The organism is Brucella thiophenivorans, assembly GCF_002252445.1.
Classification (GTDB): domain Bacteria; phylum Pseudomonadota; class Alphaproteobacteria; order Rhizobiales; family Rhizobiaceae; genus Brucella; species Brucella thiophenivorans.
Map to the genome: position 1 here is coordinate 574,486 of NZ_NNRJ01000015.1, position 56,052 is coordinate 630,537.

Here is a 56,052-nt window from a genome sequence, read left to right on the forward strand (position 1 = left end):
GAGCAGGATCATGCTTGGGCTGCAACGCCGTTGCCTGCCGAATCATTTGGTACAAAAGAGCAGAAATGCCTGGCTGAGGCCGTTTATTACGAAGCGCGCGGCGAATCTGTGAAAGGGCAGGTGGCGGTTGCACAGGTTGTGCTGAACCGTGTTCGCAATCCGGCCTATCCTGGCACGATTTGTGGCGTTGTTTATCAGAATCGCAATTGGCTGAATGCTTGCCAGTTCTCATTTGCCTGCGACGGTCAAAAGCATCGCGTCACCGAAATGCCTCAATGGCGTATGGCACAGCAGGTTGCTAAAACCGTGACGGCTGGTCGGATATGGTTGCCAGAAGTCGGCTCTTCCACCCATTATCATGCGACCTATGTTAGTCCGTTCTGGGCGCCGACGATGAAAAAACTCACAACAATTGGCCTCCATGTTTTCTACCGTACCTATGGTGGTGGCTGGAGTTGATCCGCTCTTCGCAATCAGATCACTTCGATACACATTTATTTGTTTCGAAGGCCGCTTGAAACACATGCATAGTGGTGAATCTCTGCACCCGATTGGACCCAATTCGATTCCAATTTTTGGGTCGATTTGTTACGCATTTTCCCACTTTGATCGGAAAATTGGCCGCGTTATCCGCTAAATCATTGCAATTATTAGAGAAAAAACCTTTTGAAGCAAGTGCTTGACTGCCTTGACTAGCGGGCGGTGTGTCAATATGTTTCGCGCAACTTGGAAATGGGCTTGTAACGCCCGCATTTCTTGCAAAAGGAGCTGCCAATGACGAGCGGCACTGAGCCCGGTAAATCATCCGGTGCAGGCAGGAATGTGGATAACAAGGCTGCTTCCGGGGGGCTGGATCAACGTTTGAATCGCCTTGAGGCCGAGTTGGCCAAAAAAGGTGTATTTAAGCAACCAGCTTCAGAGGATGGGCGATCAGACACGACTGGTTCTGTCGCGCAAGCCATGAAACTCTCCAGTGAATTTATCGCTGGTATCGTGGTTGGCGCGGTGATTGGTTGGGCTCTTGATCGCTACGCAGGTACGTCGCCATGGGGGTTGATCATCTTTCTCCTTCTCGGCTTCGGTGCTGGCACCCTCAACGTGCTCCGTTCCGCAGGTTATGTCGCCGATCACGGCAACATTAAGTCTGACGTGGAAAAGAGCAATAAGGAATAAATCTTGGCGGACATCACGAAAATGTTCGCGTATAGACGCTTGAGACAAGCGGACCGTTGGTCCGTGACTGAAACGCCCCAAGCGAGCCTTTGAGGCTCGCGACTGAAACGCCTAAGGGCAGGAACGACAGACGAGGTTAAGTTGGCCAACGATCCGATCCATCAGTTCCAGGTTTCCCGATTGATTCCGATCGATGTCGGTGGTTTGGACCTGTCGTTCACCAATGTTTCGGCTTTCATGGTCGCGACCGTTGTGCTGGCATCCGGTTTCCTTTATTTCACATCGTCGAGCCGTGGTTTGATCCCAAGCCGCCTTCAGTCGGTTTCGGAAATGGCCTACGAGTTTGTAGCATCGAGCCTGAGAGATTCAGCTGGTTCGAAGGGCATGAAGTTCTTCCCATTCGTGTTCTCGCTGTTCATGTTTATTCTGGTCGCAAACTTCATCGGCCTGTTCCCTTATTTCTACACCATCACCAGCCAGATCATCGTAACCTTTGCACTCGCCTTGCTGGTTATCGGTACTGTGATTATCTACGGTTTCTATAAGCACGGTTTGGGCTTCCTCAAGCTCTTCGTGCCAAGTGGTGTTCCGGGAATCATCGTGCCGCTGGTTGTAGCCATTGAAATCATCTCGTTCCTCTCGCGCCCTATCAGTCTTTCAGTTCGTCTTTTTGCGAACATGCTGGCAGGCCACATCACACTCAAGGTTTTCGCAGGCTTCGTTGTCTCGCTGAGCTCGCTTGGTGCACTTGGTATTGGTGGCGCAATCCTGCCTTTGATCATGACGGTCGCGATCACCGCTCTTGAGTTCCTGGTTGCATTCCTCCAGGCCTACGTCTTCACCGTTCTTACCTGCATGTACATTAACGACGCAGTACATCCAGGACACTAAGGTTCTAGCCGGCGGGTTTCCGCCAGAACAGAAATCCGCACTAATTTACAATCCAGAAGGAGCTTTAACATGGAAGCGGAAGCAGCAAAGTACATCGGCGCCGGTCTCGCGTGTTTCGGTATGGCCGGTACGGCTCTCGGCCTCGGCAACATTTTCGGTAGCTATCTCTCGGGCGCTCTGCGTAACCCATCCGCTGCTGACAGCCAGTTCGGCCGTCTCGTGTTCGGTTTCGCTGTGACGGAAGCTCTGGGCATCTTCTCGCTGCTCATCGCGCTTCTGCTCCTCTTCGCTGTTTAATCAACAGTCGCAAGAAACTGGCCTGCCGCGATCTGTATCTTGAAATGCAGCGCGGCTGGCCTTTGCATATGAAGTCTGAGTGAGCATGTTTAAAACCGGAAATTCTTTCCGGTAAGAATATGCTGGATTAAAGGGGAAATCTGGATGTTCGTGTCCACGGCGTTTGCCCAAACCGCCACCGAATCGCAACCGGCACCAGCTGCTGGCGAGCACGGCGCAGCCGATGCTGTGCACACCGAAACCGGGGTCGCGCACGATGCCGGACACGGCAGCGGCGTATTCCCGCCGTTTGATTCCACCCATTATGCATCGCAGCTTTTGTGGCTGGCGATCACTTTCGGTCTTTTCTATCTGTTTCTGTCGCGTGTGGTTCTGCCACGTATCGGCGGTGTGATCGAGAACCGTCGTGACCGTATCGCACAGGATCTCGAACAGGCTGCCCGCCTCAAGCAGGATGCAGACAACGCGATTGCTGCTTACGAGCAGGAACTGGCTGCGGCCCGTACCAAGGCTGCTTCGATTGCTGAAGCTGCTCGCGAAAAGGGCAAAGGCGAAGCAGATGCCGAACGTGCAGCTGCAGAAGCTGTTCTTGAAGGCAAGCTTGCGGAAGCCGAAGAACGTATCGCCGCAATCAAGGCCAAGGCCATGAGCGATGTCGGTACGATCGCCGAAGAAACCACGTCTGCGATTGTTGAGCAGCTTCTGGGAACCAAGGCCGACAAGGCCGACGTCACAGCAGCCGTCAAAACCGCAAACGCCTGAGGAGACGAAAATGGATTCAACATTTTGGGCATTTATTGCTCTTCTTCTCTTCTTGGCACTGATTGCCTATCTGAAGGTTCCGGGCATGATTGGACGCTCGCTCGATGAGCGTGCCGAAAATATCAAGAAGGAACTCGAAGAAGCCCGCACCTTGCGTGAAGAAGCTCAGCAGCTTCTTGCGGAATATCATCGCAAGCGTAAGGAAGCCGAAAAAGAAGCCGGCGACATTGTTGCTGCCGCTGAACGTGAAGCAAAGGCGCTTCTCGAAGACGCAAAGCGCGCGACGGAAGAATATGTTGTTCGTCGCAACAAGCTTGCAGAGCAGAAGATTGCAACCGCTGAAACCGATGCAATTAATGCGGTCCGCGCTTCGGCTGTCGATCTGGCAATTGCCGCAGCTGGCAAAATCGTCGCCGACAAGGTTGACGCCAAGGTTGCAGGCACCTTGTTCAAGGATGCGCTCGGTCAGGTCAAGACAAACCTGAACTAAGTTTACTATCATCAAGTTTTAGAAACGCCGCCTCAAAAGGGCGGCGTTTTTCGTCTTTGCCTATCAGCTTATGGTTTCAGGAAGCCTTGTTTTATCGTTGTGTAAGTTCATGCCTACCTGAATTACGGCGGCTTTTAGCTGCTATTTTTCTGTTTGGCCGGTAAAGTTATGGCGATGACGCCTATGATGACAAATGCCAATCCCAGCCATGCTGTCGATGTCAGGCGTTCTCCGAGAAAAATCACGCCAATACCGACGCCGATGGGAACGCGCAGATAGGCTTGTGCGGTTGTGCCAACTGAGCCCAAAGTCTGGATCAGACGGAAGTAAATCGTAAACGCCGCTGCGGTTGAAAACACAGCCAAACTGAGCAAGGCGAGTATCGAGTTTGCACTAGGATCGAGCGTCCAAGGGCGATCAATGATGAGGCTTAGCGGAATGAGAATGATCGCACCGCTTATCAGCGAGCCGGCAGCGGGGATCATCGGATCAAGACCCTTAAAGTTCCGGCCAAAGATTGCGGCACATGCATAGCAAATCGTTGCCGCGACGATTGCGAGTTGTGCCCATAGTTCTTTGCCCAGCCCACCAAGCGACTGCATGCCGATGATTAGGCATGTTCCGCTGAGGCCAGCCGCCACGCCAAACAGCCTGCGGCTTGTAATGGGCTCATGCCGGGTAATCAAAAGCGTGATCAGGAATGTGAATATCGGTGTCGTTGAATTCAGGATGGCCGCAAGCCCTGCCTCTGTCGTTTGTTCCGCCCAGGCAATTGCTGTGAAAGGGATAACGCTGTTCAGGCAGGCCTGAAACAGAAAGCGCTTCCAAATGACAGGATCTGCCGGAAGCCTGAAGCCCCGCAGCCTGATGATCGCTATCAGTATAAGTCCGGCGACCAATGTTCTCGCAGCGATCAATGTAATAGGTGGGATTGTCTCTACACCGATCTTGATGAAGCTATAGGACGCTCCCCACAGGGTTGCCAGCAGAAGCAGCAATCCGAGTTCGACGGCAATATTTGTTTTCTGGTTCATTCTGATCCTGCATGTATGAAAGGCTTCAATGCTCTTTAGCACTTTGCCGTTCGCATGCGCTTCGGTATGCGCCGAACTGTCAGCAGGAATAGCGCCCTTTGATTGGTGCAAAACTATAGCGATGAATGCCGGGCACAGGCCCCTCGGTCTCAATGGCTGCGCGATGCCTGACTGTGCCATAACCCGCGTGCACTTCAAGCCCATAGGCGGGATGGGCTGCGCCTGCACGGTTCAACATACGGTCACGTGTGACCTTTGCCACGATGGAAGCAGCAGCAATAGATACGGAACGTTGATCGCCCTTAACCAAAGCAGAGCCGGGGCAAGACAAACCGGGAGGAATATCACGACCATCAATCAAGGCGTGATCCGGGCTGAGTGTCAGGCCCATAAACGAACGCCGCATTGCTTCAAGGGCTGCTTTGCGAATGTCGCTCCCATCAATGCTGCGGGCACTTAAGCTTGCGACCGAAACGGTCAGCGCTTTGGCCAGAATGATTTCATAAAGCGCATCGCGCTTGGCAGCCTTCAGCCGCTTTGAATCATCCAGTCCTTCAGGCAAGTCATCCGGGTCAAGAACAACCGTTGCCGCAACGACTGGACCCGCTAACGGGCCGCGGCCAGCTTCATCAATGCCAGCGATATATTTAAGACCTCGCGACAGATATTTCTCTTCTTCAGAGAAGTCTGGTGCGAGTGGTATTTCAAAGAGGAGCGGAGAATCAGAAGACAAGCGTTTCATTTGGCGGCGATGCTCGCATTGCTTCTGATTCTCCGCAAGGTCCCTGCCGAGGATATTGGCGTAAAAGCAGGGGCCTTCCGTCCGAAAAAATCAGACGGGGATGGAACGCACAACTGACAACTCATGCACACATAAACGTCAGCGTATCTTCTGAACCAGAACGCTGAAATATCGCGCTCTGATTTCCAGTATTTAGAAAAGCGAAAGTTGTTTTCCACCCTTTTCAACGGGTTCAAACAGGTCGGTACGGAAGGGAATACGCTTTGAATTGAAGCCGAGCTTGCGTGCGCTAATTTCGAAACGACGCCCGATTTGCCATGCATAAGGGCCAGTGCCGCGCATGCGCTTACCCCATTCCGCATCATAATCCTTGCCGTCGCGCATGGAGCGTACAAGCGACATCACATGGCGATAACGGTCAGGATAATTGCGCAGCAACCAGTCCTTGAACAAAGGCGCCACTTCAAGCGGCAGACGCAGCAGCACATAGCCCGCCTCACGCGCGCCTTGTGCATATGCCGCATCCAGAATGCGCTCAATCTCATGATCGTTGATCCCAGGAATAACTGGCCCCATCATGACATTGGTGGGAATGCCCGCATCGTTGAGCTTGCGAATGGCTTGCAGTCGCAGGGTTGGGGTCGAAGCGCGTGGCTCCATGGTGCGTGCAAGATCGGCATCAAGCGTGGTAACTGAAAGTGCGACCTTTGCAAGTCCCTTTTCGGCCATACGGCTGAGTATGTCGACGTCTCGCACCACCAGAGCCGACTTGGTGACAATTCCCACGGGGTGATTGGCGGCCTCCAGCACTTCGAGAATCTCACGCATGATGCGCCATTTTTTCTCGATAGGCTGATAAGGGTCGGTGTTGGTGCCGATGGCAATTGTTTTGGGTGTATAGCCGGGCTTTGCCAGCTCGCGTTCGAGCAGGTGCGCCGCGTTTGGCTTGGCAAACAGGCGCGCTTCGAAATCAAGCCCAGCGGAAAGGCCCATATAGCTGTGTGAAGGACGTGCGAAGCAATAGATACAGCCATGTTCGCAGCCGCGATAGGGATTGATGGAGCGGTCGAAATTGATGTCAGGGGAATCGTTTCGCGTGATAATCGTGCGTGGCTTTTCCACCTGAACGTCAGTCTTGAACGGCGGTAAATCTTCAAGGGACTCCCAACCATCGTCAAATTCATGTCGCGTGCTGGGCTCGAAACGTCCTGTCGGGTTGATACCAGCCCCACGACCGCGCCGACGTGAATGGTCAATGCGCAAGCCTGCTTCACTCACAAGCGCATTGGCATGTTCCGCGCGTCCTGCTCCGAATGCTGCTTTATCTGCCTGCTGGATGATTTCCATGACTTGTTCTCTTGTTGGTGAATCTATTCCTATCGCAAATTATAGAACAAATCAAGAACATAAGTAGGCGCAGCTTTTCGACTACGCGGACTTGATATAGAAGGGGCTATGTTGTCCGTACTCATAGTCACTCAAAACTCTGAAAAGCTTCTGGCGCATAGCTTGTCGGCCTTGGTGCCTGCAGTGGTGGATGGGCTTTTGCGCCGCGTCGTCGTCATTGATCAAGGCTCGATGGATGAGACGAGGCTAGTGGCGGAAGGCGCAGGCTGCGCTCTTTATAATGAGGATGATCTATCTAACGCTATTGGTTCGGTGCGAACGCAATGGCTGCTATTTTTACAACCCGGTGCGACATTGTCGGACGACTGGATGGTTTCAGTACAGCGTCACATGGATGCTGCGAATTCTGCGGCGCGTTTTACACTGGCACAGGAATATTGCTTGGGACTGTTTGGAAAAGTCTTTGGCCATAAGCCATCGTTGAAAGCTGGATTGTTGGTGAGAATTGATACTCTCAAACCATTACCTTCCATTGCGATTGAGCTTGAAGATTTGGCGCGTCAGTTGAAGCCGGTGAGGCTGTCGGCAATCATCACTCCGCCAGAGACGACAAAAGGCGGAGCCTGAGTGGCTTCGCCTTTTTGCACGTAACCGGGATTAGCGGATATTATTTCTGAAAGCTCGAAGGCGATGCGTCGCCAAAGCGATGAGCCGAACCGTCACTGAAAGTTGACTGGCCGATGGAAGCGGTCGCAGTGTTATCGACCTGCTGCGAGGACACTGGCGTGCGGTCATTGGCATAAAGAGCAGCAGGAGTGCCAACATTTGGATTTTCAGCGAAAGCAGCACCGGCACTTAGAGCAACAGCTACAGCAGCAAGAACAAACTTTTTCATTTTCTATCTCCTTGGGTGTGGGAAGCGGCGATTTCTTCGTCGTTTCGATGATTGAGAGATAGGCCTTTCCAATGCACAGGCATAGACAGCAGATGGTTCACAGATTGTATCTCATATGGTGAACAATCTAAATGGATTTTAGGTGAATAGCCAAAAAATATGCTATTTGATCAAGTATATGTGAACATTAAAATGCTGAAACTGGTGCGCTTGGTCAGGATGCTGACGATGCCGTTTGGGTTGCAACAACAAACCAGTTAGGGTTTTGTGCCTTGATCTGACTGGCTGCAAATGCCGCGGATTGGCGATCTTTGAAAAGGGCAAAGCAGGTCGCGCCTGAACCTGACATTCGTGCGAATAGCGTCTGATGTGTACGCAGCACGTCAAGTGTGCCGCTGATTTGTGGCGCGAGTGTCAGAGCTGCTGGTAGCAAGTCGTTGCGTGTCGAACCTAAGTAAGTGCAGAGCATTTCTGTGTCTGACTGAGGGGGCAAGGTCAGGGGTGGGTTATCGCGTTTTGTCAATGCACGGAAGACATCCGGTGTGGCAACCGCCGTGCCGTCATTAACAAGAAGCAGCTCTAGCTTAGGCATTCCTTTGACGGGAGTAAGCCGCTCACCAATACCGCGTGCAATCAAAGGCGTGCCATACGCCGCACCATGCAGACACATGGGAAGATCGGCCCCCAATTTCAAACCAAGCTCTGCCAGCCTGTCAAAGCTGAGGTTCAGTTGCCAAAGATCATTGAGTGCAAGCAGGGTGGCTGCGGCATCGCTAGAGCCGCCGCCAATGCCAGAAGCTATCGGCATGTTTTTTTCAAGGTGTATGGAAACAGGCGGCAGGTCATGCGCGCTAGTTTCTCGTAACGCATCACGCGCTTTAAGAACGAGATTGCTGTTATCAAGCGGAACACCTTTTTCAAAGCGTCCGCTGATTGTAAAATGATCCTGTTGGGTATTCTCAACGCGAATAACATCGCCGTAATCGGCAAACACTACCAGCATGTCGAGCAGATGATACCCGTCATCCCGACGCCCGGTGACATGGAGCGCGAGATTAATTTTGGCCGGAGCTGTGTATTGAACCGTTTGCGCGGCCTTGGAGGAAATATGCATGACTGAAATTGGTTATGATCAGTCTTTCTTGACGTAATATTCGCCAGTCTTTGGATCTTGAACGAGCGTTCCATGCGCGCGGTTCTGCGCTTCCTTTTCGGCGCGGCGCACGCGCTGGGTAACGCGTGTGGCTTCGCGCTTGAACGATCGATAACCGTACCATGCGGCAGCAATAATCAGCAGTAGAAATATAAGCTGGGGCATGGCCTTTAATCCTCAGGCTTAAAACAGATCCCAGAATGCCATTTTGAGATCATGCAGTGATAATTCTTGACAGATAGCATAACACTGACTGTCAGTTTATGCATCATAACATGGTAAATCCATGGAATTCAAAGCCCGTATCGAGCCCAAAGCGCTTTTTCTTCTGCAACGGATAGTATGCCGTCGCCAAGATTGGCTGCAATTGCAGCAGGGTCAATCCCACCGAGTGCGATTTCTATGCCTGGGGCCTTGCGACCCAACAGGCCGCGTTTTGGCTCAATCAGGTTAAGCTTCACTTTGTTGCCATAGGTTTTGCGCAGGAAACTGCGCATATCACCAAGACCATCGACAAGTCCAAGTTCCTTACCCTTGGTGCCAGTCCAGAACATGCCCGTGAAAAGGTCTGGATCATCAGCAAGCTTGCTGCCACGACGTTCCTTGACCATATCTATAAAGGTCTCATGGATTTCAAGCTGTAGCGTCTTAAGTCGGTCTATATCGGCTTTTTTCTCCGGCTGGAACGGGTCAAGCACGGCCTTGTTCTGGCCTGCAGTATAAACGCGACGCTCGACACCGATTTTCTTGAGTAGCTCAGGGAAGCCAAAGGATGCAGAAACCACGCCGATTGAACCGACAATCGACGAAGGATCAGCAATGATTTCATCGCCCGCAAGCGCGATCATATAACCGCCAGATGCGGCTGCGTCCTCGACGAAAACGAACACACGTTTTTGATGCTCATCGGCCAGATCCCGAATACGGCGATAGATCAGCCGTGATTGTACTGGCGAGCCGCCGGGGGAATTGATCGAAATGGCAACTGCCGGGGTTTCCTTGTCGTTAAACGCTTTTTCAAGAATGCCGGCTGCACTTGCAAGTGAAAGCGAAGGACGCAGCGCAGAACCACCACTCATAATGGCGCCGTGCAGACGCACAACGGGAATTTCAATTTCTTTTTTGCGAAAACGACGCGGAATGAAGCGGGACAATATGCCGGACAAATCAAACTCCAACTTGAAAAAACATCTTAAAACGAATGTAGGAAGCAAATATGCAAACACAAAGAGCAATGCCCGGAATTTTGTTCCGGGCATTGAAAAAACGTTAGTTTTTTGGCTTTGCCAGCATTGTGAGCAGGACATAACCGCAGACTGCTGAAAGCGCGGAGCCCGTCAGGACGCCGATTTTCGTTTCTGCCTGCAAGAGTTCTGACGGGAATGACAGAAGACCAATAAAGATGCTCATGGTAAAGCCGATGCCGCATAGGATTGCCACACCATAAAGCTGGCCCCAGCTTGCACCCATTGGCATTTGAGCGAGGCCTGTTTTGATCGCAAGCCATGCCGCGCCAAACACACCAATCTGCTTGCCGATAAATAGGCCGAGCATGATTCCAAGTGGCAGCGTATCGAAGATGATCGAAGGCGTCATGCCCGCGAAAGAAATACCGGCATTGGCAAAACCAAAGACCGGCACGATGAAAAATGCAACCGGCTTTGCCAGCGCATGTTCCAACGTGTGAAGCGGCGAGCTCATATCATCAGGCTTTGCTTTGGCGGCTTTAAGCGGGATCATGAGGGCTGCGACAACGCCTGCAACCGTTGCATGAACACCAGAATTGAGCACGAAAAACCACAATATTGCAGCGCCGATGAGGTATGGCAGCAATCTGGAGACACCAAGCCGGTTCATAGCAAACAGTACTGCGGCTGTCACAAAGGCTGCACCAAGATAAGGCATAGATATTTCGGCGGTATAGAAAATCGCGATGATGATCACGGCTGCCAGATCGTCAAGGATCGCAAGCGTTGCCAAAAAAACCTTGAGACTTGTCGGTACGCGTGACCCAAGCAGTGACAAAACACCGAGCGCGAAAGCAATGTCGGTTGCAGAAGGTACAGCCCAGCCACGTACCTTTTCCGGGTCGCCATAATTAAATGCCACGAAAATAAGGGCGGGCACGATCACGCCGCCTGCAGCAGCAATTCCGGGCAGGATTCGGTTGGGCCAGCTTGCAAGCTGGCCGTCAAGAAACTCTCGCTTGATCTCAAGGCCGACCAGCAGAAAAAATACCGCCATCAATGCATCATTGACCCAGTGTGAAACACTGAGCGGTCCCAGATAAAAATGCAGCGCAGTGAAATAGGCATCGGATAAGGGCGAATTGGCGACAATCAGTGCCAATGCTGCCGCCCCCATAAGCACGATTCCACCTGCAGATTCGCTATCCAAAAATCGGCGCATGATGGAGACAGGGCGAACAGGCTTCTGGTTTGACGTCATTCTTCTTCTTTTCAAGTTATTTCCGGAGCGCTGACTTCATAGCGTACCAGATTGTGGTCCGTTATTCTGAGCTCCGGCCAATGGGAGCGCCACTGAGCTATGTGGTCAGAAGCAAAGTGTTTTTCCAGTGAAATTCGATCCTGCCAAAGCTCTTTTACGTGAATAAGGCCCAGTTCAAATACATCCTGAGCATAAGTATATTCAATACAGCCAGTTTCAGCACGACTTGCTTCGATCATACGTTTCATAATGGGGCGTGCCGAATCCAAGTTTTCAGCGGGCAGTCGAACGGTTCCAACGATAAGAATCATGACTTTAGTTCCCCCAAATTTATTGTTTGCACATACGCACTGTTGGCTTGCGAGTTTCTCTAAAGCAGCGACGTTTGCCCATTGTTGATAGCGATGGCGCGCGGTGTAAAGTCATTGCCTTCATTGCCATGAAGAATAAGCGCTGGCATAAGCGACAACCCTGCGCGGCTACCACGAATGCCGGTAATGACCATGCGTATGGCGGCACCTTCGGGACGGGGTTGGATTGGAATGATTTTCAAGCCGCCAAAGCGGCCTTCAAGTGCTGCAAGTATCTGCGCAATCGAACCGGGACGCGCAATGATGGCGACACCACCGCCCGGCCTGACAATACCGGATGCAGTGCGCAGCCATTGGTCAAACATGCCTTCCGGCATGACATGCGCTTCTGCTTTGACAGGATCGGGCGTTGAGCGATCGCTTGCCTCGTTGAAAGGCGGGTTCATGATGGCAAAGTCAAAGCTGTCGTCGATAAGTCCCGCGGCAGCACGCGCTTTGCCGGTGAGCGATACATCGGCTTCGAGAATATCGAGGCGATCTGCGAAAGCTACATTCAGCGGATGCGCAAGGGTTTTACGAGCGAAACCAAGCATGAAGTCTGAGCGTTCAATAAGCGTAACGCGAGAATTTTTGCAGCGTGAAGCAACCGCAAGTCCTGCCGCACCGGCACCACTACCAAGATCAGCGACGTGACCGGAAAAGTCACCCGGCACACTGCTTGCAAGAATCATTGCATCGACACCCGATCGATGGCCTTTCAATGCGGGCTGCAAAAGATGAAATGCGCCGCGATGAAATGTATCGAGCGTTTCTGCCACGCTGTCATCTGCGTGTTTGGCAATCTTATTCGTCATGATTGCGTAATTCGTGTTCCAGACCCGCATCGATAAGGTAACGCCGCGCTTCCGCCAACCGGTCTTCTTCCACCAGAAAGCGTCTTGGTATAATGCCCAGCGAACCTTCAAGAATGCTCATATTGGTATCGGCGATGAAATAGATGATACCTGCTTCTTTCATCAGCGTTTCAGCGACGGAAAGCAGAACGGAATCATTTGTGCGCATAAGTTCGATCATTTCGACAATGTGTAACCAATAGACCGCATTGACAACTGCTTCCTTGAATGATGAACAGGCTCTGAATAAAAAGCTTGGATGTTACAGGGGCTGTAAAGCGTCTTGAGCATTCTGATCAGCACAAATAGTGTGATCTGCAGCTAGGAGTGACGATATTGGGTGTGGTTTTGAATTTGGACGGGAATAACAAGCGAGAGGGATCGGTTCAGCCTCTGGTCGACCTGACAAAGGCCGACATGGGACGTGTGAACGAATTGATTCTGTCGCGTGCCGGTTCTGATGTTGAAATGATCCCGGAAGTCGCAAACCATCTCATTTCTTCTGGCGGCAAGCGTTTGCGCCCGATGATGACGCTCGCCTCCGCCCGCATGTTTGGCTATGAGGGCGAGGGGCATGTGCGTCTCGCGACGGCTGTTGAATTCATGCATACGGCAACGCTGCTTCATGATGATGTGGTGGATGAAAGCGATCTGCGTCGTGGCAAAAGCACGGCACGCATGATCTGGGGCAATCAGGCAAGTGTGCTGGTTGGCGATTTTCTGCTTGGTCAGGCCTTCAAGATGATGGTCGATGTCGGCTCGCTCGATGCGCTTGATGTGTTGGCAACGTCTGCTTCGGTTATTGCCGAGGGCGAAGTGATGCAGCTTGCTGCAGCCAAAAATATGGAAACCACGGAAGATGAATATCTGGCGGTGATCAAGGCTAAAACTGCTGCGCTGTTTTCGGCTGCCGCAGAAGTCGGCCCGATTATTGCCAATGCAAAACCGTCAGATCGTGCAGCGTTGCGCGATTATGGCCTCAATCTCGGCCTTGCGTTCCAGCTCGTTGATGATGCGCTGGATTATGGTGGTTCTGCTAAAGATCTTGGCAAAAACACTGGCGATGATTTTCGCGAAGGCAAGATTACGCTGCCAGTTATCCTGAGCTATCGTCTTGGCACTGACGAAGAACGTGCTTTCTGGAAGCATGCGATTGAAAATGGTGCCAGCGATGATGCTTCGCTTGAAAAGGCGATTGTCATCATGACCAAGCATGGCGCGATTGCCGATACCGTTCAGCGTGCACGCCATTTTGGCGAGAGTGCCCGCGATGCTTTGGAACCGCTGAAAGCATCGCCTGAAAAAGATGCGCTGATTGAAGTGATTGATTTCTGCATCAGCCGCGTAAATTAAGCCAAGACTGGATAGTTGGAAAAATAAAAGAAAATCACCACGGATGCTTTTCTTGCGCATGAATCCCAAAAAGGCCATGCTTGGGGTGCCTCTGAATAGAGGTCTTATACGGAATCGGAAAGAGGACTGAGCTTTATGCTGCAGGGATTGAAACGTCGTCCGCTTTACGGATTGCTTCTCCTCGCTTTGGCGGGTGTCGCTTTGCCTGCAAATGCAGCCATGGCCAAATCAAATCCCGATCCCGTTTCACAAGTACGTGCTGGTTCGTTTGCAGGCGCTTATCTCGCAGCGCGCACGGCTGAGGCCGATAATAATATTGGGGCTGCGGTTGATTTCTATCGTCAGGCCATGGCTTTTGATCCCGGCAATGACATCATCAAGCAGAATCTGCTTCTCGCACTTTTGACCGAAGGCCGCTTCAAGGATGCACTGCCCCTTGCTGAGGAACTCAAAGACCAGCCCGAGATTGAGCGTTTTTCGCGCGTTGCTTTGGCAATTGATGCTATTTCCAAGAAGCAATATCGCAAGACTGGTCCGCTTCTGATGCTGTCGGTTCAGTCGGATATGGATGTGCTGGCCACCAGTCTTATGAGTGCATGGGTCAAGGTTGGGCAGGGCAATCCCAAAACCGCGCTTGCCGATGTTAACAAAATCCAGGGCCCGGAATGGTATAACCTTTTTCGTATTTATAACGCCGCTTTGATCGCTGATATTGCTGGGCAGAAGCAGGACGCACGCAATTATTACCAACAGGCGATTGATGATCGTCCGGGTGGTGCTGCGGCTCCCGATACTTACGAGCGCATCGTGATGTCCTATGCCGCGTTCAAGCTGCGTCAGGGTGACAAAGACGGCGCGATCAAGTTGCTTAAAGATGCGGAAGAACTGCTCAATGGCCGTTTGACCATCACCGAAATGCGCGAAAAGATTGAGGCCGGACAGAAATATCCGCGCTTGATCGACACACCGCAACAGGGTGCCGGTGAAGTGCTTTATACGCTTGGCACGGCAATCAATCGTGGCGGTGCCGAAGCTTTCGCAAAGCTTTATCTGCAAATGTCGCTGCCGTTGCGTCCGAATAATGACGCGACGTTTTATCAGCTCGGCGATATTTCAGCCAAGCTGCGCCAGCCGGAAAAAGCTGTTGACTATTATGGCCGTGTGCCGGAAAAGTCGCCCTACAGACGCGATGCCGAAATGCAGCGGGCGCTTAATCTCGCCGAAAATGAAAAGACCGGCGATGCAATCGAGCAGCTCAAAACCTTGCTAAAACGTGACAAGACTGATCTGCGCACTTATCTCGCACTCGGCGGTGTATATGCACAGGACAAGAATTTTGCCGATGCAGCAAAAATCTATGATGCGGCTGTAGAACAGATCAAATTGCCAGAACGCAAGGACTGGCCGGTGTTCTATCAGCGCGGTATCGCGCATGAGCGACTGAAGGAATGGGATCAGGCAGAGCCAAATTTCAAAAAGGCGCTTGAGCTTTTCCCTGACCAGCCGCAGGTTCTGAATTATCTTGGTTATTCATGGGTTGATCGCGGTGAAAATCTCGATGAAGCGCTCACAATGATCAAGAAGGCCGTCGAACTGCGTCCGCAGGATGGCTATATCGTTGATTCGCTCGGCTGGGCTTATTATAAGCTCGGTCGTTACCCGGAAGCCGTGGTCGAGCTGGAAAAGGCTGTGAAGCTGCGCCCGGAAGACCCGACGATCAATGATCATCTTGGCGATGCTTACTGGCGTGCCGATCGTCAGCTTGAAGCGACATTCCAGTGGAACCATGCCATTGCAGGCAAACCAGAGCCAGAAGAGCTGGCCAAGATTGAGGAAAAGCTCAAAAAAGGTTTGGCCGCTGATCCAAATCCTTCGGAGGCTAAGGCCCAGGACAAAAAGCCTGAGCCGACAATAGCCCCAGAAAGCAAAACTGAATAATATACTCGCCCGGAAATCACATCGATTTTCGGGCTAATCATTTGCTTCTCCCAATAAGATCGCCCTTTAGCGTCACAGTGTGCGCTTGACCGTGGCAGGCGGACAAATTAGACCGGGCCAATCATTTCAATAACAAGGCCTGACCCTGTGTCCAGTACGTTGCCAGCACATATGCACCCCACCCGTTCCTTTCAGGGTCTGATCCTGACGCTCCATAATTATTGGGCGGAACACGGTTGCGCTATTTTGCAGCCTTACGACATGGAAGTAGGGGCGGGTACGTTCCACCCGGCAACGACTTTGCGTTCGCTCGGGCCGAAGCCTTGGAAAGCTGCCTATGTGCAGCCCTCGCGCCGTCCGAAGGATGGTCGCTATGGCGAAAACCCAAACCGTTTGCAGCATTATTACCAGTATCAAGTGATCATCAAGCCATCGCCGCCGAATCTTCAGGATCTCTATCTTGGTTCGCTGCGGGCCATTGGCCTTGATCCAACGCTGCATGACGTGCGCTTCGTTGAAGACGATTGGGAAAGCCCAACGCTCGGTGCTTGGGGTCTTGGCTGGGAATGCTGGTGTGACGGCATGGAAGTGTCGCAGTTCACTTATTTTCAGCAAGTCTGCGGCATTGAATGCTCGCCGGTTGCTGGCGAGCTGACTTATGGTCTGGAACGCCTCGCCATGTATGTGCAGGGAGTGGACAATGTCTATGACCTCAACTTCAACGGCTTGGAAGGCGAAGAAAAACTCACCTATGGCGATGTTTTCTTGCAAGCCGAGCAGGAATATTCCCGCTACAATTTCGAAATGGCTAACACCGAAATTCTGCATCAGCATTTCATCGATGCAGAGCGTGAATGTGAAGCGATTTTGAAGGCAGGCAGCACGGGCGAAGGCTCACTGCATAAATGCGTTTTCCCGGCTTACGACCAATGCATCAAGGCATCGCATGTCTTTAACCTGATGGATGCGCGTGGCGTGATCTCGGTCACTGAACGTCAGAGCTATATTCTGCGTGTGCGCAATCTCGCGCGTCAGTGCGGCGAAGCATTTCTGTTGACCGATGCCGGTGGTTTTAATCTCAAGCGTGAGGGCGAGTAATTAATATGCCTGATTTGTTGCTCGAACTTTTCTCGGAAGAGATTCCTGCTCGTATGCAGCGCAAGGCTGCGGGTGATTTCAAGAAGATGATCACCGATGGTCTGGTGGAAGCCGGTCTGACCTATGAGGCAGCGACTGCCTATTGGACCCCGCGTCGTCTGACGCTCGATGTTCGCGGTCTGACCGTGCGCTCGAAAGACGTGCATGAAGACGTGAAGGGACCTTCGGTCACCGCTCCAGAGCAGGCCATTGCAGGCTTTTTGCGCAAGGCTGGATTGACCGATGTGTCTCAGGCGCATGTGCATTCCGACCCAAAGAAGGGCGATTTCTACGTTGCCCATCTGACCAAGGCGGGTCGCGCTGCGGAAGAAATTATTGCGGAACTCGTACCGCAAGTGATCCGCAACTTCCCATGGCCAAAATCCATGCGTTGGGGTGCGGCTTCATCAAAGCCGGGTGCACTTCGCTGGGTGCGTCCACTGCAATCGATCCTCTGCACATTCGGCCCTGAAACCGAAGAAACGGTTGTGGTGGAGTTTGACATTGACGGCCTGAAATCCGGCAATCTTACCTATGGTCATCGTTTCTTAAGCGATGGTCAGGCTATCAAGGTGCGCCGCTTTGATGACTACGTTGAAAAGCTTGAAAAGGCTTTCGTGGTGCTCGACGCCGAGCGCCGCAAGGAAATCATACTGCAGGACGCCCGTAATCTGACTTTTGCATCTGGCCTCGATCTGGTTGAAGACGAAGGCTTGCTTGAAGAAGTGTCCGGTCTGGTTGAATGGCCGGTCGTGCTGATGGGCGAGTTTGAGGAAGAATTCCTCGCAATCCCGCCGGAGGTCATCCGCCTCACCATCCGCGCCAACCAGAAATGCTTCGTCACCCGCAAGCAGGGCGAAACGGAAGCGCTGTCGAACAAGTTCATTCTGATCTCGAACATCGCGGCCCGCGATGGCGGCACGGAAATCGCTTACGGCAATGGCAAGGTCGTGCGCGCACGTCTCTCCGATGCGCTTTATTTCTGGCACACCGATCAGCATGATCTACCAGACCTCGATAAACTGGCGCTGTCTGGCGAAAAATTCGGCCTTGATCTGAAAAAGCCGCTTGATCAGCGCATGGCGCGTTTGGATGCACTCAATGTGACCTTCCACGCCAAGCTCGGCACGCAAGGCGCACGCGTTGAACGTATCCGCGAACTGGCGAGCCAGATCGCACCGTTGGTCGGCGCTGATCCCAAGCTTGCAGCGCGTGCGGCAGTTCTGGCAAAGGCCGATCTGACGACGGAAGTTGTCGGCGAGTTCCCTGAACTTCAGGGCGCAATGGGCCGCAAATATGCGCTTCTTCAGGGTGAAAACGAAGCCGTCGCAGCTGCGCTAGAAGAGCATTACAAGCCACAAGGCCCATCGGATTTCGTGCCGAAGAACCCGGTTGCTGTTGCTGTCGCTCTGGCTGACAAGCTCGATACACTGGTTGGTTTCTGGGCGATTGACGAAAAGCCGACCGGCTCGAAAGACCCGTTTGCTCTGCGTCGTGCTGCATTGGGCGTAATCCGTCTGGTTCTGTCGCAAGACTGGAAGTTCCCACTGTTGCCACTTCTGCGCTCGGCTTATACGTCGCTCAAGGAAGGCCAGGTTCAGCGGAAACTGCGTGAGTTCGAAGCAAGGCTGATCGCTGAAAAGTCTGGCGATGTGGACGGCGAACAGGACGTTGATAACGCACTGCGCAATCTTGAAACGACCACACGCGCGGAAGTCGAAGCTAATGCTGAGCCGTTGCTGTCCGATCTGCTGTCCTTCTTGCATGACCGCTTCAAGGTTCACCTGAAGGAAGATGGTGCACGTTACGACGCGATTGATGCGGTTCTGACCGCTGATGCCGACAATCTTCTGCTGGTTGCCCGTCGTGTTGAAGCGCTAATCGTGTTTATCAATGAAGAAGACGGCAAAAACCTGCTGGCTGGTACCAAGCGCGCGGCCAATATTCTGGCTGCGGAAGAAAAGAAGGGCACCATGGTCGCTCAAAGCGTCGATGCTGCTCTGCTGAAGCTTGACGAGGAAAAGGCGCTTTATGCGGCGGTAAACCTCGCAGCTCAGGAAGCTGAAGAAGCTATCGCTCGCGAGGATTTCGGTGGTGCAATGCTGGCGCTGGCCAAGCTGCGCGGTCCGGTCGATATATTCTTTGAGAGCGTCTTGGTCAATGACGAGGACGAAAATGTCCGCGCCAACCGTCTCGCACTGCTTGAACAAATCCGTACTGCCACCAGCAAGGTGGCCGATTTCTCGAAAATCGCCGGATAAACGAAAAGGGCGCTTTTTAGCGCCCTTTCTTTTTTATCTCATTCCGATCTTGCATCAACTGCGTATCGGAGTCCCTTGCTCAAAAGCGACGCTTTGTGTAGCTAAAGCGCATCCTGAAAAGTGTGAAACGGTTTTCAGAAAAGATGCGCGTTCCTGAGACGGCAGGAGAATGACATTGGCCGAGCTGTTAGAATTCGACGATAAAGCTGCCTCACGCGCGGTAGAAGTGCTTGCACGCGGTGGCCTTGTCGCGATTCCTACGGAAACGGTCTATGGCCTTGCCGCTGATGCATCGCATGGCGAAGGTGTGGCAGGTATTTTCGCCGCCAAAGGTCGCCCGCAGTTCAATCCGCTTATCGCTCATGTAGACAGTATCGCCATGGCCGAGCGCTATGTGAGCTTCGATCCCATCTCACGCAAACTGGCGAAAGCTTTCTGGCCGGGGCCGTTGACACTCGTTTTGTCGCTTAAGGCTAAACAGGACACGCCGCGCCCAATTCATTCGCTGGTGACAGCGGGCCTTGATACGCTGGCCATCCGTATGCCCGCCGGACGAGTGCGTGATATTATAAAGGATCTGGACAGTCCCGTGGCCGCACCAAGCGCCAACACGTCAGGCCGCATCAGTCCGACATCTGCAAAAGCTGTTGCAGATGATCTGGGCGACAAGATTGATATGATCCTCGATGCCGGTCCCTGTGGTGTCGGCGTTGAATCCACCATCATCAAGGTTGAAGGCGAACGCGTGCGCTTGTTTCGCCCTGGTGGTTTGGCCGCGGAAGAAATTGAAGCCTTTCTTGGCGTGAAACTGATCCGAGTTGAACATAATGCCGCCATTCAGGCTCCCGGCATGATGGAATCGCATTATGCGCCGGATGCCGCGATGCGCCTTGACGTTAACAGCGTAAAGTCGGGTGAGGCGCTGCTGGCTTTTGGCCCGACGCGCGTTGCAGGCAGCGATGAGGCGATCGAAACGCTCAATCTCAGCGAAAGCGGCGATCCGCGCGAAGCAGCCAGCAATCTGTTTGACTTCATGCGCAAGCTTGACGCGACGGGGGCTGTGATAATCGCTGTTGAACCCATTCCTTTTGATGGTCTCGGTGAGGCCATCAATGATCGTCTTAAACGCGCGGCGGCCCCGCGCTAGTTCCCCAAACATTCAAGAGAAGCACATGCTCGACACCGCCCTGATCGAACGTTTTGCAGCCATCGTTGGCCAAAAGAATGCGCTGACTGCGCCAGAAGACATTGCGCCCTTCATGATCGAACAGCGCGATCTCTATCAGGGCCGTTCACCGCTGGTACTGCGTCCAGGTTCGACGGAAGAAGTTTCCGCGATCATGAAGCTTGCCAATGAAACCAAAACTCCAGTAGTGCCGCAGGGCGGCAATACTGGTCTTGTTGGGGGGCAGACGCCCGATCAAAGCAACACCACTATTGTCTTGTCGCTTGGCCGCATGAACAAGGTGCGCGCGGTTGACCCGGTTGGCAATCTGGTAACGGTTGAAGCTGGTGTCATCCTCAAAAACCTTCAGGACGAAGCGCAGAAAGTGGGCCGTCTGTTCCCGTTGTCGCTTGGCGCGGAAGGCTCTTGCCAGATCGGTGGCAATCTTGGTTCAAACGCTGGCGGCACCGCCGTTCTGGCCTATGGCAATATGCGTGAGCTTTGCCTTGGTCTTGAAGTGGTCCTGCCAAATGGCGAAATCCTCAACGATCTGCGCTATGTGAAGAAAGACAACACTGGCTATGATCTGAAAGACCTGTTCATCGGGTGTGAAGGCACACTTGGAATCATCACTGCCGCAGTGCTGAAAATCTATCCGCAGCCAAAGGGCAAGGGCGTGGCCTATGCAGGTCTTCGCAGCCCGGAAGACGTGCTTCGCCTGTTCCAGCTTGCGACCGAACATGCTGGCCCGTCGCTGACCGGCTTTGAACTGATGCCACGTGTCGGCGTTGAGTTCACCATTGCCCATGTGGATGGTGTTCGCGATCCGCTGGAAAGCCCGCATGACTGGTATGTGCTGGTTGATATTTCGTCGAGCCGTTCGGAAGACGATGCCCGCACCACACTCGAAACCATTCTGACCGAAGCGTTTGAGAACGACATCATTCAGGATGCGGCAATTGCTGAAAGCGTGGCGCAGGCGCAGATGTTCTGGAAAATGCGTGAGGAAATGTCCTGGGCGCAGAAGCCGGAAGGAGGCTCAATCAAGCACGACATTTCCGTGCCTGTCGCGAAAATCCCCGAATTTATTGCCGAAGCCAATGCAGCAACGCTCGAGATGATTCCGGGTTCGCGTATCGTTTGCTTCGGCCATATTGGCGATGGCAATCTGCATTATAATGTGTCGCAGCCAATTGGCGCCGACAAGGAAGCTTTCCTGGCGCGCTGGCACGAATTAAATCACCGTATTCACACAATTGTTGCTTCTCATACCGGATCGATCTCGGCTGAGCACGGTATCGGCGTGTTGAAACGCGAGGAGCTTGCCTTCTTCAAGCAGGATGTAGCTCTTGAATTGATGCGCCATATTAAGAAATCATTCGACCCGAATAGCATCATGAATCCGGGTAAAGTGCTGTAATTTCAGCAAATAAGATGAAATTAAGGCGGACAGGTAACTGTCCGCCTTTTCATTTATGTAAACGAAAATTAGCAAGAATTACCGAGTTCTTACACGTGGTTGTAAAGCAGTAACCAAATGAAAAAGCAGGGAAAAGTTAACCTAACGCGTTAAGCGCCTCAGTAATAATCATCGCCTATTCTCCAAATCAACAAGAGCGAACACCGCTCAAAAAGAGAAGTCGGAATAACTGGCTCTCAAAAAACAGGCAGAGATAGACAGAGGCGTCGAACATGATGAGCAACGGACAGAAGAAGCCAGAATGGGCAGGTCAGGAACTTCGGCTTGATCCGTTTCACCTTCCGCAGGTTGTGACTTACCCGGCAGAAGATTGCGATGCAGACGTAACCTTCACGATCAGCGAACGTGGTGCGGTTATGCGCCAGATTATGCCTTCGAGCGGCTTGCCGATGTCGATTGCGCTTCCGATCAATGCATTTGTCGGTGTTGTTGCCCGTGCTGTTGAAGACGAGTTTGGCGAAATCACCGTAACACTCGAACTTATGCATGAAGACCCGCAGCTTTCAGTGCCGCTGCTGGTGGCGCATGATCTGACCGATGTTGCCGCTGACTGGCGTGCATGGGCTGCAACCTTCAACCTGCCAATGATGCTGGTCGAGGAAGATGGCGTTGCCCGCCCGCTTTACGAAAGCACTGGCCCGGTCCGTACCGCTGAGCCACAGGCACGCCGCCAGGGGCAGGAGCCACGCCGTCGCCGTCCACGTTTCCTCGCACGCCGCAAGACGGGTTCGCTCGGCGTACGCATGGTGATCGAAGGTCGTGAGATTATTGCAAGAAACTAACTAACAATCACATTCGCGTGTGAACATGTTGTCGTCTGATTTCTACACTATCTAACTACTAACGCACCGCTTGGTGGTTGTCTGGAAAGATGAAGGACCTTTCCAGATATTAAAGGCCACGATGCCGGAGCAACAAATTGGCTGACCTCCAGCAAGCCACCCGGATGGTACTCCCATCCGGGTATTTTTGTAATTATTGTTTTTTAGATTATTAATTGTGATGTTATAATTAAAAAATTTATAGGGGACCGCAATCTCTTTCTTGGTATGATTTAGAGTAACTATTCTCTTCCCCTATGTTTCCATCTTCTTTGACTTGTCTCACCTTAAGATACTTTGTTATTTGACTGTAACATGGTTTTCTATTTTTTGTAGGATGGAATACCTCTGTTTTCGAGAATTCCAAAATAAGAGATTCTTTATTGAAAATTGCTCCCGCGAGTATCATATCAATTCCGGTGCCCTGATAGTTTCTAAAATTTATATATCTGTGCTCATGACCTGCAGTAAGCAAAAATATTATATCGTTATTATCTTTTAATATTTTTATAACTTCATCCTTTCCTTTATCTTTCAAAAAGTGATCGTCTGCATCGTGCCATCCTATAATAACTAGCTTTTTATCTCTTCTGGCTTTCGCCAACTCATCTTTGAGGAAAGGTACAGCGCTCGTCCATGCCGTGTTAAAGACGCTCCCAGGAGCCCCCAAGTGCACTTCATAGGATGGGTAGAAATTCAACTGGATGAAGCGTAAATCGGCTTTCCAATCGAAAGCATAAGCATTGGATGCCGCCCAGCCAGTCTCATCGTTTGACGTGGCGCTATCATTAAAGTAGCCATTTGGGTTGTGTTGAGGGAATGACGCTCTGATATCGTATCTTAGCATTTCCGACATCTGCCAGGCACAAGCGTCGGCGCTGGTAAATCCGTAATCATACAAATTTCCATGGCAATCATTTACGTTGTTAGAAATGTCGTGATTACCCAGCCCATAGTACGATTTGATATCTGAGTTGTCTTGCATCAGTTTACGAACAGAGTCTCGTTGAGGCCTCCACCCGAATTCTGTCATGTCGCCGTTTATCATCACAAATTCTGGTTTGTACTTTCGCATGTTTGCGTACCCGGCCTGTGCAAAAGGTTCCCAAGTATAAACCGAAGCGTTAGCATTTGGGTCGTAGCCATTTGGCATATGGAGGATTCGATAAGGTTGTGGGTCCGCAGCAATCGCAAAAGTGAAATCACTGTCTTCTGCATGTGATTGCGTAATGAAAACCGTTACAGAGCATAAGTATATGAAAATAAAAAATCTAAATATAAAAAACATAATGGCTCCTTTATTTGATAATGGAGCTATTATGTTGCATCGCGTGTTTTTATAGCACTGTAAGTAATTGCACTATTTAGCTGATTTCCGGCTGAAGAAGTCCATCACAGCCTCGCGCGCTTCATTCGATGTAAGTCGTTCGGAAAAATGCTTTGCTTCCCGTATTATCCTTTCTGAAACAGGTTCAGCTGGAAGCCGCATAAGTCTGCGGGCAATTTGCATTGCCTGCGGCGGCTTGGTCGCGATTTCTTCGGCAGTTTTCAGTACTTCAGTTTCAAGCTTGTTGCTTTCAACGATTTTATAGACAATGCCTGCTTCAAGTGCTGCTTGTGCATCAAAGCCGTGGCCTAATGCCAGAAGTGCGAAAGCTTTTTGATGCCCCATAAGTGGTGGGGCAAGCAGACTGGATGCTGCCTCCGGCACAAGCCCCAGATCAACGAAAGGGGTGCGGAACAATGCGTCGCTTGTGGCAAATGTCAGATCACAATGCAGGTGGATTGTCGTGCCAATCCCGATGGCAAGGCCATCGACGCCGGAGACAATCGGCTTCTTTGCGCTCGAGAGTGCGCCAAGAAAATCGAGAATGTCATTGCCGAGGCTGCCGCCTGATGCGGCCGCCATAAAATCCTGCATGTCGTTGCCGGATGAAAACGCGCCTGGCACACCGAGAAACACATGCACACGAACGGCGTCGTCCGCATCGCCGTCAACAAGGGCTTTTGCCATCGTTGCGTACATGGCGCGAGTGATCGCGTTCTTTTTATCAGGGCGGTTAAGGCGGATGATCTGTACCGCATCTTTGCGTTCGATCAGAATATGCTCGCTCATAGTCATGCCTCCAGCGCGGATTTTGCAGCAGCGAGGCTTTTTGCGCCGGTGATGACAGTATCTTTGAGGGAACTGACTTCGGAAAGCATATTTTCGGCATAGAACCGGCAAAGTGCAGCGCGTCCCGCATCGTCACTGGTGAGGGCTGCACGTGCGAGATAAGCGCCGCCAGCGGTTAGCGATAGCAGGCGCTGATAATGGGTGGCGCCGGCGAGCGCTTCCTGGTTGCGGCCTTCGCTTGCAGCCTTCTGCAACCAGTCGGTTGCTTCGCGAGCTTCTGCAATAGCCATTGACACACGCGATCCGGTGCCGCCAAGTTCAGGGCGGTTTGAGGCCGTGGCGTTGTCCGCATCCCCCTGCAACTCGGCAAAAAAGCCTTTGATATGTTCGCCATTGTCCAACGGTAGCTTACGTAATACGAGATCAATGGCCTGAATGCCGTTTGTGCCTTCATAGATCGGCGTTATACGGGAATCACGCAACAATTGTGCAGCACCCGTTTCCTCAATAAAGCCCATGCCGCCATGAATTTGAATGCCAAGCGAGGCCACATCCATGCCTGCATCAGTGGCAAAGCTTTTGGCAAGAGGTGTCAGAAGGCCTGCGCGATCCGACCAGAATTGCGCATCTGCGCTTTCCGTTGCATGGCTCATGTCGATTGCATGCGCACAGGAATAGGTAATGCCACGCGCAACCTGTGTTAGTGCCTTCATCGTGAGAAGCATACGTTGTACATCGGGATGCTCAATGATCGGGCTCATGCCAGCCTTTGGATCAGCACCGACAGCGCGACCTTGTTTGCGGTCTTTGGCATAATGCAGCGCCTGCTGATAGGCGGCTTCCGCAACGCCAACACCCTGAACACCCACTAGCAGCCGCGCATTGTTCATCATCGTAAACATGCAAGCGAGGCCACGATTCTCTTCGCCTATCAAATAGCCCACTGCGCCTGCTTCTTCGCCTTTGGCAAAGCCATCGCCATAGATCATGGTGCAGGTTGGGGAGGCGTGAATGCCCATTTTGTGTTCAAGGCCCGAGCAGAACAGATCATTGCGGCGACCAAGCGAACCGTCTTCATTGACGAGAAACTTTGGTACGAGAAACAGTGAAATGCCTTTGGTGCCAGCAGGAGCATCAGGCAGGCGGGCCAGCACCAGATGCACGATATTGTCGGTCAGGTCATGTTCGCCATAAGTGATGAAAATCTTTTGCCCGAAAATGCGATAGGAACCATCATCCCGGCGCTCGGCGCGCGCGCGTAGCGCTCCCAGATCAGAACCGGCTTGCGGCTCTGTAAGATTCATTGTGCCCATCCACTCGCCTGAGATAAGCTTTTCAAGGTAGATGTCTTTGAGTTCTTTCGAGGCGTGCTTTTCCAGCGCTTCAACAGCACCCATAGTGAGCGTGGGCGCAATGGCAAAAGCGAGGGTGCCGGAATTCCACATTTCGCTGACTGCAACCGACATCATGATCGGCAGGCCCTGACCGCCATATTCAGGCGTACCGGTCAGCGAGTTCCAGCCACCTGCAACCCAGTCGGCATAAAGTTCTTTCCAGCCCGGCGCTGTGGTGACGACACCGTCTTTGACGATTGCACCGTGTTTGTCGCCGGTAATCCGAAGCGGCTCGACGCGCTCGGCTGCAAACTTTCCTGCCTCCTGCAGAATAGCGTCTGCCAAATCAGCGGAGAATTCAGGAAAAAGATTGTCCTCAATCGCTTTTTCAAGGCCTGCGACCTTCATCAGCATATGGGAAATTTCAGAAACCGGCGCGCGATACATATTTCCTCCTAGAGCGCATACCGAAAAACGTGCAACGGTTTTCGAATAAGATGCGCATCAAAACAATCAAGCAGAGCACCAATCGAACGATTTCGTGCTGATACCCTGAACCTTCTCCTCAAAAGGCTACGCATGGCCGCTCGATTGCGGCGATCCGTTCAGCCTGACGGCTGGTCTTTACTAAGAGCTATCGGCTTATTACGTAAACGTCAATATTTACAAGATAAAGTTATCCGTAGTTTCGTGTTGCATGTGCGATTATTCGCTTTGCTCGCGCTTGAGCCGGGCGGCCCGCAACCGGGCAGTCTTCGCATCCACTGCATCGCGTTCGCTTTGCATGATGGCCCTAGCGGCCTTATCTGTTGTGGCTGTCTTGGCTTCCATACGGGAAGGGTTAGGCTTGAAGAGCGTATCTTTGGTCAGGTTTTCTTTGTTGGAATCTGACATGGATGGTCCTCCCATCGTTGCTGCATTGCAGCTTCTCGCACTGTGAACAGATCACTTGTAGGCGATAAATAAAAAAGGCCGGGCAAAGACCCGACCTTCAAATGTCTCAACAATCAGTGCCAGTACATCCGTGGTCAGTGATTGGAGACAAATTTCTTTGCGCCATTACGCAAGCAAAGCTTTTAAAGCTCTGCCTGAATAATTATTAGAGCGCCTGCAGGTTTTCTGCTGCATTCTTGCCCGAACGACGATCAGCGACGACGTCGAAGCTAACCTTCTGGCCTTCGTTGAGCGAGCTCAAGCCCGAACGTTCAACAGCAGAGATGTGAACGAACACATCTACGCCGCCGTCATCAGGCTGAATGAAGCCGAAGCCCTTAGTTGAATTAAAGAATTTTACTGTTCCGTTTGCCATGTTGAATTCCTTTCAAATCGCACGGTTAATATATAACGGATCTAAATCCGTCGCCGAAGTTTACGAATTTGAAAGAAGTACCGGGGGCGAAAAGCACGCCGCAACATTCGAAAACAAAATCGATGGACCACATATATGCAGCATTCGAGATTTTTACAAGGCGCTTTTCTGCATTTGATAAAAATACTATTCTCAATATAAAAGATTGTGATCCAAATATTGTTGAACAACGTACCACCGATGTACTTTTCAACGCTTGATGCCTAGGCCGTTTGGACGATTATGTTTTGGAGCGTGGTATGGATGAAAATAGCACAGGTTTAGGAGCAAAGCCGAAGGTGGAGTGGTTCTCCATCAAGGTTTTGCGACGCAAAGCTGGGTTATTTTCATCATATCCCTTCGGGACGTGGTGGATTTTCTCTCTGAATGCGTCGAACAACCCTTCTGGAGAACCACTCCACGGCGGTCTGTTCTCCTGTTCAGAAACAAAATCCGTCTCACGCCACGCCCGAAAAATAATCGTCCACACGGCCTAGGCCCTTAGAAGACCATCGCGTTACTGACGAGGTTAGGGGATCCTGACCTTTAACGAATTTTTTTCGCTTTGATTTAGAGTATGCAAATGTTCAAAGGTGTCGATACATGACGCTCGTTCCGTATTTTCTGACTGTTAATCTCACGGTATCGTGCGTTTTTATCCTGACATTTGCCTTCGTTTCCATTCAGGAGCGGAGTTATTCCGCTCCGCGCTGGTTCACGCTCGCGGCGATAGCCGCTGCTCTTGTGTCAATGTTCGGTTACTGGATTCCAGTGGCAATAAATCCGCGTCTGCTTGTGCTTGTTTCATTTACGCTTTCTATGACCGCGTTTCTCGCGGCTATCATCGGCTTGCAAAGCATTTATCGTCAAAAGATCGACTGGAAACTGATCAGCGGATTTTTCGTCGCTGCCATAGCGTGTAATATGCTTATTTTTGAGCTGCCACGCACATCGTTTCTGCATCGTTTTCTATACCAGTTGCCGCTTTGCCTTGCACAGATTTTGATGATTCGCGTGATTTATCGCTCTGGCATGCCGCGTTTGATCGATAAGTTGATGATGGCGATGGCGGTGTTTGCATGTCTTCACTATTTGTCTAAAGCGTTTCTCATCACCTGGCCGGGGGCCGATGTGCGTCCTGAAGATCAGGCGAACACGCTGCACGTTATTATATCGCTTTCCGTCGGCGTTTTCGTCCATGTCGTGCGTGGATTGCTCCTGCTTTTAACCACCGTTTCACATATGGTAGGCGAAGCCAGCGAACAGTCTGAAGTGGATGAACTTTCGCAAATTTATAATCGTCGCGGCTTTGATCGTCACGTCTCACGCGTGTTGGCGCGCAAGGGCGCAAGGATTCACTACTCGGTGATTATGAGTGATCTGGATTTCTTCAAGCGTGTGAATGACACTTATGGCCATGATGGCGGTGATCGTGTGATCGCAGCATTTGGCAAGCTGCTCAATACGCAACTTCCCAAGTCAGCGGTTGCTGCGCGCATGGGCGGCGAAGAGTTCGTCGTGTTTATACCGGATGCAGATATGCAGGCTGCAGAAAGCCTGGCGCAAAGCTTGCGCGAGGCTCTAAGCTTGCTTCGGTTTGCTGGAAAATCACCTGATTGGGGTCCGACTGCAAGCTTCGGCGTGGCCGAACAGGTCCACGAAGAAAGTCTCTATGAGACGATGCGCCGCGCAGACGCGGCGCTATATCAGGCGAAGAAGGCCGGACGCAATCGCGTCCATATCGCTTAAGATTCGCAATCGCCCCTTATAGCTTTAATTATTGGCCCGAACGTTCGCGCTCAACCGCACGCCAACCGATGTCTGAGCGGTAGAAGCCTTGCGGCCAGTTGATCTTCTTTATGGCGTCATAGGCCTTGGCCTGTGCGGCTGCGACCGTAGTGTCGATAGCAGTTACGTTGAGCACGCGACCACCATTGGCGATGATCTGGCCGTCTTTTTCTGCCGTGCCAGCATGGAAAACTTTAAGGCCGTCAACGCCATCAAGCGTTTCAAGTCCGTGGATCACGCTGCCTTTTTTAGGTGAGGCCGGATAACCTTCTGCGGCCATGACGATGGTCAGCGCCGGGTCATTTTTCCATTTGAGCGTCACGTCATCAAGTTTGCCATCAACGGCTGCATTGATGAGGTCGAGCAGGTCGCTTTCAAGGCGCATCATCAGCACCTGACACTCAGGATCACCAAAGCGGGTATTGTATTCAATGAGCTTTGGGCCGTCCTTGCCGATCATCAGACCGAGGAACAAAACACCTGAGAACGGTGCGCCAATTTCGGCCATGCCGCGCATGGTTGGCTCAATCAGTTCGCGCATCGTGCCCTCGACGATTTCAGGCGTCATCACAGGGGCAGGGGCGTAAGCACCCATGCCGCCGGTGTTCACGCCTGTATCGCCATCGCCAACGCGCTTATGGTCCTGTGCTGAGCCGAGCGACAGAGCGGTTTTGCCGTCGCAAATGCAGAAGAAGCTTGCTTCTTCGCCCTCAAGAAACTCTTCAACGACGACTTCTGCACCGGCAGAGCCAAATGCGCCTTCAAAGCACATATCAACGGCATCGAGCGCTTCATCGAGCGTCATCGCGACGACCACGCCTTTGCCTGCGGCAAGTCCGTCGGCTTTGACGACGATTGGAGCGCCCATTTCTCGGATATATGCTTTGGCTTTTGGTGCATTGTTGAAGCGGCCATAGGCGCCCGTCGGAATGTCGAACTTTGCGCAGAGATCCTTGGTAAAGCCTTTGGAGCCTTCAAGCTGAGCGGCAGCCTTGGATGGACCAAAAACGCGGATGTTCGCGGCTTGCAGATCGTCGGCTAGACCTGCAACGAGCGGCGCTTCCGGGCCAACGACAACCAAATCAATCGTATTCTGCTCGGCAAAAGCTATGACAGCCGCGTGATCAGTCACGTCGAGCGTCACCAGTTCTGCATATTCGGCAATGCCGGGATTGCCCGGCGCACAATAGAGCTTTGTCAGCTTTTCGGAAGCGGCAAGTTTCCATGCCAATGCGTGCTCGCGACCACCGGAACCGATCAACAGAACTTTCATGCCTTGCTCCCTGCGCGTGAGATAAGTAAGTGTTTATTGATACGGGTCTCTATTGCCCAACGCGTGCGCGGGCAAGGGTAGTACCGCAATTTTTGGATAAAAAGCGGTTGCACCGTTACAGTTTCAGGAAAGCAAGCATTTATGCAGCAGTCAAAGCCCGGTATGGGGCCGAATTCAGATGTTCAGTCGCGCGATGCACGCGGTCGCGTGAAAGATGCACCGTCCGGCCATTGGGTCTATCGGGTGCTTCCGCCATCTCTGTGGCCATATGCGCAGCTTGCACGCTGGGATCGTCCGATTGGCTGGCAGCTTTTGCTGTGGCCTTGCTTCTGGTCGGCGGCTCTTGTGGCGGGTGCAGGTGCGCAGCCGGGCAATGATGCATGGTCGGTCGTGCCTTCTATTTGGCATCTTGTTTTGTTTTTCGTTGGTTCGGTTGCAATGCGTGGCGCGGGTTGCACTTATAATGATCTCGCGGATCAGGACATCGACGATAAAGTGGACCGCACGCGTTCACGCCCGCTGCCATCCGGTCAGGTGACGCGCAAACAGGCGAAAATATTCATTGTTTTGCAGGCTCTGGTCGGGCTGGCCGTTGTGCTGCAATTTAACTGGTTCACGATTGGCCTTGGCGTTGGATCTCTCGTGATCGTTACGGCCTATCCTTTCATGAAGCGCATTACGAACTTGCCGCAGCTGGTGCTTGGCCTTGCCTTCTCATGGGGTGCGCTGATGGGCTGGGCGGCTGTCGAAGGCTCGCTCTCACTCTCGCCGGTATTGCTTTATATCGGCGCGATCCTCTGGACGATTGGCTATGACACAATCTATGCCCATCAGGACAAGGAAGACGACGCGCTGGTTGGTGTTGGATCGACAGCGCGGCTGTTTGGTAAGCATACCAAGACGGCACTGCTGGTGCTTTATGGTGGTGCGATTGGCTTTTTTGCAGCGGCTTTTGCTGTGGCGCAGGTGCCAATGCCAGCGCTTGCGGGGTTACTCGCAGCTGGTGTTCATCTTTATCGGCAGATCATCGTGCTCGACATCGATAATCCTGATCAGTGCCTGCGTCTGTTCAAGTCGAACAATACAGTCGGATGGCTGATTTTCTTAGGCCTCGTGCTGGGCAGCCTTTGGGTGGCCTTAAAGCCGATGGTTTGAAATTAAAAAGGCCACTGATTTCAGCGGCCTTTTCATTTTATGGATAGAGACGATCTTTATGCCAGTCGCCTTCTGGTGTGTCGCGCGTAAACAACACGCGGTCATGAAGGCGGAAGGGGCGATCATGCCAGAACTCGATGGAGACTGGTCGAATACGGAAGCCAGACCAATGCGCAGGGCGCGGGATTTCACCAATCGCATAACGAGCCGTATATTCTGCAACAGCCTTTTCGAGCGCGAAGCGACTTTCAAGCGGGCGCGACTGTTTCGACGCCCATGCCCCGATGCGACTGCCGCGCGGACGTGATGCATAATAATCATCGGCTTCTGCATCGCTGACTTTCTCTACAGGACCGCGTACCCGCACCTGACGGCGCAGCGATTTCCAGTGAAAACACATCGCAGCTTTTTCCGCAGACAGGATTTCCTGCCCCTTGGCGCTTTCATAATTCGTGTAGAAGACAAAGCCATGCTCATCGAAATCCTTGAGCAAAACCATGCGTACGTTGGGCAATCCGTCCGGGTCCACGGTTGCAAGTGCAACAGCATTGGGATCGTTCAGTTCGCTTTTGGTGGCGTCATTCAGCCATTCTGCAAAAAGTCGGAACGGTTCGGAGCTTTGGGTGAAGTCGTCGCTATTGTCTGTCATGTCCGGTCATTTCAAGTGTTTTTAAGATCTCGGAAGCGAACTTCTTCCATATCCTGCGATTTGTCCATCGCTTTGAACAGTTAGAGCATATCCAGCAAAAGTGCATAGCGGTTTTGCGTAGGATAAAGCGACAAAACAAATATTTAGAGCATTTCCTATGCTTCAATCAAAATAAGAAACTCTCTAAGATTTTGGACGTTGTCCTTTGTTATCGATTTGTTTACCTTGAGCGCAAACTGCTTGTTAACTCCATATCCCCCATATTCGTTACATCTTTAGGATGTATTTAAGGGAAGACCGTTGGCCGCTCGATCCGCTCGCCGCGAAATACATGACGACTCTGCTTTTCTTCGCACGGGAATAATTCGCCATGCGTCTCTCGTTATGTTTGTTTTTTCACTGGCAGGCTGTGCAATGGGCGGCTTCAGCATCGAAAAAGCAGTTCCAGATTCGTCCACGATCACAGGCTCAATAAAAACGCCGCAAAAAGCCGAGACGGATACGGGTAAGCTCTCCGACCAGTCGACGATCAAGGGTATCGTTTCAGCTCTCAATTTTACGCAATGGGGCAAGAAGCCTGTGCCATGGGCAAACCCCGATACTGGCAGTCAGGGCACAATTACCACGGTTGCCGAAACCAAGGCGAACGACACACTGTGCCGCCAGTTTGAAACCTCTCGCGAGGCTTTTGACGGCGTTTCTATCTATCGCGGCGAAACCTGTATGGAGCGCGGCGGTCAGTGGACCCTGACATCTTTTGCGCCGCTTTGAGAGTCCACTTCGATCTGAACTTTTTTGAACGCGCATCTTTGTCCGAAAGCCGTTTCACACTTTTCGGGATGCGCTTTAAGCTTTTTTAAAATCGGCCCCTGGTAACTCTGGAAGTTTTTAAGCTTCGTGCGCATATTAAGGGCAACGAATCTAACGGCTGATAATTCAGTCATTTTCCTGAATGAGGATTTTATATGCGCGATCCCTATAGCGTGTTGGGCGTCGCCAAAACGGCGAAGTCCGAAGAGATAAAGTCGGCTTTTCGTAAGCTGGCCAAGAAATATCACCCTGATCAGAACCAGAATGATCCAAAGGCACAGGAGCGCTTTTCTGAAATTAATCAGGCCTATGAAATCGTCGGTGATAAAGATAAACGCGGTCAGTTTGACCGTGGCGAGATCGACGCGGAAGGCAAGCAAGCCTTTCAGGGTTTTGCCGGGCAGGGTGGCCATTCCGGGTTTGGTGGCCAAGGCGGAGGCGATCCGTTTGCAGGCTTTCGTCAGCGTGGCGGTGCTCAACAAGGTAGCTTCGGCGGTGCCGAGGACATTCTCAACGATATATTCGGTGGTGCTTTTGGTCGCGGCGGTGCGCGTCAGCGCGGTCCCATAAAAGGCGACGATTTGTCTGCGTCGATCAGTATCACGCTTGAACAAGCTGCCGGTGCTGACAAGGTCGAGGCAGTTTTTCCAAACGGCAAGCACCTGAAAATCAAGCTGCCGCAGTTCGTCGAAGATGGTCAGACCATCCGGCTCAAAGGTCAGGGTGAGCATGTTGTCGGCGGTACGCCTGGCGACGCGCTTGTGACGATCCATTTCAAGCAGAGCCAGCGTTTTAAGCTTGAGGGGCGCGATGTGCATGTCGATCTGCCAGTCGAACTTGCTGACGCGGTGCTGGGTGGAAAGGCGGAGGTCGAGACGCTGAGTGGCCGTATCGCAGTTAAGATCCCGGCCTGGTCAAGTTCCGACAAGGTATTGCGTTTGAAGGGAAAAGGGCTGCCTCTAAAAGCAGGCGGTCACGGCGATCTCTATGTTCATGTTCGTATCATGCTGCCTGAAGGTGGCGATAAAGAGCTGGAAGAGTTTTTGCGCAAGCGCAAAGCCGACTAAGATCAAACAGGGCTATGAACCGTATCAGAGCATCTTCAACATGCTCTGATACGATAAAGTCACAATACCCGGCTTTTTATGCGCAATTGCTTGAAGCCGGTGCAAGGCTGTGCGATAGGGCATCTAGTTGATTATATTTCGATGAGGACCCTTAATGACCGCAAAGTCTGGTTTGTTGCAGGGCAAGCGCGGATTGATTCTGGGCGTAGCCAATAACCGTTCCATCGCCTGGGGTATTGCCAAGGCAGCCCGTGAAGCGGGTGCGGAACTTGCATTCACCTATCAGGGTGATGCGCTGAAAAAGCGCGTTGAGCCATTGGCTGAAGAACTGGATGCTTTTGTTGCCGGACATTGCGATGTTGCTGACGGTGCAAGCATTGATGCTGTTTTTGAAGCGCTGGAAAAGAGGTGGGGCAAGCTCGACTTCGTCGTTCACGCTATTGGTTTCTCCGATAAGGATGAACTGACGGGCCGTTACGTCGATACGTCAGAAGCCAATTTCCAGAACACCATGCTTATCTCGGTTTATTCGCTGACAGCGATTTCGCGTCGTGCGGAAAAGCTGATGAATGATGGTGGTTCGATTCTCACGCTGACCTATTACGGCGCTGAAAAAGTTATGCCGAACTACAACGTCATGGGCGTTGCCAAGGCAGCTCTTGAAGCAAGTGTGAAGTATCTGGCTGTTGATCTTGGACCGCAGAACATTCGTGTCAACGCGATTTCTGCAGGCCCGATCAAAACGCTGGCAGCATCGGGCATTGGCGACTTCCGCTATATTCTCAAGTGGAACGAATATAACGCACCGCTGCGCCGCACTGTAACGATTGATGAAGTGGGCGACGTTGGCCTTTACTTCCTCTCCGACCTCTCGCGTTCTGTCACAGGTGAAGTTCACCACGCAGACAGCGGCTATCATGTCATCGGCATGAAGGCGGTTGACGCGCCGGACATCTCCGTCGTCAAAGACTGAGCTGAAAATTTCCAAATCCCGAAAAGTTGACCGACTTTTCGGGATTTTTCTTTGTCCCTTCACCATGGAAGGGGCTATCAAACATTAAACTGATGGCAGACAGAGGTGTAATTTTGGCCCGCGAGATCATCTATTTTTCGCGTCATGGTGAGACGGACTGGAATGTTGCGCAGCGCATTCAGGGGCAACTTGATATTGATATCAATGCTCATGGTCGCACGCAGGCAGACCGGAATGGCGATATGCTGAAATCTCTCATCGGCGATGGCGCCGGTTACGATTTTGTTGCAAGCCCGCTGCGCCGTACGCGTGAAACCATGGAACGCATTCGCCTGCGCATGGGCCTCGACCCTTATGATTTCCGCACCGATCCGCAATTGATGGAAGTGAATTTCGGCGACTGGCAGGGCTTCATGATGGAAGACATCGCCAAAGAGCGCGAAGATCTTCTGGAAGCACGTGCCGAGGATAAATGGAATTTCATACCGCCGGGCGAGACTGCTGAAAGCTATATGCGGTTGTCGCAGCGTATAGGCCGCTGGGTCGAAGCAGTTGAATGGCCAACTGTTTGCGTGACGCATGGCGGCTGCATTCGCACGCTGTTCTATCTTTACGGCGATATGGACGGCCATGCTGCCGCTAATCTCTCGATACCGCAGGATAAGATTCTTAAATTCGAGAACAACAGGCTTGAGTGGGTCTGAGTGAACTCAGACCTCGTTTCAGGCAAGTCCCGTCTGTGATTCTTCTGGTCTGTCTTTCGGTTTGATGCCAGCTTGCGCCAATGTTCGGTCGAGAAGCTGTTCATAGATCGGCTTGCCACCAATCCATTGTGCAACAAGATTGGCGGTGAGGCAGGTGGCAATCAGCGGCATCGCCATGCCATAGGCGCCCGTGAGTTCGAGCGTTAGAACCACGCCGACAATTGGTGCTCGAACCGATGCCGTAAACAGCCCGCCCATAGCCGCAATCGCAAAAGCCAGCGGCATGATGCCGGCATCAGGCAGAAGAACGCTGATGATGCCCGCAAATGCCAGCCCGACACAGGTCGCTAATGTGAGCATTGGTGCAAAAATACCGCCCGGAACACCAGTGGAATAACTGCCGACCATCGTGAAATAGCGCGCAAACGCCAGCAGAAGCAGCAATGCCAAGCCGGTCTTCTGGTGTGCAAGCTCCATGATAATATGCTCGCCGCCGGTAACCGAATAAGGCAGTACAATGAACAGTGCGCCCACGCATAGCCCGATAATCGCCGGATAAAGATAAGGCACGCGATTGTGCATACGCGTTGCAAAATCCACTGCCCACATGATGCCACCATTCAGCGCCACGCCAACGAAGCCAAGCAGACATCCGAGCACGACAAACGCGGGGAGATGTTGAAGTGCTGCTTTTACATCCGGCATCGACATATCGGGTGCAGTTCCGCCGATAATCTGCGTCATAACGGTTGCCAGAAGAGCCGCAGCGATCACGCCCATATAGGTGCGGAATGTGTAAGGAAACTGCTTGTGCGTTTCCTCAATTATGAACAAAACACCTGCCAACGGCGCGTTAAAGGCGCAAGCAAGACCCGCAGCCGCACCAGCCGCGAGAATCCCACGTCGCTCGGTTTCGCTGACTTTGAAGAAATCCGTAATAGCGGCACCAAGCGATGCGCCAATATGGATGGTCGGGCCTTCACGACCCAGAACGAGGCCGGATGAGATTGATGTGATGCCCATGAGAAACTTCACTGGCAAAACGCGCCGCCAACGGACTTGACGCAAGCCTTCCATTGCGCCTTCAATTTCTTGAACGCCACTGCCGCCGGATTCGGGTGCAAAACGACGAACAATGAAAGCCGCAAGCACTGTGCAGCACATTGTAAACAGTGCTGCCGCAACGATAAGCGATGTTCCGGTGATGTATTGGCCTAGCTTTTGCGGCCATGTCATCAATGTATCAATGATCAGATGAAAATAAGACCCGACAGCTCCGGTCAATATTCCAGTCAGCGCAGCAAAGAATACATAGCGTGCCTGCGCGGATTTGTTGCCAGGCCTGTCGAGTGATTTTATCGGATCATCCATCGATGCTTGCCCCAACATTCAATACTCGGCCTGACCGGATTATTGGAGGCCCCATCTCTCTGACACAAACAGACTCGCCTCCAAAAGTCTAGCAACGACGTGGTTTACGGTGGGCTGGTTTGCCATTTGGCAAAATTATGTTATCCTTCCGCCATAAGAAAGGTGTGACATGGAACTTCAGCCGATTAGTATCACGCCAGCAGGCACTCTGACGAATGCGATTACCGAGGAAGAAGCGGGGGCTTTGGCACGCACAACGGTCAATCTGCTGAGGGTCTGGAAGCTCTCTGATGCGGAAGCTTGCACATTGTTAGGCGATATGTCTGCGCGGACATGGGCACGTTGGAAAGATGGCTCTGTCGGGTGCATCGACCGCGATTTGCGCATGCGCATGGCGCATCTGATGGGTGTTCATAAAGGGCTGCGCTATATGTTCCGCGATGCCGCGCGCGGCTATGCGTGGATCAGAAAGCCGAATGGCGCGTTCGGCGGTTTGTCGGCGCTCGATCTCATGTTGCGTGGTGAAATTTCAGATCTTGCTGCACTGCGAGAATGGCTCAACGCGGAGCGCGGTGCATGGTAAGTGGTCTCGCCGTAAAACGGCATGTGCACTGGCCGCAGACTTTTCGCATCATCCGCTCCATCCATCCGCCAATCGACCTGTTTGAAGATATTGCTGATCCGCGTGATTGGGAGGCCTTGGCTTCGGTCGAGGAAAAGACAAACCCGCGCATTCGGTTTGAGATAGGCGATCTTGGCAAGGTGCCTGCCAATCGGCGCGTTGCCGGGCAGGGTGCAACCTATGTCATGGCACCCTTTGTGCATTGCTCGACAACTCGTCCGGGACGCTTCAGCGATGGCAGCTACGGTATTTATTATGCCGCTGATCGCGAAGATGTGGCAGTTGCGGAAACCATCCATCACCATGAAAAATTCATGCGTGCAACAAGTGAAGAACCCGGCTGGACTTCCGATTTTCGGGTGCTGATTGGTAGTGTTGAACGGGAACTGGACGATGTGAGCGACGTTCCGGGCGTGCTTGATCCGGTTGACTATGAGGCTTCACATGTTGAGGGAAAAGATTTACGCGCAGCGGGAAGTCACGGGCTTCTCTGGCCAAGTGTGCGGATGCGCTGTGGCTCTTGTATCGGCATTTTCTGGCCGAATGTTATAACGATTCCCGTTCAGGGTCGGCACTACAGCTATCACTGGAATGGAACCCGCGTCGATTTTGTTCGCCAATACGACACGGGTCTAGTGCTTGCAGTAAGCTGATCTTATGGCGCTTCCTGAATGTCGGTGACGAAGCGCGTATTGTCGGCTTCATCATAAAGAATGATGACCTTCATGCCTTTGTTAATGGCGGAATAATCAAACTCGCCCGGCAACTTATAGGTCTTGCCGTCATCGAGCGTAATTGTTTCCTTGTCCTGATTGATGCCAGTGATCTTGCCTTCGACGTCATCTGCCATTGCAACGGTCGAAAAGAGCGACGCAATGATAAAGAGCAGTCCCACAATATACTGCATGGGTGCCATCCTCCATTTGAGTGCCCGACCGTCCACCGACTGATTCGACACGAATTGCATTTTGCGATTGCTCCCTGATTTTTCAGCCAGCTCTAAGCACTTAAACCGAAGGAAGCAATTTCATTTGTGTGTGCATTTTAGCTGGTGGAATGTGTCAAAAAGAATGCGGCATGTGGATGATCTGATGGAAATTTTGCGATCCTGATGCGCTATTCCCAGCAATAATTTGACCGTTGCTCAAAAGGCCAATAAAACCGCCCCATATCTTGCCGGAAAAGGCGCTCCGTAATCAGGTTTAGCTCATGTCTCATAACAGTTTCGGTCATCTGTTTCGCGTAACAACCTGGGGCGAGAGCCATGGCATTGCGCTTGGTTGCGTCGTGGATGGTTGCCCTCCCGGCATCACATTTACCGAAGCCGAAATTCAGTCCTATCTTGACAAGCGCAAGCCGGGACAGTCGAAATATACGACGCAGCGTCGCGAGCCGGATCAGGTGCGTGTGATTTCCGGCGTGCTTCTGGGTGATGATGGTGTGACCATGACCACCACCGGCACGCCGATTTCGATGATGATCGAAAACACCGATCAGCGTTCCAAGGATTATGGCGATATTGCTAAGCAATATCGTCCCGGCCATGCCGATTATGCCTATGACGTCAAATACGGAATTCGCGATTATCGTGGCGGCGGACGTTCTTCAGCGCGTGAGACGGCAGCGCGCGTTGCCGCTGGTGCGATTGCGCGCAAGGTCGTGCCGGGGTTGCAAGTGCGCGGCGCACTGGTTTCCATGGGTGTGCATGACATTGATCGCTCGCGCTGGGACTGGAACGAAGTCGATAACAATCCCTTTTTCACGCCGGATGCTGGTTCTGTTGAGGTTTTCGCTGATTATCTTGATGGCATTCGCAAAAATGGCTCGTCCATTGGTGCGATCATCGAAATCGTTGCAGATGGTGTCCCTGCTGGCATTGGTGCGCCAATCTACGGCAAGCTTGATCAGGATATTGCGAGTTATCTCATGTCGATCAATGCCGTTAAAGGCGTCGAAATTGGCAATGGCTTTGAAGCGGCACGTCTGACCGGCGAAGAAAACGCCGATGAAATGCGTATTGGCAATGATGGTCAGCCGCTTTTCCTTTCCAACCATGCGGGCGGTGTTCTGGGCGGCATTGCAACCGGCGCGCCGGTTGTTTCGCGTTTTGCCGTCAAGCCGACATCGTCGATCCTCACACCGCGCAAGTCCATCGACAGCACTGGTAAAGAGGTTGATGTGATGACCAAGGGTCGTCATGATCCTTGCGTGGGCATCCGCGCTGTACCGATTGGCGAAGCGATGGTCGCTTGTGCCATTGCCGATCATTATCTGCGCCATCGCGGACAGACAGGACGCGTATAAAAGCATTTCCAGCAAAAGTGTGAAGCGGTTTTGAGTAGGATAATGCGTGTAAGTGAGTTCAGTTTCAGGAACTGAGGGCCGGTTTTCGACTGAAGCTGTGGTACAACCATTGAGGCTGAAATGAGCTATAATCAGAAACAGGTCGTTGATGCGCTGCGGGCTTTCGAGCGTGGCGAAATCGTTGTGGTCATGGATGATGACGGACGCGAGAACGAAGGCGATCTGATCGTTGCCGCAGTTCACTGCACGCCGGAAAAAATGGCCTTTATCGTGCGCTATACATCGGGCATCGTTTGCACGCCGATGCCACGTGAAGAAGCGAAGCGCCTTAATCTGGCACCGATGGTTGCGGAAAATGAATCGGCTCACACCACTGCTTTTACGGTCACGGTTGATTATCGCCATGGCACGACCACTGGGATCTCTGCCGACGACCGCACGCTGACTGTGCGCAATCTTGCAAACCCGAATGCCGGTGCTTCGGATTTCGTGCGTCCTGGCCATATCTTCCCGCTGATTGCGCGGGAAGGCGGGGTGCTGATGCGTTCCGGTCATACGGAAGCGGCGGTTGATCTTTGTAAGCTCGCAAACTTGCCGCCAATTGGCGTGATTTGCGAACTTATCAATGATGATGGCACTGTTATGCGTGGTCCTGATGTGACGAGCTTTGCGGAGCAGCACAAGCTGCATCGCGTCACGGTCGCGGACCTCATTGCCTACCGTCAGCGCAAGGAAACTTTGGTTAAGCGCATCGGTGATGCTGCCATCAATACCTGCGCAGGTCCGGCTCATGCCTATACTTATGAGCTTCCGTGGGAGCCGATGCAGCATGTGGCTGTTGTCTTTGGCGACATCCGTGACGGCGAAGAAGTCCCTGTCCGTCTGCACCGCGAAGACGTGATTAATGATGTTTTCGGCAATGGGGGTAGCAATCTCGACGAGATCATGAAGCGTATGGGCAAGGAAGGCCGCGGCGTTTTGGTTTACCTGCGCGAAGGTTCTGTCGGGGTTCGTGCGGATCACCGCGATGCGCGTGCGCGTGAAGCTCTGCTTGGCGAACACGAAGCCCATGCGGAAGCTGTGGCCCGCGAAGAAGAATGGCGCCAGATTGGTCTTGGTGCGCAGATTCTGAAAGATCTGGGCATCACATCGATCGTGCTGCTGGCATCGCGTGAGCGTCACTATGTTGGTCTAGAAGGTTTCGGCATTAATATCTCGCGCACGGAAATCATCTGACACAGTGTTGTCGGCTAAAGATGCTACAGGATCGCAATGACAACACGGCTCTATTGGCATCCTACCTATCTTGAACATATCGTGCCGCCCGGACATCCCGAGCGGCCTGATCGCATTCGCGCGCTGATGAGCGAACTGGACGGGCCGGATTTTTACCGTCTCGACCGTGTGGAAGCGCAAATGGCATCAGAAGATGCGATTCTGTTTGTGCACCCCGAAAGCTATATCGACGAAATCCGCAAGCAAATTCCTGATGGGATAGACGACCAGGAAGCCCCGCAGCCGATCAGCAAGCTCGGCGTCGATACTTACGTAAGCCCTAAAAGCTGGGAAGCAGCGCTTCTGGCCATCGGTGGCGCAAATGCTGCGGTCGATGACGTGTTTTCAGGTGCGGCCGATAATGTCTTTGTCGCCTCACGCCCGCCGGGTCATCATGCCGAGCTTGCAACTGCTATGGGCTTTTGTCTGTTTAACAACGTGGCCATTGCCGCGCGTCATGCGCAGCGGCATCATGGTGCGGAGCGCATTGCGATTGTTGACTGGGACGTACATCACGGCAACGGCACGCAGGATATTTTTAAAGATGATCCGAGTGTTTTGTTCTGCTCGACCCATCAGTTTCCGCTTTTTCCCGGCACAGGTCGAAAGGATGAAGTAGGCGTTGGCAATATCGTCAACGCACCGCTTTCGCCCAATACCGGTAGTCGTGAATTCCGCGAAGCGTTTAATAGTCGTGTATTGCCTGCTTTGGACAACTTCCGGCCAGATTTGATCCTTATTTCGGCTGGCTTCGACGCACATCACCGCGATCCGCTTGCTGAGATTAATCTTGATGAGGCGGATTTCGACTGGGCGACGGGCAAGCTCATGGAGCGCGCAGAGCGCTTCTGCAACCACCGACTGGTGAGTGTGCTTGAAGGTGGATATGATCTTGAGGGCTTGTCGCAGTCCGCGTCTTCCCATATTACGCGGCTGTTGAAAGGATAAACCATGGTAACCGAACCGTCCAACACCGACATTGCAGTTATGAGCTTTGAGGATGCCTTGAAGCAGCTTGAAAAGATCGTCGATGCTCTGGAGCGGGGCGATGTGCCGCTGGAAGAGTCCATTCGTATCTATGAGCGCGGCGAAGCGCTGAAGAAGCATTGCGATACGCTGCTCAAATCCGCCGAAGACAAAGTCGAGAAAATCCGCATTGGTCGTGATGGTCAGCCTATCGGAACAGAGCCGCTCGACGCGGAATAAGCCTGTCTAAAATTCTTTCGTAATATAAAAATAGCGGCCCTTTCGAGCCGCTATTTCTTTGTGTCGCGTGCAGTCTGACTGGAGGTCGGGAAGCTTTAGCGACGCAATTTTGATCTAAGCAATATTGCTTAGAACGAACGCTGGAACCGAACCATACCTTGGATCGCGTCTTTGCCCTTAAGGACCGACTTGTCGTCGTTCCACTTGGTGTACGAGATTTCTGGCGTTACAGTGAAGCCTGGTACGAGCGTGTAAGCGATGTTTGCTGTTGCTGCAAAACGATCAGCTTCTTCGTAAGCGGCCTGGATGTTGAAGGCGGCTTTCTTGTTGATCTTGTACTTCGCGCCACCCCAGACAGCCCAATCGCCGCCCCATGTGCCGTAGAAGCTATCGATCTGACGAACGCCAGCGACATAAGTATCGTCGTTCGACTTGTAAGCGCCCTGTACCCAAACCGAGAACTGGTCAGTTACATTTACGTCGAGGCGAGCTTTACCCACCCACTTTTCATTGAGTGCGTCGTAAGCTGCAACACCAGCGATCGAACCCCAATCCTGAGCGAGCTTCAGACCACCAACAACGTGTGGCATGTAGTCGTTGATCGTGACGGAACCGTTGGAGTCGCCGTTACCACCCTGTTCAACTGCAACGATGGCCGAGAAGCCGTTGCTGCCCTTGAAGGTATAGCTGATTGCGTTGGTGCGGGTGCCACCTGCCAGAATAACGTCGTCATTGATGACGTCGCCGAGGTAGCCAGTGAAGGTTACGAACGCCGATTCATCAAGACCAACGCGAAGGCCGCCGAGCTGGATGTAGCCATAACGCAGAGTGCCGGTCGAGCTTGCATCAGCGCCATTCTGGTACTGGAAGCGGGTTTCAGCATAGGTCTTCAAGGTGCCGAGTTCGGTTTCCGAAGCGGTCGAGAAGCGGAGCGAGAAACGGGTCAGATAGTCGTAGGTATCGCGATCATGGGCCCTGAGGGTTTTGGCATAGACGTTGTCGCCGCCCTTGATGTCCGCACGAACATAACCGTGAATGCGAAGGCAGGTTTCGGTACCTGGAATGTAGAAATAGCCTGCGCCGTATGCATCGCAAACGCGGACGTATTCAACTGCTTCTGGCTCTGGTGCAACAATCGCATCAGCAGCCTGTGCAGCGGAAGCGAAGGAAAATACTGCAGCCGAAGCGCAGAGAAAATGCTTAACCCTCATAAAATGTCTCCGTAAGTGAGGTGTGACGGAGCCGCTTATAGAGAGCGTAAAAAAACAAGCAATATCAATTACATGTCATATTAGTGAAGTTTTAATGACTAGGCAACACTGTCGAATTTAAATAAGATACTGAGTATTCCAGATCGACTGTTGCTTGTAAGTAACAGATGATGATTCACCCAAAATCTTGTTTTCATAGGCGGCTAATGGAAAAAATGTTTTAGGTGAGTGGCATAGGGTGCAAGCACGCCACTCAACATATAAGGACCGAGCCCCCAGACGAGGGTCCAGCCAGCAGCGCCAACGATATTGGCTGCTAAAAAATGCAGCGGGTTCATCTTCATGGAACCTGCAATTATGCCATTTAATTGCCGTAGCAGAACGACGAAGCGTGCAGTGGCAACGACATAAATACCTTTTGTCTCGAATATTTTCTCAAAATGCTCAAGCCGTTCCGGCGTCAGCCTCACATGATGACCGTAGCGAAGGATGAGTGCTCGTCCGCCATACCGTCCGATCAGATAGCCGGTACAGTCGCCCAGAACAGCGCCGATGAATACCGCAAAAAGCACATGCTCAATGTGCAATGTCCCGTGCAACGCCAGAAGCGAACAGGCAATCAAAGCACTTTCTCCTGGCAAAGGCGCGCCAAAGGACTCGAAGTAAACGATCACGAAGATTGCGAAAGCGCCATAGGCGGCTATGTAGTGTTCGATGAAGCTCATCAACGCGGCGGCGCTTTCCTCAGGAGTATTTAATGTTTCGGGTTCGATTTAAATCGAACCCGAAACATTGTATTATGCTTTTTAGAGTGCATCCCGAAAAGTGTGAAACGATTTTCGGGATGCACGTTTGAGCAAATAGTTGGAGCGCCGATCTGATTTAATCAGATCGAAAAGCGCTCTAACCAATGGAACGCTTGCCAGTGATCTTGTGATATGCCCATAGCACAAGGACAGAACCGAGAATGGCAATAATCAGGCTGATTGGATCGAAGGCACCTGTGACGCCGCGGCCAAACAGGAATGAAGAGATGACGCCGCCGATAATCGCTCCGACAATGCCGAGCGCAATGTCGAAGAACAGTCCCTGACCGCTTTTATTGACAATTTTACTGCCGATAAAACCAGCGATAAGTCCGAGAATAATCCAGCTTATAATAGACATCTAATATCTCCGATTGCGAAAATAAGATTTTACATCAAGCATTTAGAAAATTTTCACAATAGTTTCGATTTGGCAAGGTATAATGCTTGCCAAAGGTGTAAACTTATTTCACCTTAACTTATCGCGTGTGAAAAAACCACAGCGACCAACAGGGAGTATCGCGTGATGGGAAGTTATGACGACAATTCCAACAACTCGCCGATCCCCGGCGGCAGCCTTGCCAAGCCGGTTCTGATTGCACTGGGTGCATTGCTTGTCGGAAAAATGCTCAAAGGGCATAGTGAAGAGCCGGAACAACCTGCATCTGTCCCGGATCATTCGGCACAACAGGCCGATAGTGGCGGTGGCTTGCTTGGCGGCATCCTCGGTGGTCTTGGTGGCTTACTTGGTGGTGCGCTTGCAAGCGGCGGCGCAGCTTCAGCACCCGCTGCACCAGGTCCGCTGAGCGGCGGTCTTGGCGGTCTTCTTGACCAGCTCAAACAGGCAGGTCTTGGCGATAAAGTTGATTCATGGGTCGGGCAGGGTGGCAATCACCAGATTGAGCCGGGCCAGCTTGGTGATGCGCTTGGACAGAAGACATTGAGCGAAATTGCTGAACATGCAGGCATTGACCAGCAGGAACTGCTTAATCAGCTTTCGCAAGTTCTACCGGGGCTGGTCGACAAGCTCACAACGAATGGGCAAGTGCCAGATACGAACGAATTGTCACGCCTGTTGCACAATCGCTAATAGGCCCCTATCTTTTTGAGCATGGCGCATCGGCAAGCAGTTTGCCGGTGCGATTTTGTTTGGTGGCACTCCGATGAGTTTCTTTCCCTGTCCTGATCCCGTGCTTGGCGACAAGACTTCTGTGGATGCAATTGAAACGCTGGTGATCCCGCGGACAAGTGATATTGGCGGGCTGGAAGTGCGTCGAGCATTGCCAACCGTGAAGCGACGGCTTGTTGGACCCTTCATCTTTTTCGACCGCATGGGTCCGGCCATTTTACGTGATGGCGATGCACTTGATGTACGTCCGCATCCGCATATTGGTCTTTCAACAGTGACCTATCTGTTCGATGGTCATATCCGCCATCGCGACAGTCTTGGCACGGAAATGGTGATTAAGCCGGGCGACGTGAACCTTATGACGGCGGGCAGGGGAATCGTGCATTCCGAGCGCTCACCTGAAGAAGAGCGCAACGGTCCTTTAGCTATCTCCGGCATTCAGACATGGCTTGCATTGCCAGAGCAAGCGGAGGAAATCGACCCGCATTTCTACCATACCAATGCGCCTGAACTGCCCCTGATGGAAGATAGCGAGTTTAACGGACGGCTGATTATCGGTTCTATGCATGGCGTCTCATCACCTGTGATCCAACATGCCGAAACGCTTTATGCAGATATTGAGGTGCTGCCCGGTGGACGGTTTCATATTCCGCCAACCACGGAAGAGCGCGCGATTTATACGCTGCGCGGTAATGTCGGCATTGTTGGCGAAGTATTTCCGCCCGACAGGCTGCTGGCGTTCAGACCCGGCGATGATATTGTTGTGCAAGCTGGCCCCGAAGGCGCGCATTTTATGCTGTTCGGCGGGGCAGCGCTTGGCTCAAAGCGCTATGTCTGGTGGAATTTCGTTTCGTCTTCAAGAGAGCGTATTGAGCAGGCCAAGGAAGAATGGCGCAGCGGTCGTTTCGATATTGTACCGGGAGATGAGGAAGAATTCATACCTTTGCCCGAATGATGGAGCATTTCCAGCTCAAGCGGCAAAACAAAAAGCTAAAGCATTTGTTATGGCTCCGTTTGAACGGGAACCGCTTTCGCGCATAGGACACGATGTCCCGCATACTTGATCTGAACCCGCTGCTGCTATACCGACAAAGAAAAATCGAACCAACAACAGGTTGTTTTAATGTCCCGACCCATCACCCCATTGCTCGATAAAGCTCCGACACCGGAAGCCCTTCGTGCATTGCCGGAAACAGATCTTCCGCAACTGGCTGAAGAACTGCGCGCCGAACTGGTTGACGCAGTCTCTACAACGGGCGGGCACCTGGGCGCGGGACTTGGTGTTGTTGAACTGACAGTGGCTCTACACCATGTTTTTGATACGCCACATGATCGCATCATCTGGGATGTTGGCCACCAAGCCTATCCGCATAAAATCCTGACCGGACGCCGCGATCGCATCCGCACGTTGCGTCAGGAAAACGGTCTGTCCGGTTTCACAAAGCGCACTGAAAGCGAATATGATCCGTTTGGCGCGGCGCATTCGTCGACCTCTATTTCTGCTGGCCTTGGCATGGCAGTTGCAAGTGAGCTTTCGGACGAAAAGCGCAATGTCATTGCGGTTATCGGCGATGGCTCTATGTCGGCAGGCATGGCCTATGAAGCGATGAACAATGCCGGTGCCCTTGACGCACGCCTGATCGTTATCCTCAACGACAATGACATGTCGATTGCGCCGCCAACCGGTGCGATGAGCGCCTATCTGGCGCGTCTGGTTTCCGGTAAAACCTATCGCAGCGTGCGTGATGCCGCCAAGCAGGTTGCCAAGAAGCTACCGAAATTTTTGCAGGACAAGGCGCGCAAGTCGGAAGAGTTCACGCGGGCTTTCTTTACCGGCGGCACAATGTTTGAGGAGCTCGGCTTCTATTATGTCGGTCCTATCGACGGGCATAATCTCGACCATCTTTTGCCGATCCTGAAAAATGTCCGTGATACGCAGGACGGTCCGGTGCTGATCCATGTGGTTACGCAAAAGGGCAAGGGCTATGCACCTGCGGAAGCCGCTGCCGACAAATATCATGGTGTCAACAAGTTTGATGTGATCACTGGCAAGCAGTCGAAGCCGCCGGCAAATGCGCCAAGCTATACGAAGATTTTTGGCTCCAGCTTGATTGAAGAAGCCCGTCACGACGATAAGATCGTAGCCGTCACTGCGGCTATGCCAACAGGCACCGGGCTTGATCTGTTTGGCGAAGTGTTCCCAAAACGAGTTTTCGATGTCGGCATTGCCGAACAACATGCGGTCACCTTTGCAGCAGGCCTTGCCACTGAAGGCTATAAGCCGTTTTGCGCTATCTATTCGACATTTCTTCAGCGCGGCTATGATCAGGTCGTACATGATGTTTCGATTCAGAATCTGCCCGTGCGTTTTCCGATTGATCGCGCTGGTCTGGTCGGTGCTGATGGTCCAACCCATGCGGGATCGTTCGACACGGGCTTCCTCGCCGCGTTGCCGGGCTTTGTTGTGATGGCGGCATCAGACGAGGCGGAACTGCGCCACATGGTGCGCACGGCTGCTGATTATGACGAAGGTCCGATTTCGTTCCGTTACCCGCGCGGCGATGGCGTCGGTGTTGAATTGCCAGAACGCGGTTCACCACTTGAAATCGGCAAGGGCCGTATCGTGCGTGAAGGCACGAAGGTCGCATTGTTATCATTTGGAACGCGTTTGCAGGAATGCCTGAGCGCGGCTGACGAACTGGCTGCTGCTGGGCTTTCTACGACCGTTGCCGATGCGCGCTTTGCCAAGCCGCTTGATCATGATCTCATCCGCCGCCTTGCACGCGAGCATGAAGTGCTTGTGACAATTGAAGAGGGCGCTGTTGGTGGCTTTGCGGCGCATGTGCTGCAATTCCTCGCCACCGATGGTTTGCTGGATCGCGGCCTAAAGATGCGCGTGTTGACACTGCCCGATACCTATCAGGACCATGCCAAGCCGGAAGTGATGTATGCAAATGCCGGTCTTGACCGCGCTGGTATCGTGCACACGGTCTTTGCAGCGCTAGGTCGCGAAGAAGTCGCGGCTCCTTTTCGCGCCTGATCGATGAGTGAGCAATCAAATGACAAGAGCCCAAGGCTTGACCAGTTGCTGGTCGAGCTTGGGTTGTTTGCAACACGTTCTCGCGCCCGCGATGCCATTCAGCGCGGCACGGTTCAGGTTAATGGTAAGTCAATAACCAAGCCCGGACAGACAGTTTTGCGCTCGGCCAAAATTACAGTCGATGATCCGGCCAGTGCCTATGTCTCGCGCGGAGCGCTGAAGCTGATTGCGGCTCTCGATCATTTCAGTCTTGATGTCAAAGACAGAACCGCACTTGATATAGGCGCATCTACCGGTGGTTTTACGCAAGTGCTTCTGGCGCGGGGCAGCAACCATGTCATCGCCATTGATGTCGGTCATGATCAGTTGCACGAGACGCTGCGCAATGACCCGCGTGTGACCAACAAGGAAGGCATCAATGCCCGAGCACTTGATGCTAGCTATCTTGATGGACGCGATATTGGTTGCGTGGTTTCGGATGTCAGTTTCATTTCGCTGAAGCTCGCATTGCCTCCGGCATTGGCGTTAGCGCAAAAAGATGCTATCTGCGCGCTTCTCGTAAAGCCGCAATTTGAAGCTGGCCGCGAGGCTATCGGCAAGGGCGGCATTTTGCGCGACCCGTCGATAGGCGAAAGCATAGCAGAAGAACTGAGATCATGGCTGGAGACGCAAGCTGGTTGGCGCGCGCTCGGCCTTTGTCCGTCACCCATTGAGGGCGGCGATGGCAATCGTGAATATCTCTTGGCAGGAAAGAAAGATCAATGACGACGCAAATTACTATCCGCTCAATAGGTGCGGGGGGCGATGGCGTCGCCAATTTGTCCGATGGCCAGCTTTTTGTACCTTTCACGCTGCCCGGCGAAGTCGCCAATGTGGCCCGCGACAAGAACCGCGCGACGGTGATGGCACTGCTGGAAACATCTGATGAACGTCAGGACCCGGCCTGCCAGCATTTTGAAGATTGCGGCGGCTGTGCTTTGCAGCATTGGCAGGATGAACCTTACCGCGCATGGAAACGCGAACTGGTGGTTTCAGCGTTGAAGGGCCGTGGCCTTGACGTTGAGGTGGATGCGCTGGTTACTTGCGCACCGCAGTCGCGTCGCCGTGCAACCTTTGCGGTGCGCAAAACCGAGAAGAGCGTTCTGCTTGGCTTTAACCGCCATCAGAGCCACGAAATCATTGATATTGTCGAATGCGCAGTTACGGTTCCTGAAATTATCGCGCGTCTTGATGACCTGCGCGAAGTAGGCGCGCTGATTGCGCCGGGTTCAAAGCCATTCAAACTGGCTGCAACCATAACTGAATCCGGCCTCGATCTTGCTGCCAGTGGCTGCGGCACACTCAGCGACGAACAGCGCCGTGCGGTGACCGTACTGATCATGAAAAAAGGTTTTGCACGGCTTTCTCATGAAGGCGAAATTATCGTCGAACCCAAAAAGCCGATTATTCATTTCGGCAAAGTGCCTGTTCCAGTGCCCCCCGGTTGTTTTTTGCAGGCAACAGTTGAAGCCGAAGAAGTAATGGTTTCGCTCGTTGTTGCACATCTTGGCAAATCCAAGCGTGTTGCCGATCTTTTCTGCGGTGTAGGTACATTCGCACTGCGTATTGCGGAAAAATGTGCAGTCCACGCGATTGAAAATGATGCGCTGGCACTCGCTGCCCTTGATCGTGGCATACGCTATGTGCAGGGCTTAAAGCCTGTTTCGGTTGAACGTCGCGATCTGTTTCGCCGACCGCTGATGCCGAAGGAATTGCTGCCTTACAATGCCGTTGTCTTCGATCCACCACGCGCAGGCGCTGAAGAACAGGCACAGGAGCTGGCCAAATCCAAGGTAGAAAAGGTTGTTGCAATCTCCTGCAACCCGGTAACGCTGGCGCGCGATCTCGCAATTCTGGTGAAGGGCGGCTACCGCATCACCCGCGTGACACCGATTGACCAGTTTCTGTGGTCTTCGCATGTGGAAACAGTTGTAACGCTGGTGAAGAAGTAATTCTCAAAGAAAAGCCGGGTATTAGCGTATCACGAAAAGTGTGAAACGGTTTTCGGATAAGATGCGCGTAAAAACAGATGGTTAGAGCGCCGATCTGATTTAATCAGATCGGCGCTCTAACGCCCGGAATTTTTAATGCTTATTGCGCCAGTTGGTCAAAATTCGCAAGAATTGCCGTCCAGCCTCTGGTGTGACCTTCGCGCTCTTCTTGACTACGGAATTTCACTTGGTTGAGGGTAACGTCTGTTGTGTTGGCATCAACTTCTGTCAGATCGACTGTCACGACACTGTCGTCCGGCGAATGAGGTGAACTCCAGGTAAATGATAACCGCGAGTGGGGCTTAATTTCCAGATAAGTGCCTGTATGCATCACGTCGCGGTCGACTGTGTGCATGAGAATTGAGAAGCGCCCACCTTTCACCGCATCCGTTTTCACATCAGACGGCTTGACGCTGTCGGGTGGAACGCGCATGAAATTTGCAAGGGTAGATGGCGAAAGCCATGCATCGAAAATCTTCTCCCGTGGAGCAGCGATCCTGCGATTGACTGTCAGTTCAAGCTCACTCATTTTCTTATTCCTTTGAAACGAGTAAATTCTCCAGCGCCTCAAGGCGCAGTTCCCAGACAGACTTCAGTTCCGTGAACCAGGCTTCCACTTCTCGCACTGGTTCTAGTCTCGCAGCGATGAAATGCTCGCGGCCCAAAGTCTTTCGGGTGACCAATCCGGCCTCTTCCAACACCTTGATGTGTTTGGAGACCGAGTTGAGCGACATGTCGAAATGAGCGGCGAGTACAGTCACTTTTGAAGCGCCTTCCTGAACAAGAAGCGTCAAAATATGCCGACGCGTAACGTCTCCGACGGCCTTGAGAGTATGTGACAAAGCATCATCGTTCATTATTCACCCATGAGGTTGAATATACATTATTAAAATCAATAGTCAACCATATGGTTGAATATTGAGTTGTTTGCAATAGCTGTAGATGAAAACAAGAAAGGGCGGATTGCTCCGCCCTTATCATTTATTCTTGTACTGAAACCGCACTCACATCTTTTCGATAATCGCCGGATCGCCTTCATGGGCTTTGCCGTTGGCAGCTAAGATCGCAGGGACAATGTCTTCTGCCCGGTCAATCACGAGCGGCTTTACCTGATGCGCGGTGTGGATAAAGCCTTCATTCGTCATATGATCAAGCAGCGTCAGCATCGGCTGCCAGAAGCTGTTGATATTCGCAAAAACCATTGGTTTGCGATGCTTGCCTAACTGCGCCCAGGTCATCATTTCAACGATTTCTTCAACTGTGCCAATGCCACCGGGCAGGGTCACGAAGGCATCCGACTTCTGGAACATGAGATGCTTGCGCTCATGCATATCGCCAACAACGATAAGCTCGGTCAGCTCTTTTGCCTTCTCAAGGCTTGCTTCCTTATCGAGCAGAAAGGTTGGAATAATGCCGGTGACTTCGCCACCAGCCTTCATAACACCTTCAGCAACCGCGCCCATAATGCCGCGCGTGCCGCCGCCATAAACAAGGCGGATGCCATGTTCGGCAAGGGAGCGCCCCAGCGTCAGGCCCGCTTCACGATAGATTGGATTTAAGCCCGTTGAAGAGCCGCAATAAACACAAATGGATCGAATCTGAGACATAATTTCTTGTGCTACTTTGCGGTTTCAGCGTCAAGCTTCTACAGTTATAAGTGTTGCTAAGCATAATTTTGACAGGGAGCTTGATGGCATGAAAAAATGGATTTTGGTTGCGGGTCTTTCACTCATTGCATCGGGTGCTTTCGCAGGAGAGATTACCATCAAGCTTGCTGACGATGTTGATGTAACCGAGAACGCGGTACTCTATAAATGCGGTGATCAGAATGTCTCTGCGACCTATTATAACGCCGGTGACAACTCGCTGGTAGAGCTTGAAATGGAAAACAATACCGTCATTGCAGCCAATGTTCTCTCTGGCTCTGGTGCCAAATATGCGGGTGGCATTTATGTCTGGTGGACCAAGGGCCCAACTGCCGATCTGTATAATCTGATGGACGATCCTGAACAGGAAAAACCAATCAGCTGTACAGAAGAGTAATTTCACTGCGATAATCATCTAAGAACACGCGCAATTCCGTTCAACTCCTTGTGAGGTAAAGAAAAACGCGATAAACATCGTGGTTAATTTATCTCATCTGGAATTCAGGCCGAAATGCAAAACTATAGATATGGTCTTATCGGTGTTGTTCTTGTCCTCGTTTTGGGCGCGGGCGCGTATTATTGGAATTCCCTTAAAGTGCAGGGTACTGTGTCGAATTCAGACACGGTTGCAACAGCTCCCGAAGCGGCCAATGTGCCAAAATCTGCGCAAGCCCCAGCAGTGGACGCTCAACAACAGTTGCAGAAGCCAGCGGGGGCGCAGCCGCAACAAGCAACAGAACAGGCTGCACCAGTTGCAGCACTCGATGCCCCGAAGGGTGCCAAAGTGCCGGTTTTCGACATTCTACGCGTTGAACCTGATGGTTCCGTGGTGATTGCCGGTCAGGCGGCGGCAAATACCGACGTGGAAATCATTGCTGGCTCAAAGGTATTGGGCACTGCCAAGACGGGCGAAAATGGTGATTTTGCCATTGTTCTTGATCAGACGCTTGCGCCGGGCGATCACCAGTTGGTGCTTCGTGCGGGTGGTGAAGGCAGCAATGTCGCAACATCTACGCAGACTGCTATTGTTTCTGTACCTGATAGTCGTAATGGTCAGGTTTTGGCACTTGTTGAAGAGCCCGGTCAGGCAAGCCGCCTGATTACCAAGCCGGAGGTGCCAACTCAGTCCGCCGTAGGTTCCTCGCAGCCAGATGCTCAGACAGCGCAAACTACGCCACAGGTGCAGTCTGATACCGATGCGCCGCTTGCCATTGAGGCGGTCGAAATCGAAGGCGACAAAGTCTTTGTTGCAGGCCATGTAAATGACCCGAAAGCGGGGCAGCGCGTTGTGGTCAATGCCAATGAAATTTTGCTTGGCTCCAGCGCAATATCGTCCGAAGGCCGTTTTCTGGTGCAGAGCCAGAAGCCGCTTGCAGTTGGCGACTATATCATCCGTGCCGATCTTCTCGACAGCACGGGTCGCGTGATTGCAACTGCTCGCGTGCCGTTCCGCCGCGAAGCCGGTGAGAATGTCTCGGCAGTTGCAACGGGGACAGCAGCTCAGAATAGCGGCGCGGAAGATGCTGCCAGTGGCACACCGTTGCAGAAGGTTGAAGGTTCGGTGATCATCCGCAAAGGTGACAACCTCTGGACAATTTCCAAGCGTACTTATGGGCATGGCACGCGTTACACGACGATTTACCTCGCCAATCGTGATCAGATACGTAACCCTGACCTAATTCTGCCGGGTCAGGTTTTCATTATGCCGCAGCAGCCACTCGGTGATGATGAAGTGCAGCGTCGTCTGCAAGATTCTGCAAACTGATGTAAACTCGCTATCTCTATTTCGTGAACGCAGTGTCTTTTAGAAAAGACACTGCGTAATCTTGTTTTTTTGAGTATAATCGTATATCGTCGATTTACGATGAATATCTCCCTAGAAATAATGTCCAATGCTGTTTCAGGCGTGGATGACGATTTGGCAGCGCGCATCTATGCAGCGCTTGGCCATCCCGTGCGTATTCACATTCTCCGACAGCTCATTCTTGAGGATGCTTGCTGCTGCAAAGACATTGTCGGTCGTCTCGACCTTGCGCAGTCCACCGTGTCGCAGCATCTTAAAGTTCTCGTACAAGCTGGCCTTATCGACTATCGGCCCGACCGCCAGACATCACGCTACAGCGTCAACTGGCAGCAACTGACCATCATTCGTTCGCATCTTGCAGCCTTCAGCAACGGCTGCTGCGAGAAACCTGTCTGATCTGAAAGAAACATCATGAGTTCCCCCAAAACTGTTTCTGCCGATTCTGGCGAAACGTTCAAAACATTGCGAAATTTATGGCCCTATATGTGGCCGTCTGAGCGTCCGGATCTGCGCATGCGCGTGGTATGGGCGACGTTCTATCTGGTAATTTCCAAGCTTGTCTTGATCCTCGTTCCCTATTTTTTCAAATGGGTGACGAACGCGCTGAACGGGCAACTTGATGCTGCGGATTACATTCCGCTCTTTCTCACTGGCGCGGTTATGCTCGTGCTGGCTTATAATGCGGCCAAGATCATTCAGGCTGGCTTGAACCAGCTTCGTGATGCGCTATTTGCTAGCGTTGGCCAGCATGCGGTACGCCAGCTTGCCTATAAAACCTTCGTTCATATGCACCAGCTTTCGCTACGCTTCCATCTGGAGCGACGCACGGGCGGGCTTTCGCGTGTTATTGAGCGTGGCACCAAGGGCATTGAAACAATTGTCCGTTTCACGATCCTCAATACATTGCCGACTGTGCTGGAATTTGCGCTGACAGCGGTAATTTTCGCATTCGCTTATGGCTTTTCCTATCTGCTGGTCGTTGCTGCAACTGTCGTGGCCTATACGTGGTTCACGATCAAGGCGAGCGATTGGCGTATCAATATCCGCCGCGAGATGAACGATTCAGATACCGATGCCAACACTAAGGCTATCGATTCGTTGCTCAACTTCGAGACGGTCAAGTATTTCGGCAACGAGACGATGGAAGCCAAACGCTTCGATGCGTCGATGGCGCGTTATGAAGATGCGGCAACAAAGACATGGACGTCGCTTGGCTGGCTGAACTTTGGTCAGGCTGTGATCTTTGGCGTGGGCATGGCAATTGTCATGGTGATGTCCGCGCGCGAAGTGCAGGCTGGCACGCAGTCGCTCGGTGACTTTGTTTTCATCAATGCCATGCTGATGCAGCTTTCCATCCCGCTCAATTTCATCGGTTTCATTTATCGCGAAATCCGTCAGGGTCTGACCGACATTGAGCAGATGTTCGACCTGCTCGATGTGCAACAAGAAGTGCAGGACAAGCCGACTGCTGAGCCGCTCAGCGTCGACAAGGGCGCAATCCGTTTCAACGATGTGCACTTTGCATACGACGCCAACCGCCCGATCCTTAAAGGTGTGAGCTTTGAAGTGCCAGCGGGCAAGACGGTTGCGATTGTCGGCCCATCGGGTGCGGGCAAATCCACGATCTCGCGACTGCTGTTCCGCTTTTATGATGTGCAGTCGGGTTCTGTCACGATTGATGGGCAGGACGTGCGCGAAGTGACACAGGAAAGCTTGCGTAAAGTCATCGGCATGGTGCCGCAGGATACGGTGCTGTTCAACGATACGATTGCCTATAACATTCGTTATGGCCGCACCGAT

At 52.3% G+C, this 56,052-nt stretch carries 61 protein-coding genes (2 of these 61 cut by a window edge); 35 read left to right on the forward strand and 26 right to left on the reverse strand.

Annotated features, from left to right (window positions below):
* From CEV31_RS07665 to CEV31_RS07690, 6 genes are all read left to right on the forward strand, one after another.
* On the forward strand, positions 1-459 hold the final stretch of the coding sequence (locus tag CEV31_RS07665) for a cell wall hydrolase (protein ID WP_094506576.1). It extends 834 nt beyond the left edge of the window; 459 of the gene's 1,293 nt are visible here — the last part of the coding sequence; its start codon lies off the left edge, out of view; the stop codon is at positions 457-459.
* Positions 460-774: 315 nt separating this feature from the next.
* On the forward strand, positions 775-1,173 hold the full coding sequence (locus tag CEV31_RS07670; protein WP_094506414.1) for an AtpZ/AtpI family protein: 399 nt from the start codon (positions 775-777) through the stop codon (positions 1,171-1,173).
* Between the two features lie 141 nt (positions 1,174-1,314).
* Positions 1,315-2,064 carry a F0F1 ATP synthase subunit A gene (locus CEV31_RS07675; RefSeq protein ID WP_094506415.1) on the forward strand — a complete coding sequence of 250 codons (750 nt, stop codon included), beginning with the start codon at positions 1,315-1,317 and terminating at the stop codon, positions 2,062-2,064.
* A 69-nt stretch (positions 2,065-2,133) separates the two neighbouring features.
* The gene (locus CEV31_RS07680) at positions 2,134-2,361 is read left to right on the forward strand and encodes a F0F1 ATP synthase subunit C (RefSeq protein ID WP_007632966.1); all 228 of its coding nucleotides are present in this window, start codon (positions 2,134-2,136) and stop codon (positions 2,359-2,361) included.
* Positions 2,362-2,505: 144 nt separating this feature from the next.
* Positions 2,506-3,123: a F0F1 ATP synthase subunit B gene (locus CEV31_RS07685; protein WP_094506416.1), complete on the forward strand. Its 618-nt coding sequence runs from the start codon at positions 2,506-2,508 to the stop codon at positions 3,121-3,123.
* A gap of 10 nt (positions 3,124-3,133) precedes the next feature.
* Positions 3,134-3,613 (forward strand): F0F1 ATP synthase subunit B, encoded by a 480-nt coding sequence (locus CEV31_RS07690; RefSeq protein WP_094506417.1) that lies wholly within the window; start codon positions 3,134-3,136, stop codon positions 3,611-3,613.
* 134 nt (positions 3,614-3,747) lie between these two features.
* Here CEV31_RS07690 and CEV31_RS07695 read toward each other — a convergent pair whose 3' ends face one another.
* The 3 genes from CEV31_RS07695 to CEV31_RS07705 form a co-directional block, all read right to left on the reverse strand.
* Positions 3,748-4,647 (reverse strand): DMT family transporter, encoded by a 900-nt coding sequence (locus CEV31_RS07695; protein ID WP_094506418.1) that lies wholly within the window; start codon positions 4,645-4,647, stop codon positions 3,748-3,750.
* 79 nt (positions 4,648-4,726) lie between these two features.
* Positions 4,727-5,389, reverse strand: a complete 663-nt coding sequence (locus CEV31_RS07700) for a ribonuclease HII (RefSeq protein ID WP_094506419.1) — start codon at positions 5,387-5,389, stop codon at positions 4,727-4,729.
* Between the two features lie 192 nt (positions 5,390-5,581).
* Entirely contained in the window at positions 5,582-6,736 is a 1,155-nt protein-coding gene (locus CEV31_RS07705) for a PA0069 family radical SAM protein (protein WP_094506420.1), read from the reverse strand.
* Between the two features lie 108 nt (positions 6,737-6,844).
* Between CEV31_RS07705 and CEV31_RS07710 the strand changes: the two genes are divergently transcribed.
* Positions 6,845-7,363, forward strand: a complete 519-nt coding sequence (locus tag CEV31_RS07710; protein WP_094506421.1) for a glycosyltransferase family 2 protein — start codon at positions 6,845-6,847, stop codon at positions 7,361-7,363.
* A 40-nt stretch (positions 7,364-7,403) separates the two neighbouring features.
* Here CEV31_RS07710 and CEV31_RS07715 read toward each other — a convergent pair whose 3' ends face one another.
* From CEV31_RS07715 to CEV31_RS07750, 8 genes are all read right to left on the reverse strand, one after another.
* Positions 7,404-7,631, reverse strand: coding sequence for a hypothetical protein (locus CEV31_RS07715; RefSeq protein ID WP_094506422.1), 228 nt, complete (start codon positions 7,629-7,631; stop codon positions 7,404-7,406).
* Positions 7,632-7,845: 214 nt separating this feature from the next.
* A complete protein-coding gene (locus CEV31_RS07720; protein WP_094506423.1) occupies positions 7,846-8,745 on the reverse strand; it encodes a 4-(cytidine 5'-diphospho)-2-C-methyl-D-erythritol kinase in 900 nt (299 codons plus the stop codon).
* Between the two features lie 18 nt (positions 8,746-8,763).
* Positions 8,764-8,949 (reverse strand): hypothetical protein, encoded by a 186-nt coding sequence (locus tag CEV31_RS07725; protein WP_094506424.1) that lies wholly within the window; start codon positions 8,947-8,949, stop codon positions 8,764-8,766.
* A 128-nt stretch (positions 8,950-9,077) separates the two neighbouring features.
* A complete protein-coding gene (locus CEV31_RS07730; protein WP_094506577.1) occupies positions 9,078-9,950 on the reverse strand; it encodes a S49 family peptidase in 873 nt (290 codons plus the stop codon).
* A 103-nt stretch (positions 9,951-10,053) separates the two neighbouring features.
* Entirely contained in the window at positions 10,054-11,232 is a 1,179-nt protein-coding gene (gene nhaA, locus CEV31_RS07735; RefSeq protein WP_094506425.1) for a Na+/H+ antiporter NhaA, read from the reverse strand.
* An 11-nt stretch (positions 11,233-11,243) separates the two neighbouring features.
* Complete coding sequence (locus CEV31_RS07740; RefSeq protein WP_094506426.1) at positions 11,244-11,543, reverse strand: putative quinol monooxygenase; 300 nt, start codon at positions 11,541-11,543, stop codon at positions 11,244-11,246.
* Positions 11,544-11,602: 59 nt separating this feature from the next.
* On the reverse strand, positions 11,603-12,397 hold the full coding sequence (locus CEV31_RS07745; RefSeq protein ID WP_169717314.1) for a tRNA1(Val) (adenine(37)-N6)-methyltransferase: 795 nt from the start codon (positions 12,395-12,397) through the stop codon (positions 11,603-11,605).
* Positions 12,387-12,617: a putative signal transducing protein gene (locus CEV31_RS07750; protein ID WP_094506427.1), complete on the reverse strand. Its 231-nt coding sequence runs from the start codon at positions 12,615-12,617 to the stop codon at positions 12,387-12,389. The genes CEV31_RS07745 and CEV31_RS07750 overlap by 11 nt, the downstream gene beginning before the upstream one ends.
* 155 nt (positions 12,618-12,772) lie before the next feature.
* Between CEV31_RS07750 and CEV31_RS07755 the strand changes: the two genes are divergently transcribed.
* From CEV31_RS07755 to CEV31_RS07785, 7 genes are all read left to right on the forward strand, one after another.
* Positions 12,773-13,789: a polyprenyl synthetase family protein gene (locus tag CEV31_RS07755; RefSeq protein ID WP_094506579.1), complete on the forward strand. Its 1,017-nt coding sequence runs from the start codon at positions 12,773-12,775 to the stop codon at positions 13,787-13,789.
* Between the two features lie 135 nt (positions 13,790-13,924).
* Positions 13,925-15,727, forward strand: a complete 1,803-nt coding sequence (locus CEV31_RS07760; protein WP_094506428.1) for a tetratricopeptide repeat protein — start codon at positions 13,925-13,927, stop codon at positions 15,725-15,727.
* Positions 15,728-15,898: 171 nt separating this feature from the next.
* Positions 15,899-16,825 (forward strand): glycine--tRNA ligase subunit alpha, encoded by a 927-nt coding sequence (locus tag CEV31_RS07765; RefSeq protein ID WP_094506580.1) that lies wholly within the window; start codon positions 15,899-15,901, stop codon positions 16,823-16,825.
* Positions 16,826-16,830: 5 nt separating this feature from the next.
* Positions 16,831-19,125: a glycine--tRNA ligase subunit beta gene (gene glyS, locus CEV31_RS07770; RefSeq protein ID WP_094506429.1), complete on the forward strand. Its 2,295-nt coding sequence runs from the start codon at positions 16,831-16,833 to the stop codon at positions 19,123-19,125.
* Between the two features lie 175 nt (positions 19,126-19,300).
* A complete protein-coding gene (locus CEV31_RS07775) occupies positions 19,301-20,272 on the forward strand; it encodes an L-threonylcarbamoyladenylate synthase (protein ID WP_094506581.1) in 972 nt (323 codons plus the stop codon).
* Between the two features lie 25 nt (positions 20,273-20,297).
* Positions 20,298-21,710: an FAD-binding oxidoreductase gene (locus CEV31_RS07780; protein WP_094506430.1), complete on the forward strand. Its 1,413-nt coding sequence runs from the start codon at positions 20,298-20,300 to the stop codon at positions 21,708-21,710.
* A gap of 272 nt (positions 21,711-21,982) precedes the next feature.
* Complete coding sequence (locus CEV31_RS07785) at positions 21,983-22,552, forward strand: DUF6101 family protein (protein WP_094506431.1); 570 nt, start codon at positions 21,983-21,985, stop codon at positions 22,550-22,552.
* Between the two features lie 238 nt (positions 22,553-22,790).
* Here CEV31_RS07785 and CEV31_RS07790 read toward each other — a convergent pair whose 3' ends face one another.
* From CEV31_RS07790 to CEV31_RS07810, 5 genes are all read right to left on the reverse strand, one after another.
* Entirely contained in the window at positions 22,791-23,879 is a 1,089-nt protein-coding gene (locus CEV31_RS07790) for a metallophosphoesterase family protein (RefSeq protein WP_094506432.1), read from the reverse strand.
* Between the two features lie 72 nt (positions 23,880-23,951).
* Positions 23,952-24,707, reverse strand: a complete 756-nt coding sequence (locus CEV31_RS07795; protein WP_094506433.1) for a crotonase/enoyl-CoA hydratase family protein — start codon at positions 24,705-24,707, stop codon at positions 23,952-23,954.
* Between the two features lie 2 nt (positions 24,708-24,709).
* Positions 24,710-26,488 carry an acyl-CoA dehydrogenase gene (locus CEV31_RS07800; protein WP_094506434.1) on the reverse strand — a complete coding sequence of 593 codons (1,779 nt, stop codon included), beginning with the start codon at positions 26,486-26,488 and terminating at the stop codon, positions 24,710-24,712.
* A 258-nt stretch (positions 26,489-26,746) separates the two neighbouring features.
* On the reverse strand, positions 26,747-26,935 hold the full coding sequence (locus CEV31_RS07805) for a hypothetical protein (RefSeq protein ID WP_094506435.1): 189 nt from the start codon (positions 26,933-26,935) through the stop codon (positions 26,747-26,749).
* A 205-nt stretch (positions 26,936-27,140) separates the two neighbouring features.
* Complete coding sequence (locus CEV31_RS07810) at positions 27,141-27,350, reverse strand: cold-shock protein (RefSeq protein WP_094506436.1); 210 nt, start codon at positions 27,348-27,350, stop codon at positions 27,141-27,143.
* A gap of 642 nt (positions 27,351-27,992) precedes the next feature.
* Here CEV31_RS07810 and CEV31_RS07815 point away from each other — a divergent pair.
* Entirely contained in the window at positions 27,993-29,138 is a 1,146-nt protein-coding gene (locus CEV31_RS07815; protein WP_094506437.1) for a GGDEF domain-containing protein, read from the forward strand.
* A gap of 28 nt (positions 29,139-29,166) precedes the next feature.
* Here CEV31_RS07815 and purD read toward each other — a convergent pair whose 3' ends face one another.
* Entirely contained in the window at positions 29,167-30,450 is a 1,284-nt protein-coding gene (purD, locus tag CEV31_RS07820; RefSeq protein WP_094506438.1) for a phosphoribosylamine--glycine ligase, read from the reverse strand.
* Positions 30,451-30,612: 162 nt separating this feature from the next.
* On the opposite strand from purD, the gene ubiA reads away from it, so the two are divergent.
* Complete coding sequence (gene ubiA, locus CEV31_RS07825; protein ID WP_374847273.1) at positions 30,613-31,605, forward strand: 4-hydroxybenzoate octaprenyltransferase; 993 nt, start codon at positions 30,613-30,615, stop codon at positions 31,603-31,605.
* 37 nt (positions 31,606-31,642) lie between these two features.
* On the opposite strand, the gene pdxH is transcribed toward ubiA, so the two are convergent.
* A complete protein-coding gene (gene pdxH / locus CEV31_RS07830) occupies positions 31,643-32,254 on the reverse strand; it encodes a pyridoxamine 5'-phosphate oxidase (RefSeq protein WP_094506440.1) in 612 nt (203 codons plus the stop codon).
* A gap of 360 nt (positions 32,255-32,614) precedes the next feature.
* Between pdxH and CEV31_RS07835 the strand changes: the two genes are divergently transcribed.
* The 4 genes from CEV31_RS07835 to CEV31_RS07850 all read left to right on the forward strand — a co-directional run bounded on the left by CEV31_RS07835 (position 32,615) and on the right by CEV31_RS07850 (position 35,808).
* A complete protein-coding gene (locus CEV31_RS07835; RefSeq protein ID WP_374847274.1) occupies positions 32,615-33,025 on the forward strand; it encodes an RT0821/Lpp0805 family surface protein in 411 nt (136 codons plus the stop codon).
* 194 nt (positions 33,026-33,219) lie between these two features.
* A complete protein-coding gene (locus CEV31_RS07840; RefSeq protein WP_094506441.1) occupies positions 33,220-34,131 on the forward strand; it encodes a DnaJ C-terminal domain-containing protein in 912 nt (303 codons plus the stop codon).
* A gap of 154 nt (positions 34,132-34,285) precedes the next feature.
* Entirely contained in the window at positions 34,286-35,104 is an 819-nt protein-coding gene (gene fabI, locus CEV31_RS07845) for an enoyl-ACP reductase FabI (RefSeq protein ID WP_094506442.1), read from the forward strand.
* A 113-nt stretch (positions 35,105-35,217) separates the two neighbouring features.
* Positions 35,218-35,808 carry a histidine phosphatase family protein gene (locus tag CEV31_RS07850; RefSeq protein ID WP_094506583.1) on the forward strand — a complete coding sequence of 197 codons (591 nt, stop codon included), beginning with the start codon at positions 35,218-35,220 and terminating at the stop codon, positions 35,806-35,808.
* A gap of 18 nt (positions 35,809-35,826) precedes the next feature.
* Here CEV31_RS07850 and clcA read toward each other — a convergent pair whose 3' ends face one another.
* Positions 35,827-37,197 (reverse strand): H(+)/Cl(-) exchange transporter ClcA, encoded by a 1,371-nt coding sequence (clcA, locus tag CEV31_RS07855; protein ID WP_235818050.1) that lies wholly within the window; start codon positions 37,195-37,197, stop codon positions 35,827-35,829.
* A gap of 151 nt (positions 37,198-37,348) precedes the next feature.
* Here clcA and CEV31_RS07860 point away from each other — a divergent pair, with 151 nt between their 5' ends.
* Both CEV31_RS07860 and CEV31_RS07865 read left to right on the forward strand, forming a co-directional pair.
* Positions 37,349-37,762, forward strand: a complete 414-nt coding sequence (locus CEV31_RS07860; RefSeq protein ID WP_094506444.1) for an MbcA/ParS/Xre antitoxin family protein — start codon at positions 37,349-37,351, stop codon at positions 37,760-37,762.
* On the forward strand, positions 37,756-38,454 hold the full coding sequence (locus CEV31_RS07865) for an RES family NAD+ phosphorylase (protein ID WP_094506445.1): 699 nt from the start codon (positions 37,756-37,758) through the stop codon (positions 38,452-38,454). Before CEV31_RS07860 ends, CEV31_RS07865 begins: the two co-directional genes overlap by 7 nt.
* Positions 38,455-38,456: 2 nt before the next feature.
* Here the strand turns inward: CEV31_RS07865 and CEV31_RS07870 are convergent, their stop codons facing one another.
* Positions 38,457-38,708, reverse strand: a complete 252-nt coding sequence (locus CEV31_RS07870; protein WP_079211564.1) for a DUF1344 domain-containing protein — start codon at positions 38,706-38,708, stop codon at positions 38,457-38,459.
* Positions 38,709-39,010: 302 nt separating this feature from the next.
* Between CEV31_RS07870 and aroC the strand changes: the two genes are divergently transcribed.
* The 4 genes from aroC (at position 39,011) to CEV31_RS07890 (ending at position 42,586) form a co-directional block, all read left to right on the forward strand.
* Positions 39,011-40,105, forward strand: a complete 1,095-nt coding sequence (gene aroC, locus CEV31_RS07875; RefSeq protein ID WP_094506446.1) for a chorismate synthase — start codon at positions 39,011-39,013, stop codon at positions 40,103-40,105.
* Positions 40,106-40,225: 120 nt separating this feature from the next.
* Positions 40,226-41,341 carry a 3,4-dihydroxy-2-butanone-4-phosphate synthase gene (ribB, locus tag CEV31_RS07880; RefSeq protein WP_094506447.1) on the forward strand — a complete coding sequence of 372 codons (1,116 nt, stop codon included), beginning with the start codon at positions 40,226-40,228 and terminating at the stop codon, positions 41,339-41,341.
* Between the two features lie 36 nt (positions 41,342-41,377).
* The gene (locus CEV31_RS07885) at positions 41,378-42,328 is read left to right on the forward strand and encodes a histone deacetylase family protein (protein ID WP_094506448.1); all 951 of its coding nucleotides are present in this window, start codon (positions 41,378-41,380) and stop codon (positions 42,326-42,328) included.
* Positions 42,329-42,331: 3 nt separating this feature from the next.
* Positions 42,332-42,586, forward strand: a complete 255-nt coding sequence (locus CEV31_RS07890) for an exodeoxyribonuclease VII small subunit (protein ID WP_094506449.1) — start codon at positions 42,332-42,334, stop codon at positions 42,584-42,586.
* A 128-nt stretch (positions 42,587-42,714) separates the two neighbouring features.
* Here CEV31_RS07890 and CEV31_RS07895 read toward each other — a convergent pair whose 3' ends face one another.
* The 3 genes from CEV31_RS07895 to CEV31_RS07905 all read right to left on the reverse strand — a co-directional run bounded on the left by CEV31_RS07895 (position 42,715) and on the right by CEV31_RS07905 (position 44,964).
* Complete coding sequence (locus tag CEV31_RS07895) at positions 42,715-43,797, reverse strand: porin (protein WP_094506450.1); 1,083 nt, start codon at positions 43,795-43,797, stop codon at positions 42,715-42,717.
* A 203-nt stretch (positions 43,798-44,000) separates the two neighbouring features.
* Complete coding sequence (locus CEV31_RS07900) at positions 44,001-44,522, reverse strand: DedA family protein (protein ID WP_094506451.1); 522 nt, start codon at positions 44,520-44,522, stop codon at positions 44,001-44,003.
* Between the two features lie 178 nt (positions 44,523-44,700).
* On the reverse strand, positions 44,701-44,964 hold the full coding sequence (locus CEV31_RS07905; RefSeq protein WP_094506452.1) for a GlsB/YeaQ/YmgE family stress response membrane protein: 264 nt from the start codon (positions 44,962-44,964) through the stop codon (positions 44,701-44,703).
* Between the two features lie 165 nt (positions 44,965-45,129).
* Between CEV31_RS07905 and CEV31_RS07910 the strand changes: the two genes are divergently transcribed.
* The 5 genes from CEV31_RS07910 (at position 45,130) to CEV31_RS07930 (ending at position 50,763) form a co-directional block, all read left to right on the forward strand.
* Positions 45,130-45,693, forward strand: a complete 564-nt coding sequence (locus tag CEV31_RS07910) for a YidB family protein (protein WP_094506453.1) — start codon at positions 45,130-45,132, stop codon at positions 45,691-45,693.
* A 73-nt stretch (positions 45,694-45,766) separates the two neighbouring features.
* The gene (locus CEV31_RS07915) at positions 45,767-46,687 is read left to right on the forward strand and encodes a pirin family protein (protein ID WP_094506454.1); all 921 of its coding nucleotides are present in this window, start codon (positions 45,767-45,769) and stop codon (positions 46,685-46,687) included.
* A 168-nt stretch (positions 46,688-46,855) separates the two neighbouring features.
* Positions 46,856-48,772, forward strand: coding sequence for a 1-deoxy-D-xylulose-5-phosphate synthase (dxs, locus tag CEV31_RS07920; RefSeq protein WP_094506455.1), 1,917 nt, complete (start codon positions 46,856-46,858; stop codon positions 48,770-48,772).
* Between the two features lie 3 nt (positions 48,773-48,775).
* Complete coding sequence (locus tag CEV31_RS07925; protein WP_094506456.1) at positions 48,776-49,537, forward strand: TlyA family RNA methyltransferase; 762 nt, start codon at positions 48,776-48,778, stop codon at positions 49,535-49,537.
* Complete coding sequence (locus CEV31_RS07930; RefSeq protein ID WP_094506457.1) at positions 49,534-50,763, forward strand: class I SAM-dependent RNA methyltransferase; 1,230 nt, start codon at positions 49,534-49,536, stop codon at positions 50,761-50,763. Before CEV31_RS07925 ends, CEV31_RS07930 begins: the two co-directional genes overlap by 4 nt.
* A gap of 139 nt (positions 50,764-50,902) precedes the next feature.
* On the opposite strand, the gene CEV31_RS07935 is transcribed toward CEV31_RS07930, so the two are convergent.
* The 3 genes from CEV31_RS07935 to CEV31_RS07945 all read right to left on the reverse strand — a co-directional run bounded on the left by CEV31_RS07935 (position 50,903) and on the right by CEV31_RS07945 (position 52,409).
* Positions 50,903-51,331, reverse strand: a complete 429-nt coding sequence (locus CEV31_RS07935; RefSeq protein ID WP_094506458.1) for an SRPBCC family protein — start codon at positions 51,329-51,331, stop codon at positions 50,903-50,905.
* Positions 51,332-51,335: 4 nt separating this feature from the next.
* Entirely contained in the window at positions 51,336-51,659 is a 324-nt protein-coding gene (locus tag CEV31_RS07940; protein ID WP_094506459.1) for an ArsR/SmtB family transcription factor, read from the reverse strand.
* Positions 51,660-51,806: 147 nt separating this feature from the next.
* The gene (locus CEV31_RS07945; RefSeq protein ID WP_094506460.1) at positions 51,807-52,409 is read right to left on the reverse strand and encodes an LOG family protein; all 603 of its coding nucleotides are present in this window, start codon (positions 52,407-52,409) and stop codon (positions 51,807-51,809) included.
* Positions 52,410-52,497: 88 nt separating this feature from the next.
* Here CEV31_RS07945 and CEV31_RS07950 point away from each other — a divergent pair, with 88 nt between their 5' ends.
* From CEV31_RS07950 to CEV31_RS07965, 4 genes are all read left to right on the forward strand, one after another.
* Entirely contained in the window at positions 52,498-52,845 is a 348-nt protein-coding gene (locus tag CEV31_RS07950; protein WP_094506461.1) for an MliC family protein, read from the forward strand.
* Between the two features lie 114 nt (positions 52,846-52,959).
* Positions 52,960-54,213, forward strand: a complete 1,254-nt coding sequence (locus CEV31_RS07955) for a LysM peptidoglycan-binding domain-containing protein (RefSeq protein ID WP_094506462.1) — start codon at positions 52,960-52,962, stop codon at positions 54,211-54,213.
* Between the two features lie 99 nt (positions 54,214-54,312).
* Positions 54,313-54,648, forward strand: a complete 336-nt coding sequence (locus CEV31_RS07960) for an ArsR/SmtB family transcription factor (RefSeq protein ID WP_094506463.1) — start codon at positions 54,313-54,315, stop codon at positions 54,646-54,648.
* 15 nt (positions 54,649-54,663) lie between these two features.
* Positions 54,664-56,052 carry the 5' portion of an ABCB family ABC transporter ATP-binding protein/permease gene (locus CEV31_RS07965; RefSeq protein WP_094506464.1) on the forward strand. It continues 498 nt past the right edge of the window, so only the first 1,389 of its 1,887 coding nucleotides appear in the window; its start codon is at positions 54,664-54,666; its stop codon lies beyond the right edge, outside the window.

Coding starts and splice junctions, on each gene's coding strand:
- CEV31_RS07935 (WP_094506458.1), bottom strand. CDS start 51,331: ATGAGTGAGCTTGAACTGACAGTCAATCGCAGGATCGCTGCTCCACGG.
- CEV31_RS07960 (WP_094506463.1), top strand. CDS start 54,313: ATGAATATCTCCCTAGAAATAATGTCCAATGCTGTTTCAGGCGTGGAT.
- CEV31_RS07790 (WP_094506432.1), bottom strand. CDS start 23,879: ATGTTTTTTATATTTAGATTTTTTATTTTCATATACTTATGCTCTGTA.
- CEV31_RS07915 (WP_094506454.1), top strand. CDS start 45,767: ATGAGTTTCTTTCCCTGTCCTGATCCCGTGCTTGGCGACAAGACTTCT.
- CEV31_RS07700 (WP_094506419.1), bottom strand. CDS start 5,389: ATGAAACGCTTGTCTTCTGATTCTCCGCTCCTCTTTGAAATACCACTC.
- CEV31_RS07695 (WP_094506418.1), bottom strand. CDS start 4,647: ATGAACCAGAAAACAAATATTGCCGTCGAACTCGGATTGCTGCTTCTG.
- CEV31_RS07800 (WP_094506434.1), bottom strand. CDS start 26,488: ATGTATCGCGCGCCGGTTTCTGAAATTTCCCATATGCTGATGAAGGTC.
- CEV31_RS07925 (WP_094506456.1), top strand. CDS start 48,776: ATGAGTGAGCAATCAAATGACAAGAGCCCAAGGCTTGACCAGTTGCTG.
- CEV31_RS07930 (WP_094506457.1), top strand. CDS start 49,534: ATGACGACGCAAATTACTATCCGCTCAATAGGTGCGGGGGGCGATGGC.
- aroC (WP_094506446.1), top strand. CDS start 39,011: ATGTCTCATAACAGTTTCGGTCATCTGTTTCGCGTAACAACCTGGGGC.
- CEV31_RS07685 (WP_094506416.1), top strand. CDS start 2,506: ATGTTCGTGTCCACGGCGTTTGCCCAAACCGCCACCGAATCGCAACCG.
- CEV31_RS07810 (WP_094506436.1), bottom strand. CDS start 27,350: ATGGCAAACGGAACAGTAAAATTCTTTAATTCAACTAAGGGCTTCGGC.
- CEV31_RS07870 (WP_079211564.1), bottom strand. CDS start 38,708: ATGCAGTATATTGTGGGACTGCTCTTTATCATTGCGTCGCTCTTTTCG.
- CEV31_RS07740 (WP_094506426.1), bottom strand. CDS start 11,543: ATGATTCTTATCGTTGGAACCGTTCGACTGCCCGCTGAAAACTTGGAT.
- fabI (WP_094506442.1), top strand. CDS start 34,286: ATGACCGCAAAGTCTGGTTTGTTGCAGGGCAAGCGCGGATTGATTCTG.
- CEV31_RS07745 (WP_169717314.1), bottom strand. CDS start 12,397: ATGACGAATAAGATTGCCAAACACGCAGATGACAGCGTGGCAGAAACG.
- CEV31_RS07705 (WP_094506420.1), bottom strand. CDS start 6,736: ATGGAAATCATCCAGCAGGCAGATAAAGCAGCATTCGGAGCAGGACGC.
- ubiA (WP_374847273.1), top strand. CDS start 30,613: ATGGGGCCGAATTCAGATGTTCAGTCGCGCGATGCACGCGGTCGCGTG.
- CEV31_RS07950 (WP_094506461.1), top strand. CDS start 52,498: ATGAAAAAATGGATTTTGGTTGCGGGTCTTTCACTCATTGCATCGGGT.
- CEV31_RS07710 (WP_094506421.1), top strand. CDS start 6,845: ATGTTGTCCGTACTCATAGTCACTCAAAACTCTGAAAAGCTTCTGGCG.
- purD (WP_094506438.1), bottom strand. CDS start 30,450: ATGAAAGTTCTGTTGATCGGTTCCGGTGGTCGCGAGCACGCATTGGCA.
- CEV31_RS07840 (WP_094506441.1), top strand. CDS start 33,220: ATGCGCGATCCCTATAGCGTGTTGGGCGTCGCCAAAACGGCGAAGTCC.
- ribB (WP_094506447.1), top strand. CDS start 40,226: ATGAGCTATAATCAGAAACAGGTCGTTGATGCGCTGCGGGCTTTCGAG.
- CEV31_RS07760 (WP_094506428.1), top strand. CDS start 13,925: ATGCTGCAGGGATTGAAACGTCGTCCGCTTTACGGATTGCTTCTCCTC.
- CEV31_RS07815 (WP_094506437.1), top strand. CDS start 27,993: ATGACGCTCGTTCCGTATTTTCTGACTGTTAATCTCACGGTATCGTGC.
- CEV31_RS07910 (WP_094506453.1), top strand. CDS start 45,130: ATGGGAAGTTATGACGACAATTCCAACAACTCGCCGATCCCCGGCGGC.
- CEV31_RS07890 (WP_094506449.1), top strand. CDS start 42,332: ATGGTAACCGAACCGTCCAACACCGACATTGCAGTTATGAGCTTTGAG.
- CEV31_RS07670 (WP_094506414.1), top strand. CDS start 775: ATGACGAGCGGCACTGAGCCCGGTAAATCATCCGGTGCAGGCAGGAAT.
- CEV31_RS07860 (WP_094506444.1), top strand. CDS start 37,349: ATGGAACTTCAGCCGATTAGTATCACGCCAGCAGGCACTCTGACGAAT.
- CEV31_RS07885 (WP_094506448.1), top strand. CDS start 41,378: ATGACAACACGGCTCTATTGGCATCCTACCTATCTTGAACATATCGTG.
- CEV31_RS07905 (WP_094506452.1), bottom strand. CDS start 44,964: ATGTCTATTATAAGCTGGATTATTCTCGGACTTATCGCTGGTTTTATC.
- CEV31_RS07865 (WP_094506445.1), top strand. CDS start 37,756: ATGGTAAGTGGTCTCGCCGTAAAACGGCATGTGCACTGGCCGCAGACT.
- CEV31_RS07725 (WP_094506424.1), bottom strand. CDS start 8,949: ATGCCCCAGCTTATATTTCTACTGCTGATTATTGCTGCCGCATGGTAC.
- CEV31_RS07765 (WP_094506580.1), top strand. CDS start 15,899: ATGCACCCCACCCGTTCCTTTCAGGGTCTGATCCTGACGCTCCATAAT.
- CEV31_RS07780 (WP_094506430.1), top strand. CDS start 20,298: ATGCTCGACACCGCCCTGATCGAACGTTTTGCAGCCATCGTTGGCCAA.
- glyS (WP_094506429.1), top strand. CDS start 16,831: ATGCCTGATTTGTTGCTCGAACTTTTCTCGGAAGAGATTCCTGCTCGT.
- CEV31_RS07945 (WP_094506460.1), bottom strand. CDS start 52,409: ATGTCTCAGATTCGATCCATTTGTGTTTATTGCGGCTCTTCAACGGGC.
- CEV31_RS07680 (WP_007632966.1), top strand. CDS start 2,134: ATGGAAGCGGAAGCAGCAAAGTACATCGGCGCCGGTCTCGCGTGTTTC.
- CEV31_RS07690 (WP_094506417.1), top strand. CDS start 3,134: ATGGATTCAACATTTTGGGCATTTATTGCTCTTCTTCTCTTCTTGGCA.
- nhaA (WP_094506425.1), bottom strand. CDS start 11,232: ATGACGTCAAACCAGAAGCCTGTTCGCCCTGTCTCCATCATGCGCCGA.
- CEV31_RS07900 (WP_094506451.1), bottom strand. CDS start 44,522: ATGAGCTTCATCGAACACTACATAGCCGCCTATGGCGCTTTCGCAATC.
- CEV31_RS07715 (WP_094506422.1), bottom strand. CDS start 7,631: ATGAAAAAGTTTGTTCTTGCTGCTGTAGCTGTTGCTCTAAGTGCCGGT.
- CEV31_RS07785 (WP_094506431.1), top strand. CDS start 21,983: ATGATGAGCAACGGACAGAAGAAGCCAGAATGGGCAGGTCAGGAACTT.
- CEV31_RS07720 (WP_094506423.1), bottom strand. CDS start 8,745: ATGCATATTTCCTCCAAGGCCGCGCAAACGGTTCAATACACAGCTCCG.
- clcA (WP_235818050.1), bottom strand. CDS start 37,197: ATGTTGGGGCAAGCATCGATGGATGATCCGATAAAATCACTCGACAGG.
- dxs (WP_094506455.1), top strand. CDS start 46,856: ATGTCCCGACCCATCACCCCATTGCTCGATAAAGCTCCGACACCGGAA.
- CEV31_RS07805 (WP_094506435.1), bottom strand. CDS start 26,935: ATGTCAGATTCCAACAAAGAAAACCTGACCAAAGATACGCTCTTCAAG.
- CEV31_RS07795 (WP_094506433.1), bottom strand. CDS start 24,707: ATGAGCGAGCATATTCTGATCGAACGCAAAGATGCGGTACAGATCATC.
- pdxH (WP_094506440.1), bottom strand. CDS start 32,254: ATGACAGACAATAGCGACGACTTCACCCAAAGCTCCGAACCGTTCCGA.
- CEV31_RS07895 (WP_094506450.1), bottom strand. CDS start 43,797: ATGAGGGTTAAGCATTTTCTCTGCGCTTCGGCTGCAGTATTTTCCTTC.
- CEV31_RS07750 (WP_094506427.1), bottom strand. CDS start 12,617: ATGATCGAACTTATGCGCACAAATGATTCCGTTCTGCTTTCCGTCGCT.
- CEV31_RS07955 (WP_094506462.1), top strand. CDS start 52,960: ATGCAAAACTATAGATATGGTCTTATCGGTGTTGTTCTTGTCCTCGTT.
- CEV31_RS07940 (WP_094506459.1), bottom strand. CDS start 51,659: ATGAACGATGATGCTTTGTCACATACTCTCAAGGCCGTCGGAGACGTT.